Below are 57,671 nucleotides of genomic sequence, written 5' to 3'. Positions count from 1 at the left end.
CTGACTGGGCGTTCGGATAAGGACCAAAGTACTTTCCTTTGTCCTTTTTTACATTTCGCGTAATGAGTAAACGCGGCTGCTTTTCAGCTGTAATTTTAATAAAAGGATATGTTTTATCATCTTTTAATTGAATATTATATTTTGGATCATACTTTTTAATTAAATTTAACTCTAAAATAAGAGCCTCCAAATTTGAGGAGGTTACAATATATTCAAAATCTACAATTTCTCCTACAAGCCTAAGTGTTTTCCCATCATGCGAACCAGTAAAGTACGAGCGCACACGATTTTTGAGTACCTTTGCTTTTCCGACGTATATAACCGTTCCCTGTTTATCCTTCATTAAATAACAACCAGGTTGATCGGGCAAAATTGCTAACTTCTCTTTTAAATGCTCGTGCACTCGTCTCCCTCCATTTCTACATGCTTATCATTTTTATTTTCATACGAAAACATACTATGCTAAAACACCCAACATACGTTCTTTTATTGTAACGGAAAGCGACAGAAAAAGAAAATATTATAAAATAAAAAAAGCTGCCTCATGGCAGCTTTTTTTATTAGAAGTGTTTAGAAACTAATTCTACTAACGCTTCTTTCGGTTTGTAACCTAACGCTTGATCAACCACTTTACCATCTTTTAACACGAAAAGAGCTGGAATGCTCATTACTTCGAATTGACGAGCAGTTTCTTGGTTTTCATCAACGTCAACTTTTACTACCTTTACTTTCTCGCCTAACTCTGCATCGATTTCCTCTAATACAGGAGCGATCATTTTACAAGGTCCGCACCAAGGCGCCCAGAAATCTAATAATACAACACCTTCGCTAGTTTCAGCTGCGAAGCTTTGGTCATTTGCATTTACAATTGCCATTTTATTTCCTCCTTCAAGTATATTCTACCAAGAGTATATCATTAACTTATATACGTGGCGAATATTATGTATCGTTATGTATTGTAACAAAAAAATGTTCCTTTATACTATATAAAAATACGGATTAAATACTAAAAAGATGAGAGACAGGGGATCTCTCACCTTTTTCTATATATAGGGGTACTTCACTTGGAACTCAAGGGTACTCAAATCATGAATGTACTTTTAACTTTTTAAACTCTTCTGTTAAAAGAGGTACTACTTCAAATAGATCACCGACAATACCGTAGTCAGCTACTTTGAAGATACTAGCTTCTGGATCTTTATTAATCGCAACAATTATTTTTGAGTTAGACATACCAGCTAAATGCTGAATCGCACCAGAAATACCGCATGCAATGTATAGGTCTGGCGTAACAACTTTACCAGTTTGACCAATTTGTAATGAGTAATCACAATACTCAGCGTCACAAGCACCACGAGATGCTCCAACAGCGCCGCCTAGTACGTCAGCTAACTCTTTTAATGGTTTAAATCCTTCTTCGCTCTTCACACCACGTCCACCAGCGATAATAACTTTTGCTTCAGAAAGGTCTACACCTTCTGCTGTTTTACGGACAACATCTTGAATAATTGTACGTAAATCTTTCACATCTACTGTAATAGAAGACACGTTACCGCTGCGAGACTCATCTTTTTCAAGAGTTGCAATGTTATTTGGACGCACTGTCGCAAATAAGATACCCTCTGTTACAATCTTCTTCTCAAACGCTTTACCAGAGTAAATCGGACGAGTGAAGATAACATTTCCACCTTCAACCTCTAAAGCAGTTACGTCAGAAACTAGACCAGCTTCAAGCTTCGCCGCTAATTTTGGTGATAAATCTTTACCAAGTGCTGTATGTCCAAATACAATTCCTTCTGGTTTTTCTTCAGCATATACAGCTAAAAACGCTTGTGCATAGCCATCAGATGTATATGATTTTAATTTATCATTTTCAACTGTCACAACGCGATCTGCACCGTAATGAATCAATTCATTTGCAAAAGAGGTAACGCTGTCTCCAACTAGAAGACCTACCACTTCACCGCCTTCTGCAATTGTTTTTGCTGCTGCTACCGCTTCAAACGAAACGTTACGTAGCGATCCGTCACGAACTTCACCCATTACTAATACTTTACGAGCCATAGATTTTCCCTCCTGCATATATAATTTCGTATTTTATTAGATTACTTTCGCTTCTGTATGGAGCAACGATACAAGTTCTTTTACTTGATCTTGCAGCTCGCCTTGTAACACTTTTCCTGCATCTTTCTTAGGAGGCAAATAGATTTCAATTGTTTTTGTTTTTGCTTCCACATCATCTTCTTCTAAATCTAAATCATCTAATTCTAATTCTTCTAGTGGCTTCTTCTTCGCTTTCATAATACCTGGAAGCGATGGATAACGCGGTTCATTTAAACCTTGTTGCGCTGTTACTAAAACCGGTAATGATGTTTCAATTACTTCTGTATCCCCTTCAACATCACGCTCGATTTTCACATTTGTACCATCAATTTCAAGCTTTGTAATTGTCGTTACATATGGAATATTTAACGCTTCAGCTACACGTGGACCAACTTGTCCAGATGCACCGTCAATCGCAACGTTTCCACCTAAAATTAAATCTACTTCTTTATCTTTCAAATATTCAGCAAGCACTTTTGCCGTTGTGAACTGGTCACCATTCTCAACATCATCTTCAATGTTAATTAATACCGCTTTATCGCAACCCATCGCTAATGCTGTGCGAAGTTCTTTTTCACTCTCCTGGCCACCAACTGTTACAACAGTAACTTCTCCACCTTGTGCATCTCTTACTTGAATTGCTTCTTCAATCGCATATTCATCGTAAGGGTTGATGATGAATTCCGCTTCGCCATCGTAAATTGCACCGTTTTTAATTACGATTTTTTCTTCTGTATCAAATGTTCGTTTCATGAGTACGTAGATGTTCATTCCATTTACCCCCTTATTTTTCAGAAAGATTCTATCAATTTTAAAATTCTGTTAATTTATATTAAAAAAATATTTGGACTACCTACCACTAAATGAAGGCTTACGTTTTTCTAAAAATGCTGCTACGCCTTCTTTTCCATCTTCACCCGTAAATACTTCACCAAAAATCTGTGATTCACGTTGTACACCTTCATAATAATGAGACGATTTTGTTGTTTGTAATAACTCTAACACAGCACGAATTGTTGCCGGACTTTTTCCAGCAATCTGCTTTGCAATTTTAAGCGTATCTTCTAAAAGTGATTCTTCAGAAAGTACCCCGTTAACAAGTCCCCATTTCAATGCCTCTGCACCAGTAATTGGTGTACTTGTTAACATCATTTCACAAGCTTTCGCTTTACCAACATAACGCGGTAAGCGCTGTGTACCTGCAAAACCAGGAATTAATCCAAGTGTTAACTCAGGTAAACCAAGCTTTGCACTTTCAGTTACAAAGCGCATGTGGCAAGACATAGCAAATTCAAGGCCGCCGCCAAGTGCCGCTCCATGAATTGCCGCAATAACTGGTTTTGAACATTTTTCAACACGCTCAAACGTAACTTGCCCAAGCTGTGCTAATTCTGTCGCTTGCTTCGCTTCAGTAACAGATGTAAATTCTTTAATATCTGCTCCCGCTGAGAAGAAGCGCCCTTCGCCATGTAGAACAACAACACGAATGTTATCATCCTTTTCCACTTGATCGATTAATTCAGTAACGTCATGCATAACTTGTGAAGACATCGCATTAGCTGGCGCATGGTTTAACGTCGCCACGGCGATATGGTCTTCAACTCTTACAGATAGGAATTTCAACATGATCCCTCCCATTATTGACGATAACCACAAGCTGCAATAAGTAGCCCATGTACCGTTTTTGAAAGTGCGACCAGATCATACTTATGATCGCTCATTACCCAATTGGTCACAACTTCATCTACTGTTCCAAAGATCATTTGTCTTGCCACGCGAACATTTAAATCCGCCTGAAATTCACCTTGCTTTATACCTGTCTCTAAAATCTCATCCATGACTTGTAAGTAGCCTTTTAATACTTCATTTATCTTGAGGCGCAAGTCTTGATTGGACTGTCTTAGCTCTAATTGTGTAACGATAGCAAGAGGATCATTTTGCGACAACAGCAAGAAGTGCGTTTCTACCAACATAAATAACTTCGCTACAGCGCTTTCAATTCCTGCTATTTTTTGACGAATTGTTTCAACAAATTCTCCCATCTTCTCTTGGAATAAGGATATTAATATATCTTCTTTATTTTTAAAATATAAATAAATCGTGCCATCAGCTACCCCAGCTTGCTTTGCAATTTTAGAAACTTGCGCTTGATGGTATCCATTCTCCGCAATCACAATGACTGCTGCATCAATAATTTGATTGTATTTCGGTCTATTTTTCTTCACTTTACTGTCCCCTTCAAGAAGATGACTGAATGAATAGTCATTCATATTCTTATAATACTGACTATTTAGAAAAGTGTCAATCCTATTTTTTCAAAAAGAAAGGGCCTTAGCCCGTTTGTTCATCCTCATTCTTTCTCTTCTCTTCATCTATTAGGACACGTCGTAAAATTTTTCCAACTGTCGTCTTCGGCAACTCACTTCTAAACTCATATACTTTCGGGACTTTGTAAGCTGCTAAATATTTACGTGCAAACTGATCTAATTCTTCTTCAGAACATTCGACGCCTTTCTTCAAAACAACAAACGCTTTTACAGTTTCCCCTCGATACGGATCAGGAACACCGATTGTTACCACTTCTTGCACCTTTTCGTGTTCATATAAAACCTCTTCTACTTCACGAGGATATACATTAAAACCGCTAGCAACAATCATATCCTTCTTACGATCTTTCACATAGAAAAAGCCATCCTCATCCATGTATCCTACATCACCTGTATGGAGCCAGCCATCTTGCAATACAGCCGCTGTTTCCTCTGGCTTATTCCAATACCCTTTCATAATTTGTGGGCCTTTTACAACAATTTCACCAATTTCACCCGGAGGTAATGCCTCTCCTGTTTCAAGTGACATAATGATTGCCTCTGTGTCTGGCCACGGCACCCCAATACTTCCCGGCACGCGTTTTTCCCACAAAAAATTCCCATGTGTAACTGGTGATGACTCCGTTAATCCATAACCTTCTACTAATTTACCACCTGTAACTCTCTCAAACTCTTCCTGCACTTCTACCGGAAGCGGCGCAGAGCCACTAATACAAGCCTGAATAGAAGAAATATCGTATTCTTTTAGAAGGGGACTATTTAATAAAGCAATATAAATGGTTGGTGCTCCTGGAAATAGTGTGACTTTATGTTTTTTAATTGCTTCAAAAACCATTTTCATATCAAACTTCGGAATAAGCACCATTTTATATCCTTGCATAATACTTAAATTCATTACAGCTGTCATCCCGTACACATGAAAAAACGGAAGGACACCAAGAATTACTTCTTCTCCTTCTTTACAATTATATAACCAATGCGCTCCCATTAAAGTGTTCGAAACGAGGTTTTTATGCGTCAACATAACCCCTTTTGGAAATCCTGTCGTTCCCCCTGTATACTGCAAAAGAGCTAGATCATTTTCAGGATTACAGGGAACTTCAACATCCGTATTTACTTCTCTTTCTACTGAATCCCAAAGATGAATCGTTTCACTTTCTGATACTTTCACAACTAAATTCGACTGCTTTTTTTGTACAAATGGATACAATAAATTTTTAGGGAAAGGTAAAAAATCTGCAATACGGGTTACGATAATATGTTCAAGCTTTGTCGTATTTTGAACATTCGTCACTTTCGGAAATACTAAATCCAGGCAAAGAATTACTTTTGCTCCCGAGTCACGCAGCTGATACTCCAGCTCTCTTTCTGTATAAAGTGGATTTGTTTGTACAACAATTCCTCCCGCAAGTAATGTACCATAATAACCAATTACAGATTGCGGACAGTTCGGCAACATAATAGCAACTCGATCCCCTTTTTCCACACCTAGCGTTTGAAGATAATTTGCAAATCTCTTCACCTTATCATGGAAATCTGAAAATGTAATATCCTTCCCTAAAAAGTGAAGCGCTTTCTTTTCTGAATAACGAGAAGCCATCTGTTCTACATATCCATGAAGTGGCTGAATATCATAAGAAATTGTCTCTGGAATTTCATCTGGATAACTCTGTAACCAAGGTTTTTCCACTCTCATTCCCCCTTCCAATATTTGCGAAAATAAATGAATGTTCATTCATGATGGTTGTTTTCATTATATTATAGTCATAACAACGTTACAATCATAATATTCTGACTTTTATATAACTATGCCTTTAACTTCTTAATTAAGTATTCTTTATTAAACAGGGATTATATTATCTCTCACGAATTTAATCTATGAACGAAAATAGGGGGGATAACAATGTACCAAACAATTGAAGGCTTTCTACAATCATGGAAATACGAAGCTGAGTCTACTCAGAAAATGCTTGATGCATTAACGGATGAATCTTTATCACAAGAAATTGCGCCTGGACACTGGACTTTAGGACGAGTTGCTTGGCATATCGTTACTGCAATTCCAATTATGCTATCAGGGACAGGATTAAAGTTTGAAGGCGAAACGAAAGATTATCCTGTTCCGACTTCAGCAAAAACAATTGCTGATGGGTATCGCAAAGTGAATGCAGCTTTTGTTGAAGCACTTCAAAGTGAATGGGCAGATAAAGACTTATCTACTATTAATGACTTCTTTGGTCGCCCTATGCCGAATTCTATATTTTTAATGACACTCATTAATCATCAAAATCACCACCGTGGACAGATGACTGTTTTAATGCGACAAGCAGGATTAATAGTTCCTGGTGTATACGGTCCTGCAAAAGAAGAATGGGCTGCGGCTGGAATGGAAGCTCCTAAAATGTAACAACAAAAAAAGACAAGGTGTTTACACATCTTGTCTTTTTCTGTAACTTGTTTCATGTGAAACTATTTTTTGCTAAATGGTTGTTTTATGGAAAAAACACGTTAAAATGAATACATATTATGAGGAGGGGCAACCAAATTGAATACAAAAAATAAAAAAATAGCTATGGGAACTCTTTTACTAACTTCTATTATTGGAGTTATCGGTGTATCCCTTTACTTCACATATTATGGTACTCCTTGGGGAAAACAAACAGCAATTGCCGAATCAAAAAAGTATATTACAAAATACTTTAATCTAGATGCGGAAGTCAAAAATACTTCTTACGATGCTAAAATGAATAGCTATGCAATCTCCTTTGAAACAAGTGCAGACGGAGAGTTTACTATCGAATATAAAAGTCCTAATAACTTTAACATTTCTCCAGGAGTTCAAGAGTATTTAAGTAAACACTACAAATTTACAGAGTAGTAACGAAGCATACATATACAAAAAAGAGTTGGTGTAACGCCAACTCTTTTTTACTTATTCTTGTCATACCGTTGCATCTTCCTTCTCAATATTTTTAATTCCATAATAAGCAATCGCCATACCGATCGCTGCAAATGTGAATTGAAGAGGGAGAAAAGTCGCTATAGGAAACATTGGCTGGTTATTAATTGCGATTGACACAACGATAATAGATGAAACGATTGTAGTTGGCACCGAATGTTTACGCATTCCGAAATATAGAGGGATTAAACTTATTCCCGCTGTTGCAATTGCTAAAGGTACAAGATTTACCCCTTCTTGAATTAATTGATCTACTGTAAATGAATTAGGAAGAATTGAAAAATAACTATCTATCCCAAAGAAAACTCCTACTACTAAAATGTTAGATAAAATAACTGTTATAAATGTTACGATCGCTGTAATAGCCAACTTACTAACCATCATTTTCTTCCGGTTAATTGGATAAGAAAACATAAGTAGTATTGTTTTATTTTTATATTCATCAATTATTAACTTGGCTATTAGTACACCACCAAAAATAATAAATGTTCCTCTTACTGACGCACTAGCCATCAACAAAATTGCTTGAGGATCCCTTATTTCTGGATCTCCTTCTATTTGAGCAACGAAACCAACCAAGATTAATAGCGCCAGTATGGTGATATTTGCAATAATTGCTCCCTTCACATACCATCCAAGCTTAAACTTCTTCAGTTCTAGCTTCATAAGTCGTAGCATTATAGTCCTCCTTCCATGTAAGCCACTTAAAATTTAATTGATATAAATTGCAATTACTATTATTTTTTTCACTATTCATATCCCAGTTCGTTGTTGTTTTAAGCTTGCTTCACGCCACATCAATCTTGTCGATTTTACGATACGAAAGATGACTAATAAAAATACCTAATAAACAGAGCACAATTGGGATAGCTATAAAGTCAAACATACTTACTTGACCGCTTCCAGCCCCAACGTTACCACTAATCAGCATTCCTATTATTACTGCAGAAGTAATCGTTGTCGGTGTCGATTTCTTTCTCATCCCAAAAAATAAAGGAATTAAACTTATACCAGATATCATAAATGCACTTATAATAGTAGTTGGAACGCTAGCTATTATTTCGCCTATCGTAGCAGGCGTTTCAATCAGTCCCATCATTGGACTTACAAAAAACACGAGCAAACTAATAATGAAAGTAGCGATAATCGTGCTCACAAAACAAAAACAAAAAACAATTGTTAATTTCGCTCTCATTAGCATTTTCCTTTGCAGTGGGTACATAAATAGTAGTTGTATTGTTTTGTTCCTATACTCATCAATTACTAAACGTGATAAAATGACCGAACTAAAAATAATGCATGTTATCCTAATAAAAATATTTGCTACAGCCATTTGCTGTGTGAAGTCAGAGAGGAGCACTTCTGCCTCGCCTTTAGCTCCCAATGCCATAAGGCTTACTACAGCAAAAATTGCTATAATACAAATTGCTACACTTTTAAAGCAGCTAGATAATTGATGTTTTTTCCATTCAAGCTTCATTAATTTAAGCATATAAACCACGCCTCCATTCCTTATATAACTATCTCTACGCTAATAACATTCTAATTCCAGCTGTAATTACGCTTAATATCCCTATCACTAGTAAAATTAACACCCATTTCCGCTCTGGTTTTCTATAATATAAAATTCCACTTATGAACATTACGATCAATCCACTTACTAGATTCAGCACTAATAAATTCATCATCATAACTCCCTATTGAAATAGTTTTTCACATTCAAAATGGCAGCAACAATCCACTAAGCATGAATTCCTTCTCCATCCATGACATTTAAGAAATACTCTTCTAAAGAGCTATGTTTCTTATTAATACTTTCAATTTCCACATCGTTCATAATAAGTGCTTTTGAAATTGCTTGCTGCGTCACCGCCACTTCATAAACACGAATCATATTTCCACTCATTATTTTGTAATTTTTTATACCGAGTTTATCTTCTAAAATATAAGCTGCACGTTTCACATCAGGAATAGTAATTTCAATGTACTCTGTTTGTTTTCCATTAATACTCTTCATTGAAACTTCTTTTATTAGCTTCCCATTTTGAATAACACCAATTGTATCCGCCATTTGTTCCATTTCACCTAAAATATGACTAGAAACTAATAAAGTAATGCCATATTCTTTGCAGAGCATTTTAAACAAGTCTCGTAATTCTTTAATACCAATTGGATCTAAGCCGTTAATCGGTTCATCTAAAATAAGAAGCTCTGGTTTTGTCATGATTGCTCTTGCAATACCCAGTCTTTGTTTCATCCCTAATGAAAAATCTTTTACTTTTTTATTGTCTATGCCGTGCAGTTTCACTAAATTCAAAGCATGATCAATTGCGTTCTTATCGTAATAACCCATGTATTCACAATGTAAATCCAGATTTTCCTTCGCCGTTAATTTATCATAAAAAATCGGATATTCAATAATCGTTCCCATACGCTTTAACAATTCATAAGATGTATCTGTTAATTTCTCACCGAAAATTTCAATATCTCCGCTCGTCGGTTTAATTAAATTCGTAATCATTTTCATAATTGTTGTTTTACCAGCACCATTCGGTCCTAAAAAGCCATAAATTTCTCCTTTTTTCACATGCATGTTGACACCAGAAATAACTTCTTTTCCTTCGAATACTTTCGTTAACTGGTTCGTTTTTAATATATATGTCATATCGCTTTCCCCTTTCGCACCACTTTCTATTTACATAATAGACAATGGAAATCTCTTTTTTCTTACCCGTTCCTTACAAATTCCTTACGTTCAAAAAAGCTTGTAGAATAACCTTCTCTACAAGCTAAAACTCCATTTTTTTCAATATAATTGTAAAGGTTGTTTTTTCATATGGCTTACTAGAAAGATGAATTTTTCCATCCATTGCTTCTACAAGCCTTTTCGTAATCGTTAAACCTAGACCACTGCCCTGGTACAATCTATTTCTTGAATCTTCAAGTGTGTACATACGCTCAAATACTTTATCAATATGAGATTCATCAATTCCTTTCCCTTTATCCCATACGTCTATATACACACTCGTTTCATCCTCTCTTAATACCATACCGAGCGCCTTCCCATCATATCCATAGGCAATCGCATTTGATATTAAATTGTTTAACACCCTTCCAATCACTTCTGCATTTCCAAATGCATATATATTTCTCTCTGGTATATCAATATGAACCTCGAATCCTTTCGAGGTTAATAAATCATAAAACGATAAAATCTTTTCCCTGCATATTTCATTCATGTTTATCTTCGTTATTTCAATTGCTTTATCACCAGATTCCAGTTTTGCTAAATCGAAAAACTTATGAATCAGTTCCATTACTTCTAATGTTTTCACATGTACCTTTTGTAATAATAATTGCCGTTCTTCTCCATTTATCGTTTTATCTAAATTTAACATTTCTGTATATCCAAGAATGACGGTAAGCGGCGTTTTTAAATCATGTGAGATGTTCGAAAGCATTTTTCTCATCGAAATTTCTACTTTCGCATGATCTGCATTCGTTTTCTGTTTCGCATCTAACAAATGATTAATAGTAACTAATAGTTTTTGCAGTTCTTTATCGTCTGTCATAACTAATAGCTTCTCACCAGTTTTCTCTTTTACAATATCCTCTAATTTTTCATATGTATAACGTAAATTTCTACTATTATTTTTTCGAATTTTATATTGTACATAAATTATTATTAGCAATATACAAATAACGGCCGTTAAAAAAGTAACCATACTACATCCCTTCCAGCTTATAACCGATGCCCCACAATGTTTTTACATACGCTGGGTTAGATGGATCAGTTTCAATTTTCTCGCGCAATCTTCTCATATGGACATTAATAACGTTGTCATCACCATAATATTCTTCATTCCAAATTAGTGAATAGATTTGCGCTTTCGTAAATACACGATTTTGGTTCTTTACAAACAGTTTTAAAATCTCAAATTCTTTTAAAGTAAGTTTAAGCTGTCTTCCCTTTTTCTCTACAGTAAAATTAATTGGGTCAATTATTAAATCACCAATCTGAATGGTCTCATCTTTTGATTCCACAGCTGAATACTTTGTAGATCTTCGAATAGCAGCTTTTACACGCGCTGCTAGTTCAATCATAGAAAACGGTTTACAAATGTAATCATCCGCTCCAAGACCTAAACCAACTGCCTTATCAACATCTGTATCCTTCGCTGACATCATTAAAATCGGAACGGCACTTTTCTCTCGAATGATTCGCACAACCTCTAAGCCATCCAACTTCGGCATCATAATATCGAGAATGATCAAATCAAATGAACCTTTTAAAAATGCGGTAACTCCTTCTTCTCCATCAGATGCGATTGTAACTTGAAAACCTTCTTTTACTAAATATGTTTCAACCATCTCTTGAATTGAGACATCATCTTCAACTAATAAAATATGATGTGACATATTCTCATCCCCTTTTTACAAACATTAACATTTCAATTGTATCGCAACGAATGAATGCTGGAAAGAATTATATGAATTTTCAAACCAACTTCCCTTCCTTCCTTAACAATGATATGATGAAATTCACTACTATTGTTCATAATTAACTTTATATAAAGGAGACTTATCATGTCAGAAAACAAAAAAGTAAGCTTAGCTGATTTAATGCGCGAACAACTTGCAAAGAAAAAGCAAGGAAATGGAAATGGTTCAAATAATACAAATCAAAGCCAAGCAACGAAAAAATTACAAAACCAACAAACGAAGAAAACAAACAACCAACGTAGACGTACAGGTGTGTAAATGAACGGGCAAAAACGATCTAACATCGCGCCAGGTCTTGAAGTTGATATTGTGTTAAAACAAGATCAACGAACTGGTAAGTTAACAAGAGGAATTGTAAAAGATATTTTAACGAATTCCCCTTCCCATCCGCACGGCATTAAAGTAAGATTGCAGGACGGACAGGTTGGTAGAGTACAAAATATTGTTCAATAAAGAAAAGGAGCTCATTTAAAATTGAGCTCCTTTTCTTATTTTCATTACCCTTTAATTTTTTCGACGAAAACTACTTTTAAATAGTCTCCCTCTTTAAATTGATCAATTGTACGGAAATCTTCGGGTAAAGAATGTTCTTCTAATATTTTATATTTGCCGTTCATTTCTTTAAATGCTGTATCGATAAAGCCTTTAAATTTTTTCATATCGAATGCGCTACAATTTGTAGAAGCTACGATAATACCGTTATTTTCTGTAATGGCAATTGTTTCTTTTAATAAATTTTTATAATCTTTCGCTGCACTGAATGTATATTTTTTCGAACGTGCAAAGCTTGGAGGATCAAGTACAACCATATCAAATTTCATCTTTTTCTTAGCTGCATATTTGAAATATAGAAATACATCTTCTACAATAATATCTTGCGCTTCGTAATCAATTTCATTTACACTGAACTGCTCAATCGTTTTACTTAAACTACGATTTGCAAGGTCAACACTCGTTGTTTTACTTGCGCCGCCAAGTGCTGCAAATACAGAAAAAGCTCCAGTATAGGAGAACATATTTAAAACTGTTCTTCCTTTTGCATATTTATCACGAATTTGTTTTCGAACGTTACGCTGATCTAAAAATACACCAACCATCGCCCCGTCATTTAAATATACAGCAAAGTTTACACCGTTTTCTTTTACGATAAGTGGAAACTCACCGCGCTCTCCTGCTACAAAATCATCATCTTCAATGTATTTCCCTTTCGTATCAAAACGTTTTTTCTCATAAATACCCTTAAAGTTTGCTACTTTTTGAAGTGCTTCTACGATTTCATCACGGAAAGTATAAATCCCTTCACTATACCAACTTATTACGTAATAACCGTCATAATAATCGATGATTAAACCACCAAGACCATCGCCCTCACCATTCACAACACGAAATGCTGTTGTATCATTTGATTTATAAAAATCTTTTCGTTTATGTAAAGCAGATTTGATTTTACTTTCAAAGAAAGGTTGATTAATTTGCTCCTTCTCTTTTCTCGTTAAAATCCATCCATATCCTTTATTTTGTTTTCCATAATAGCCTTTTCCGATGAATTGGTTCTTCTCATCTACTACTTTGATGATTGTCCCTTCTTCACGTACATCATTTAAATTTTGGATAGCATCTTTTAAAATAAGCGGATATCCACTTTTAATTTCTTTTATAAACTTCGGTTTTATTTTTATAGTTACTTCAGATCGCATGTAATGTCTTCCTTTCCATTTGAATGCTTTCTAACTATAGTAAGCATTTAAAAAACGAGACTGAAAAAACAGCCTCGTTTCACTATACCATATTATTGCTTTGCTAGTACAACTAGCCTATTCGCTCGCATAACCGCTATATATTTACTAACTTTTGAAGTGAACATCTTACTATCTACAATAACCGAAAAAACTTATATAAAAGAGACTTTCTTTATTTTTCTACAGCAATTTCTTGCTTTTGAAACTTAGAAACTATATAACCAATTCCTATACCAATCATACCTGGAACTAACCAGCCAATCCCTACACTATATAATGGAATCTTATCTAAAATAGGTGCTAATGCGGCAATTTGAAGATTTGCATTGTGCAATCCATCAAAGAAGCTAATCGCGAACGCCCCTATAATACCGCCTACATACATTGCTAATGGAAGACGAACGTAATTTTCAACAAGTGATAATACGATAAGTACAATACCAATTGGGTAAATTGCAATTAAGATTGGTAATGCTAATGCATTTAATTGTGTTAAACCAAGGTTTGCTACCATAAATGCTAATACACAGAAAATGAAAACAACTTTTTGATAAGAAAGCTTTGGTAATAAAGAAGAGAAGTATTCCCCACAAGCTGCAACAATACCTACAGAAGTTGTTAAACATGCTGCTGTAATTGCGATACCAAGTAATAACGTTCCGTAATTGCCAAATAAATGAGTCACTACGTTTGTTAAAATAATTCCGCCGTTTGCTCCCATGCCAAGTGAAACACTAGAAGCTCCAAGGTAAGCAAGCGCTAAATAAACAAGTAGTAAGCCAAGTGCTGCAATAAATCCTGCAAAGATTGTTACTTTCGCAATGCTATTCTTATTTGTAATACCTTTTGCTTTTAAAGCATTAATTACAACATTTCCGAAAACAAGTGCTGCAAGTCCATCTAAAGTTAAATATCCGTCAATAAAGCCTTTAAAGAGTGGAGCACTATACGCTTCTGTCGGTGCACCAAACTCTCCAATTGGTGTCATAATTGCTTTCGCTACAATAATTGCAATGACAGCTAATAAAATTGGCGTTAACACTTTACCGATGCGGCCCACTAATTTCGATGGGTTTAAAGCTAAATAGAAAGTTACTGCAAAGAAAATAAATGTAAAGATAACAAGTGGATATGATTGACCAGCTACCTCACTTGGTAAAAACGGTGCAACACTCATTTCATAAGCAACAGTTCCTGTACGTGGTACACTAACAAATACACCTAAACATAAATAAATTGCAGTGATAAAAACAAGTGCGAATACAGGGTGTACACGTCCTGCCAGTTCATTAATATCTCCTTTTAAAGCTATAACAATAACCCCTAATAAAGGAAGTCCCACACCTGTTACGATAAAACCAAACAACGCAATCCATACATCCGTTCCAGCACCTTGTCCTAACGCTGGTGGGAAGATCATATTACCTGCACCGAAAAACAATGCAAATAACATTAAACTTATTGCAAACATCTCAGAAAACTTTAAAGACGATTTCATTTCTACTAACCTCCTAAATAATTATTATATTAACAAAATATTCTGAATTAAATTCCGTCACATCTCCTCTTTCAAGCATACTTCCCCATAAAAGAACGCAAAAAACACCCGTCCCTAATAAAGGGACGAGTGTTGAAATCGTGGTTCCACCCTTATTCTAATAAAATGAATTTATAACGAAATAAGCTCATTTTATAGCTCGTGTAAATTGATAACGGTTTTATCCGCCAAGAATTACAATGCATCATGCAGTTCACTCTTGAAGTTTAGAGGTGGTAAGTATGTCTTTTCGTATTAGGAAGCTCGCAGCCTAAGGCTTCCCTCTCTGAGAATCGTAAAAAACAACTCGTGTCCTCATCATTACTTTTATAAAATATCTTGTCGAAACTTGTTGTTTTTTATTATATGGGCTATTTTTTAAAAAATCAATAGTTTTATTTTTTCTGACAAAAAAATATAGGGAGAAAACATTTCCCCCTATATTTGCCCCATCAATCTTTCTAATTCTTCAGCTGTAATGTTCCGCCATTTTCCGGTTTCAAGTTCATTTAGCTCTATATTCATAATGCGAACTCGCTTCAACTTTGTTACTGTATACCCGAAAGCACGACTCATTCTACGAATTTGTCTATTCATTCCTTGTGTTAAAACGATGCGAAATGTAGATTGGTCAACTCTCGTCACTCTACATGGTTTCGTCATTCCATCTTTAATCTTTACACCGCTGGACATCATATCAATAAACCAATCTGTAAACGGCTTATCGACCGTAACAACATATTCTTTTTCATGCTCATGATCACCGTGCAAAATTTGATTCGCGATCGTACCATCATTCGTTAATAAAATGAGTCCTTCCGATGCTTTATCTAGCCGCCCAACAGGAAAGATTCGTTCTGGATAATCGATATAATCAATAATATTATCTTCAATATGATCGGCTGCTGTACAAGTAATTCCAACTGGTTTATGAAAGGCGATATATACTTTTTCTTTCTTTTCTTTTTCAATAACCTGCCCATCAATCGTTACAACATCACCTTCGCTCACGATTGTACCGTGCGTACAAATTTCACCGTTAATCGCGACACGTCCTGCTTTAATAAGGCGATCTGTTTCACGTCTTGAGCAGGATTTTGCTTCGCTTATGTATTGGTTGATTTTCATGTTTTATTCCTTTTCTTATAGATTAAAAGCGTCAATCCATGGCAATATCATTATGCCAAGATTGACGCTCCTTTACTTCGCAAAAACAACTAAATAAATAACCCCAATCACCAAAAATATTCCGCAACAAGCTAACAATACTTTTGCAAGTTTGTCCATAAACATATAATGGTTCCCCTTTTGTTTGGTTGTTTGCTATTTTAATTCGACAACTGTTACGCCTAGGCCTCCCTCGCCCATATCGCCGTAACGGAAGCTTTTCACACCGCGATGTTTCTTCAAGTAATCTTGTACACCTTGGCGAAGTGCTCCTGTTCCTTTACCGTGAATAATTGATACACGAGGATAACTTGCAAGCTGTGCATCGTCTAAATATTTCTCAACGCGCACCATTGCATTTTCAAAACGTTCACCACGAAGGTCAAGTTCTAATGAAACGTGATAGTCTCTACCTTTTACCGTTGCGACTGCTTTTTTCTCCGTTTGCTTCGGTGTATTAATGTATTCCATGTTAGACTCTTTCACTTTCATCTTCAGAATACCGATTTGTACGTTCCACTCTGTATCACTTACTTTTTCAAGTAGTTGACCTTTTTGACCGAACGTTAATACTTTTACTTCATCGCCTGCACGTAATTGTTGTTTTGGCGCTGTGTTTTTCACGTTTACTTTTTGTTTCTTAACAAGCTCTGGCGCTGCCCCTTCTAGACGGCTCTTCGCTTCAATAAGCTCGTGATCTTTCACGTTTGCAAGTTGTGCTTTGCGCAATTGACGAAGTTCTTGAATAATGCCTTCTGCCTCTTTCTTCGCAGCTTCGACTTTTTCTTCCCCTTCTTTTTGCGCTTTTAATAATCGTTCATCACGCTCTTCGTTAAATTCAACAATTTGACGCTGTAATTCGCGATGAAGTTTTTCAGATTGCTTGCGAAGCGCTTCTGCTTCGTTCCAGTCACGCTCTGCGTTCTTTTGACTTTCTTCTAACTTCGCAATCATATTTTCAATTTTATTTGTATCCGTACTAATATGGTTACGTGCTCGATCAATAACGCGATCAGATAATCCAAGACGCTTCGAAATTTCAAACGCGTTACTACGTCCTGGTACACCGATTAATAATTTGTATGTTGGGCTTAATGTATTCACATCAAACTCAACGCTCGCATTAATAACTTGCTCACGATTATATCCGTATGCCTTTAATTCTGGGTAATGCGTTGTTGCAACAACGCGAGCACCGCGGTTACATACTTCATCCAAAATTGAAATTGCCAGTGCAGCTCCTTCTTGTGGGTCTGTTCCAGCACCTAATTCATCGAATAAAACTAAGCTTTCAAAATCAGCCTTTTCTAAAATGTCTACAATGTTCACCATATGTGAGGAGAACGTACTTAAACTTTGTTCAATTGATTGCTCATCACCGATATCAGCAAAGATATTTTTAAATACACAAATCTCTGATTCATCCATTACTGGAATGTGAAGACCAGATTGCGCCATTAATACACAAATACCAACTGTTTTCAGTGTAACAGTTTTACCACCTGTATTCGGTCCTGTAATAACAATTGTCGTGAAGTCTTTACCGAGCATAATGTTATTTGGCACAATAATTTCCGGATCAATAAGCGGATGGCGTGCTTGTCTTAAATCCATATAGCGCTCGTTATTTACGATTGGCTTCGTTGCTTTAATTCGCTTCGCATAAAAAGCTTTCGCAAAAATGAAATCAAGATTCGCAACTACTTCTACGTTTGATAGAACGATATCAGCTTCTACTGCTACTTCTTCTGTTAACATCATTAAGATGCGTTCTACTTCTTGTTTTTCTTTCACGCGTGCTTCTTGAAGTGCATTATTTAACTCTACAATTACTTGTGGTTCTATAAATAACGTTTGTCCAGAAGCCGATTGATCGTGAACAATACCTCCATATACACCGCGGTATTCTTGTTTTACCGGGATTACGTAGCGTTCGTTACGAATCGTTACAATCGCGTCTGATAACATTTTTTGTGCGTTTGAAGAACGCGTCATGTTTTCTAATTTCTCACGGATACGGCTTTCCGCAGTGCGAATTTGGTTACGAATACCACGCAATTTGTCACTTGCGCTATCGACTACTTCACCGCCGTCACCGATACAATTTGTAATTTTCTTTTCTAAATCATATAAAGATACAATTTGTGCAACATGTGTTTCTAAAATTGGAAGTTCAACACCGTTTTCAATCATATCGTCAATGAATCGTTTCATTTGACGACTACCGTACATCGTATTTGCAATATCAAGTAGTTCATTTGGACTTAACATACTTCCGATTTTCGCACGTTTTACATTTGGACGAATATCTGAAATGCCGCCTAATGGCACACTTCCTTTTAATCGGATAACTTTCGCAGCTTCGTCCGTCGTTTCTTGCATGACTACAATTTCTTCAAAATCTGTGCTTGGCACTAAATTCTTCACCTTGTCACGACCAAGTGAAGATGCTGTATGTTCAAGTAAGTGTTCTTTTACTTTATTGTATTCTAATACACGCAACGTTCGTTCTAACATGTTGCAGGTCCCCCTTGTGTTACTTATTACGTTTAATATAGTCTAATAAACGTTCAATATCCCACGTGTTAATCACGTTATCTTTTTGAATCCAACCTTTACGAGCTGCCGCTACACCAGTTTCCATATCTTCTAACATTTCAAGTGTGTGAGCATCCGTATTAATCGCTATTTTTACGCCTGCATCTTGTGCTTGCTTTAATAATTTTGCACTTAAATCTAGACGGTTCGGATTCGCATTTAATTCTAAAACTGTATTTGTTTCTTTTGCGAGTTCTATTAATAAATCTGTATCTACATCGTACCCCTCACGGCGCCCAAGAAGACGACCTGTCGGATGGGCAATCATTGTGACATGCTTATTCTCAAGTGCAGTGCGAAGACGTTTCATAATCGTTTCACGGTCTTGTGAGAAGCTAGAGTGAATGGCTCCAATGACATAATCTAGTTCTGCTAATACTTCATCATCAAAATCCAGTGTTGTATCTGGTAAAATGTCCATTTCAATTCCGCGTAAAATTGTAATGTCCGGATACTTTTCATTCATACGTTCAATTTCTTTCGCTTGCTCACGAAGACGCTCTTTCGTTAAGCCATTCGCTACTTTCAAGTATTGTGAATGATCGGTAATTGCCATAAATTTATATCCACGAGCGCGACATGCTTGTACCATTTCTTCAATTGAAAAAGCACCATCACTCCACGTTGTATGCATATGTAAATCACCTTGTATGTCAGAGAACTGAATTAAGTTCGGATACTCTTTAATTAATTCAATTTCTTTTCCATCTTCACGCACTTCTGGCGGGATGAATGGAAGACCGAAATGAGCAAAGAATTCCTCTTCCGTTTCAAATGTTTTCACTTCACCTGTTTCCAAGTTTTCTACACCGTACTCACTAATTTTCTCGCCTTTATCTTTTGCAATTTGGCGCATTTTTACGTTATGATCTTTTGATCCTGTGAAATGGTGAAGAGTTGTAATAAACTCTTCTGGTTTTACAAGACGGAAATCAATTGAAATATCGTATTCATATTGAAGACGAACAGATACCTTCGTATCCCCGCTCGCAATTACTTCAATCATATTATCAAATTGTAGTAATTGCGAGCGTACTACTGCTGGTTCTGTCGTCGCAATGATAAAGTCTAAATCCTTTACTGTCTCACGAACACGACGTAAACTACCAGCGCGAGAGAAACGAATTACCTCAGCAATATTCGACAATTTCCCCTCTATTTCCCCGGCAATAGGCAATACCATCGCAATTGGTAAACGCTCGGGACGAGATCCGACTTGATCAATTGCTTCCAATATTTTCTCTTCTGTTTTCTTACCGAAACCTGCTAAAGCTTGTACTTTATTTTCCTCACAAACAGCTTTTAACGTTTCCATATCGACAACACCAAGCTCTTTGTATAACTTAGCTACCTTCTTACCACCAAGGCCTGGTAGTTTTAATAGCGGTAATAAACTGCTCGGTACTTCTTTTTCAAGTTCTTGTAGTACTTCAGATGTTCCCGATTCTATATATTCTTGAATTACCGCTGCGGTTCCTTTTCCGATGCCCGGAATCTTTGTGAAATCTTCAATTTCAGAAAGACTACGGTCATCACTTTCTAGCGCTGCCGCCGCTTTACGGAATGCAGATATTTTAAATGGATTTGCGCCCTTTAATTCCATAAATAGGCCGATTGTCTCCAATAATTTAATAACTTGTTTTTTATTTACTTTCATCATTGCCCCCGCCTTTCTTTCATAGAAAAAAACTTCTCTTTCCGAAAAAAGAGAAGTTATACTCTGCTACCTGTCTGCCATAGTTCCTTCACCTTTTCAGAAAGAATCGGTGTATCGTCTATAATTATTTTGCTAATTGATGATTTTTGTAATGGTGTTTGCAATTGTTCAATTGGAAGAATTGTTCCAACAATAATTAAGACAAACAAAATAATATACACTTCTAAAAATCCGAGGATTGCCCCCGCAAGTGCATTCACTTGCTTTAAAACCGGTATTTCTGCAAACATATTTAACAAATTACCAAGTAATGAAAGTGCGATTTTTGTAATAATAAATAATACGATAAACGCAATTGCTTGATAAAATACTGTTTCAATATTATTTGCATCAATCCATTCTGGAACAGATACGTTTTTATCAAATGGATACGGAATAAATTTCGCAAGTGTTGGCGCTAAATCTTTACAGTACCAGTATGCAACAAGGTATGCGATAATAAAGCTTGTTAACTTTATAAGTTGTAAGATGAACCCTCTGCGTAAGCCAAGGAAAAATCCCATAACAAGCAGTAAAATGATAATAATATCAATCATGTTATTCCATTCCTTTTTTTGTCATACTTTCTTTCAGCTTCTCATGTTCTTCTTTTAATTTTATGTAATCGTGTATGACGTTTACCGCCGTCAATACCGCTAGTCTACTCGTATCAAGCGAAGGATTCTTGGCATTGAGTTCGCGCATTTTATCATCCACAATCGCTGCTACCATGCGGATATGACTTGTACTTTCATCGCCAACAACTGAATATTGCTGACCATAGATTTCTACATTAATTCGACTTTTCTTTCCCTTTTGTTGTGACAACTCACCGGCCTCCAATCACGTACAGAATCCTAAAGTTTATCATACCATGAACCATCATAATATGGAAACAGAAAGAACAATCCGATATGATAAAAATAACAATATAAAAAAGGAGCGACCATCTTGTCAAATTCTATCGTATTACAAACAAGTTCTACAGTAATTGAAGACATGAAACAACAATATAAACAGGCGCTTAGCCCGAAAATTCCGCAAGGCGGTATCTTTATGGCAAAAGTTCCATCTTGCACGATTACAGCATATAAATCAGGCAAAGTGATGTTCCAAGGTGGCCGTGCTGAAGCAGAAGCTACTCGTTGGCAAACTGTCTCTGCAGCACCAAAATCAGCTGTAAAAAAATCGGCTAACTCACATCGTTATGCCCCGCCCTCTTCCATCGGTACAATGTCTATTGTAGGATCCGATGAAGTAGGTACTGGCGATTATTTCGGACCGATGACAGTAGTTGCTGTATATGTGGATGCAAAGCAAATTCCGCTCTTAAAAGAACTCGGTGTAAAAGATTCCAAAAACTTAAACGATGCCCAAATTGCAGAGATTGCAAAACAACTCCTTCACGTTGTTCCTTATAGCTCTCTCGTTCTTCACAATGAAAAGTATAATGAGCTATTTGATAAAGGAAACAACCAAGGTAAACTGAAAGCTTTGCTACACAATAAAGCCATCACAAACTTATTAGCAAAAATTGCACCTACAACACCAGAAGGCATCTTAATCGACCAATTTACGCAACCTGATACATACTATAAATATTTAGCGAAACAAAAACAGGTACAGCGTGAAAATGTTTATTTCGCTACGAAAGGTGAGAGCGTTCACTTAGCGGTAGCCGCTGCTTCCATTTTGGCTCGTTACTCATTTGTAAAACAATTTGACGAACTAAGCAAAAAAGCTGGTATGCCACTTCCGAAAGGTGCTGGCAAACAAGTAGATATTGCCGCTGCTAAACTCATTCAGAAGCTTGGAAAAGAAAGACTACCTGAGTTTGTGAAACTGCATTTTGCTAATACGGAGAAAGCATTTCGCTTATTGAAAAAATAACTACTTTTTAGTATCGACATGATTTTCATGAACTAAACAAGGCGAAAAGAATTGGATTCTTTTCGCCTTTTATAAATGATATAACAACCTAGAAATTACCCTTCATCTCATCATGGCACAAGGAAATGTAAAAAATCCCATTTTTGTTGTAATTAACGGTAAAGAATCTCTTGTTTTTTGTTATAATCTAAATATACAGAATATAAACAAATCAAGGAGAGGTTCCCATTGCTACTTCTACAAATGATTCTAAATATTTTACTAGGCGATCCACACGAAAGACAGTTCAAAATTAGAGAAAACATTCAGTTACTCAGTGAACAACGAGAGTTCAACGATTTAATAGAAAAATACGGTCGATCTTTTTTATTAAATTTTCGAATTCGAAAATTTATCGGGAAACACGATGCCCACTTGTTAATTCGTAACCCAGCCAAGCTGCAACACTTCTGTGAGGAACTTGAATTTATGATTAGAAGAAGAGGATTGTTTAAATAAGGAGAGTCACCACGACTCTCCCTTTTATATTAGCTTCGTTTTTGCTTCTTATTTGATGAAGATACTTTATGAGAACCAGTTTCATGTGTCGTTGTTCCTTGTCCTTCCACTTCTGGAGAACCTAGGCTTGATCTAGAATGATCTTTTTTCACTTTTTTACCCATTTACATTCACCCCTTCACGTTACTATTTGCTGCGAGGTAATAAACTATTCAAAATAAAAAAGCGAGAGGATTCCCTCTCGCTTTTTTATATTTTAGAATTCAGAAGAACCTGGAGTTCTTGGGAATGGAATTACGTCACGGATGTTAGCCATGCCAGTGATGTACATTAGGAAGCGCTCGAAACCTAGACCGAATCCAGCGTGTTTTGTACCGCCGTATTTTCTAAGTTCTAAGTACCACCAGTAGTCCTCTTCGTTCATGCCTAGTTCTTTAATTCTGTCTACTAAAACGTCCATTCTTTCTTCACGTTGACTTCCGCCGATTAATTCGCCGATGCCAGGAACTAGAAGGTCAGTAGCAGCTACTGTTTTACCATCTTCATTTAAGCGCATGTAGAACGCTTTAATGTCTTTTGGATAGTCAGTTACGAATACAGGGCGTTTGAAGATTTCTTCTGATAAGTATCTTTCATGCTCTGTTTGTAAATCAATACCCCATTCTACTGGGTATTTGAAGTCAGCGCCTGACTCTTGAAGTACTTTAATTGCTTCTGTATATGTGATGCGACCGAAGTCAGAGTTGATTACGTTGTTCATGCGCTCTAGAACTGTTTTATCAACGAAGCTGTTGAAGAATTCCATTTCTTCTGGTGCATGCTCTAATACGTATTTCATTGCATATTTCAGCATATCTTCTGTAAGGTTCATTACATCACCTAATTCAGCGAATGCAATCTCAGGCTCAACCATCCAGAACTCAGCTGCGTGGCGAGTTGTGTTTGAGTTTTCTGCACGGAATGTAGGTCCAAATGTGTACACATCACGGAATGCTAATGCATAAGCTTCAGCATTCAGCTGTCCACTTACCGTTAAGTTTGTTTCTTTACCGAAGAAGTCTTTTGACTCGTCAACTTGTCCGTCTTCACTTTTTGGTACGTTGTTTAAATCTTGCGTCGTTACGCGGAACATTTCGCCTGCACCTTCTGTATCACTACCAGTGATAATTGGTGTATGAACATGTACGAATCCACGCTCTTGGAAGAATTGGTGAATCGCAAACGCTGCGATAGAACGCACGCGGAATGTTGCTGAGAATGCATTTGTTCTTGGACGTAAGTGAGCGATTGTACGTAAGTATTCAAACGTGTGACGCTTCTTTTGAAGTGGGTAATCAGAATCTGATAAGCCCTCAATATCAATTTTTTCTGCTTTAATTTCAAATGGTTGCTTTGCTCCAGGTGTTGCAATTACTTTACCTTCTACTTTAACTGAAGAGCTAAGTGGAAGTTTTGCAATTTCTTTGAAGTTCTCTAATTCTGTATCGAAAACGATTTGAACGCTTTTGAAGAAGCTACCATCGTTTAATTCGATGAAACCAAATGCTTTTGAATCACGTAAGTTACGAATCCAACCTGATACTTGTACTGTTTGATCTGCGTATTTCTCTGTATCTCTATACAGACTTTTTACTAATGTGTTTTCCATAGTGAAATTCTCCTTTGCTGATATATTTAAATACAAAAAAACCTTTCATCCATAAAGGGACGAAAGGTTAAACTTCGCGGTACCACCCAATTTGTCATAAAGACCAACTTTAACTCGTATGTAATACATACTTCCCGGTTTGTAACAGGCCGGATTCCCGTCTAAGTCTACTCTTGAATACAAGCTTCAATTTCGGTTAGCAACTCCAAGGTGTTCTTCACATATACCGCCTCATCAGGCTCTCACCGCCCCTGACTCGCTTTGGATTATAGTATATACTACTTTTCCTTATCATCGTCTTTCATTTTGTTAAACTAAAATTAATGTACTACATTCGAGGGAAAGATGCAAGATGTCGGAAAATATATCAGCGATTTTTATCATATATCGACCGTAACTCGAAATATATCAGCGATTCAACATAGAATATCGACTTACCGACAGTAATCGACAACCGCTCTACTAAAAAAATTGCCGGAATTAATCCGGCAATTTTTTATTACTTACGTAACTCCGCACCAAATTTCTCTTCTACCGCTGTTAATACACGGCTATGTGCTTCTGTTACTTCTTCGTCTGTTAATGTACGTTCTGCATCGAAGTAGTTCATAGAGAATGCAAGTGATTTCTTGCCTTCTTCCATTTTCTCACCTTCGTATAAGTCGAATAGTGTTACTTCTTTCAGAAGTTCTCCGCCAGCTTCAGCAATTACTTGCTTCATTTCACCAGCTTTTGTTTCTGTTGTTACCACAACAGCCATATCACGTGTCATAGATGGGAAACGTGGAATTGCTGAGTAGTAAGTTTCTTCAACGTCTGCACCGAATACTTTTACAAGAGATAGTTCGAATACAAATGTATTTTTCACATCTAGTTGTTTTTCTGTTTCTGGGTGCAATTGACCGATGAATCCAATTACTTCGCCATCTAATAAGATGTCAGCTGTACGGCCTGGATGCATACCTTCACGTTTTGCTGGTGCATAAGTGATTTGGTTTGCAACGCCAAGTACGTCGAATAATCCTTCTAACACACCTTTAACAACGAAGAAGTCTACAACTTTCTTCTCACCTTGCCATGCATGGTGAAGAGCAAGGCCTGTCATAACACCTGCAAGATGTTGTTCTTCTTTCGGAAGTTCTCCTGCTACTGTTGGTAAGAAGATAGAACCTACCTCGTATAAAGCAACGCTGTCGTTTTTACGTGCAACATTGTATGAAACTGCTTCTAACAATTGTGGCACTAAGCTTAAACGAAGTTGGCTACGCTCTTCACTCATTGGAAGCGCAAGATTTACAGGTGCTTTTTCGTTCGGCTCAACCATATATTGTTTCGCTTTTTCAGCACTTGTTAATGAATATGTGATTGCTTCATATAAACCAGCGCCTTCTAGGAAGCGGCGTACTTTACGACGTTTCGTTTGAGCTGCTGTTAATTTACCACGTGTCATTGTTCCAGCTGGTAATGTAACTGGAATGTGATCATAACCGTACAAACGACCTACTTCTTCTACTAAGTCTTCTGAAATTGTAATGTCAGGACGGCGCGCTGGTACATTCACATGGAATGTTCCTTCTACTTCTGTGAATGGGAATTTCAAGTTTGTGAACATTGTACCCATTTCACTTGTAGAAATGTCTGTACCTAATACACGATTTACTTTCTCAGCTGTAACAGATACTGTACGCTCTTCTACTTGTAAGTTATCAACTTCTACTACACCTTCAAGCGCTTCTCCGCCAGCATATTTTGCCATTAAAGCAGCAGCGTGTTGAATTGCTTCAAATGTACGTGTTGGGTCGATTCCTTTTTCAAAACGTGCACTTGATTCGCTACGAATACCTAAGTCTTTTGATGTACGGCGCACTGTTTGACCTGCAAAGTATGCAGACTCAATTAAAACGTTCACTGTATCACTATCAACTTCAGAATCCGCTCCGCCCATTACACCAGCAACAGCTAAAGCTTTTTCACCGTTTGTAATAACAAGGTGGTGGCTTTGTAATGTACGCTCTTGATCATCTAACGTTTGAATCTTTTCGCTTTCTTTAGCTAGACGAACAACGATTTCTTTTGAACCTAATTTATCGTAATCGAATGCATGTAACGGTTGACCATATTCCATTAAAATGTAGTTTGTAATATCAACTACATTACTAATTGGGCGAATGCCAGCTGCCATAAGGCGAGTTTGCATCCACATTGGTGATGGACCAATCTTTACGTTCTTAACCATTTTCGCAATGTATAATGGATTCTCTTCTTTCGCTTCTACACTTACAGAAATATAATCAGATGTTTTTTCAGCTGATTCTTGTAAGTTGATAGCTGGAAGTTTTACTTCACGGCCGTAAATAGCAGCTACTTCATATGCAACACCTAGCATGTTTAAGCAATCTGCACGGTTTGGTGTTAAACCAAGCTCAAGTACTTCATCATGTAAGTTTAAAATCTCAAGTACATCTGCACCAACCTCAGCGTCACTTGGGAAGATGAAGATACCATCTGCGTATTCTTTCGCAACTAGTTTCCCATCAATACCAAGCTCTTGAAGAGCACAAACCATACCGTGAGAAGCTTCCCCGCGTAGTTTCGCTTTTTTAATTTTGAAGTTACCTGGAAGTACAGCGCCAACTTTTGCAACTGGTACTTTTAAACCTTTTGCAATGTTAGCAGCACCACAAATAATTTGTACTGGTTCTTCTTCACCGATATCGATTAAGCATTTGCTTAATTTATCAGCTTCTGGGTGTTTTTCACATTCTAATACGTGACCAACTACAACACCTTTTACACCTTTATTTAATACTTCAACGCCTTCTACTTCAATACCACTTTTCGTGATTTTGTCTGCTAGTTCTTGTGCTGTTACATCTTTAATATCTACATACTCTTGTAACCAACGATATGATACGAACATATTTATCCTCTCCTTCCCTTACGCTCGTTTGAATTGTTGTAAGAAACGTACATCATTTGTATAGAAATGACGAATGTCATCTACGCCGTATTTCAGCATTGCGATACGCTCTGCTCCCATACCGAATGCGAAGCCTTGATATTCTTTTGAATCATAACCAGCCATTTCAAGTACGTTCGGGTGAACCATACCTGCGCCTAAAATTTCGATCCAGCCAGTTCCTTTACAAGTGCCGCAACCTTTGCCGTGACACATCATACAAGAAATATCCATCTCTACAGATGGCTCTGTGAATGGGAAGAAACTTGGACGAAGACGGATTTCGCGATCTTCACCGAACATCTTTTTCACGAATACTTGTAGTGTACCTTTTAAGTCACTCATACGAATGTTTTTATCAATTACAAGACCTTCAATTTGCATGAACTGGTGTGAATGCGTCGCATCATCATCATCGCGGCGATACACTTTACCAGGACAAATAATTTTGATTGGGCCTTTTTCTTTATTATTTTCCATCGTACGTGCTTGCACAGAAGATGTATGTGTACGTAGTAACGTTTCTTCTGTAATGTAGAATGTATCTTGCATATCACGCGCTGGGTGATCTTTCGGTAAGTTTAATGCTTCAAAGTTGTAGTAGTCTTTTTCTACTTCTGTCCCTTCAGCTACTTCATAACCCATACCGATGAATACATCTTCAATTTGCTCAACAACAGCTGTTAACGGATGGTGACAACCTGTTTCAACAGGACGACCTGGCAGTGTAACATCAATTGTTTCAGTAGCTAATTTTGCTTCGATTACTGCTTTTTCTAAGTTGCTAATTTTGTCTTCTAGACGCGTTTGAATCGCTTCACGTACTTCATTTACTAATGCTCCCATACGTGGACGCTCTTCTGCTGATAATTTTCCCATGCCGCGTAATACTTCTGTAATTGGACCTTTTTTCCCTAAATACGCTACGCGTACGTCGTTTAAGCCCTTTAGCTCCTTCGCTTCTTCAATAAGCTCTAACGCTTTTTGCTTTAGCTCTTTTAAACGTGCTTCCATTTGGAACCCTCCTAATTTTAAAAATAAAAAAACCTCGCTCCCAAAAAGGGACGAGGTAAATTCGCGGTACCACCCTAAATTGACAGAACAAGTCTGCCCACTTCATTAGTTATAACGGCCAGCTTTGGCCGGAACGCCTTTACATATACATGGTCCTGGCGTCAACTCCAGAGGTGAATTCACTTTCGTCTACCATAAGAATGCTTTCAGTCTACGGCACTCTCTCCCTATATGGCGATTTTGTAAGCTACTCTTCTCTATCAACGTTTTTCATTATTTAACTTTTATTATATGTTCATTACGAACATGTACTTCAACTTATTATAAGAAGTTTTTTATTTGTTCGCAACTGGGCTTTGTAAATAATACGTTAAAATCCCTGCTGCAACCGCAACATTTAGTGATTCTGCCCCGCCGTAAATCGGAATATACAAGTTTTGATCAGTTTTCGCAAGAATTTCTTGGCGTACGCCACTTCCTTCATTTCCTACAATTAATGCAAAACTTCCGGCCGGTGTTACTTCACCATATGGAACTCCATTTTCAAGAGCTGTTCCATATACAGGGACGTTATTTTCTTTTAACTTGTCTACCCATTCTTCTAAGTTCCCTTTCACAATCGGTAAGTGGAAAATAGAACCTTGTGTAGAGCGGAGTACTTTACTATTATAAACATCAACGCAACCTTCTCCAAGCACAACGGCATGAATACCAGCTGCATCAGCTGTACGAATAATAGTCCCTAGATTACCTGGGTCTTGAAGACCGTCTAATAAAAGGAATTTCCCATCAGTAAGAGCTACTTCTTTCTCCTGTTTTTCACAAACAGCAAATACACCTTGCGTTGTTTCTGTTTCACGAAGTACTTTTACAATTGCTTCAGGCACGATATACATTTCAACATCATTAACTGTCCAATCTTTCGGAAGGTCTGTCTGATCTGAAACGATAAGTTCTGTTACAACTCCTGCCTTTAAAGCTTCCTCTACTAAATGGAATCCTTCTACAAAAAATAAACCTTTTTTATCGCGCTCTTTTTTCGTCTGCAGCTTTTTCCACTGCTTCACACGCGGGTTTTGTACTGAATCAATGTTTTTCATAATATGTATTTCCCTCTCTTCTTGTCTTATCATTATAGCCTATTTTTCATACATATTTACATAAAAAAGAACAAAAACTAACGTCAGTTTCAATTCTGAAGAAGAGGTGAAAATAATGAGTTTTAATTTACGCGGCGCTGTATTAGCGAATATATCTGGAAATTCACAAGACCAATTACAAGAAACGATTGTCGATGCAATTCAAAGCGGTGAAGAAAAAATGCTTCCAGGTCTTGGCGTTTTATTCGAAGTCATTTGGAAAAATGCTGATGAAAATGAAAAACACGAAATGTTAGAAACGCTGGAGCAAGGATTAAAAAAATAAACAATAAAAGGTCACCTTAGAAAAAACTAAGGTGACCTTTTATTGTTTATAAAATTTTTCTTCTCCTAAACATTTCTACTTTACTAACGCTGATCGATGGAGTACAATGTTCAAAATACATTTAAACCGATCGATTTTTCTTCATATACACCATTAGATAAAAGGAGTGAATGTTTTATGCACCGTATTACGCTTGAACAAATTTTTAAACATCATATTACACAAAAATACGTAAATCGTTCTGGGATGGTCCACGCGATTGCTGTCGCTTACCATGCGTTTCACTTAGCTAAAAAGCATCACGCCTCAGTCGATGCTGCGACAAAAGCCGGTTTCCTTCATGATATCGGACATCATACATGGTATACAGGCGGAGAATGGGACTATGAATTGTATAAAAAGAATGATATACATGCAATTAAAGGGGCGGAAAGAGCTCATAAATTATTAATCCGATTAGGAGAACATCCGAAGCAAGCAAAAGAAATTTCTGTTGCAATTCTATTGCACACTGATTCTTTCTTAGTAGAACAAACACTTGAAAGAACACCTCTACAAAACATTATTAAGTGGGCGGATGAAGCAGACGAAGAACCAGGCGGAGCTCACCATTACCGAACTATTTCTTATGAAAAAGCCCTAAAGGCAATTCAGCAATTAGACCGATTGGTAGAGCGTGAATTACAAATAGAGCAAAAGAAATTGAATAAAACAACAGAACACATTTACCAATGAAAAAGAGGCATCACTACAGAGTGATACCTCTTTTATTATTTTACCTTAAAAAATAAACAGGATTTTTCGATAATTCGTTTTCACAGAACATCAATATAAGATTATTACTGTCTGTAAATAGTGGAGTCAAAAATATACCTTTTACTATAGTAATGACTTTTTCTTACGTATATTTTATAATCTTTATATACAATTTCAATATATAAGGATAGGTGATTCACTATTATACAACAAGCCACACAACTAACTTACTCACAAAAACATCCTATGTCACTCTCACAATTTCTATTTTCAATCGTTTTTGCGATTTGGGGAACAGGATTCCTGGCCGACCTTTTCATAGGCCTTCCTACTGTTATTTATACAGAAGGCCTAACCGATCCAAAACAAATTGCTTTAACCAAATCCCTTACTACTTCTGGAAGAAATTTATTTGTATTGTGCATTTTATTAATTTTAATTTATTCATACAAACCGTTAAGAAATTTAATTGTCCCAACGCTAAACTTTACACCATTTAAAAAAGTAAGCACATATATATATATAATCCTTTTCTATGGACTATATATTGTTAGTGATACATTTATCATTACTAATCTTTTTCCTGATGCGGCAAAAGAACAGTCATCCGCTTTAAACCTAGAAATGTTAAAACAATACAAACTGTTATTGCTACTAGGCAGCGCTATCTTTGTACCTATTTTTGAAGAACTTATAGTCCGCGGCATTATTCTTCACTTCCTACAACAGCGCTTTCCTTTTTGGATTGCAGCACTTGGGTCTAGCTTCCTCTTCGGAATAGGTCATATATATTCAACTGGTGTTATGTTTAGTATGTTCATCATGGGTCTATTTATGGCTATTTTATGCAAAAAGACAAATTCAATTATTCCAGCTATTTTATTGCACATGCTGAATAATACCCTAGCATTATTATAAAACTTCCATCAGTGGTGAATTCTTTATCCTCCACTGATTATTTCTCACTTAAAAATCAAATTTATTGAAGACACCCCCATCCCACCTTTTTACTATCAAGAAATAAAATCAATATATAAATAAAAAAGAAAGGGTTTTTCATATGCAATCAAATGCACAGATTTCAGATACTCAAAAACAATCCATGTCATGGGGACAGTTTATTCCCTCTGCTCTATTTGCATTTTGGGGCACTGGTTTTATAACTGGATTCCTTATACTCCCACTAATAATTTATAAAAGTTTTTTTGCAGATAAATCACAAATCGCCTTATGCGAATCTATTATAGATACGACTGGCATTGCACTACAACTGACTATTCTATTGTTCTTCATATTTAAATACGAGCCTGCCAAAAGGTTATTATTATCATCATTTAACTTTAGAGTATTAAAAGGATGGCGTACATACGCATATTTACTCATTTTCTTCTCATTAAATATCCTTTTCAATTTATTCGTATTAGAACACGTATTTCCAGATGCATTAGAAGAACAAACGACTGCATTAAACTTACATATTTTAGAGCAATATCAAATATTGTTACTTATTGGGTCCGCAATACTTACACCCATTTTTGAAGAACTTATTTTCAGAGGTTTTATGCTTCGCTTCTTCTCAGAGCGGTTCCCATTCTGGATTGCTGCAATTTTGACAAGTTTATTTTTCGGAGTCGCCCATACATACTCACTCGGGATAATGGTGAGTGCTTTCTTCGCAGGACTAATGATGGCCATTTTATACAAGAAAACAAATTCCATCATTCCAACCATACTATTTCATATTATAAATAATATGGTAGCATTTTTAGGATAAAGAGAGGTATCATCACGATACCTCTCTAACGCTCTCTACATCTATTAATTCGTATCGCTACTACTCATTTCTATCAATTTATACATATTCATTAATAATATCCAAAATAAACCTCATGTAGTAAAATATAACTTAATTAATATAAAGGAGTTTACATATGTTCAGTATTATTTGGATATTTTTTATGCCGCTTCTCTTATTATGTGGAATTGCTGGTGGTATTTTTTTAGTAGTAACAGGAATTATTCATCGAAAATTACTTGTTATCTTAATGGGGATTATTTGTTTCTCATTCGTTATAATGCCTTTTATTTTTTTGAGCAAAGGTATCAATGGAGAGGACATTCTTCACATTCCAACTGTTCTATATTGGATGCTGTTCTCTTTAGCTGGTCTATTAGCAGGAATGAATGGGGCACGTTCAAAAATTAATAGTATACGCAACATGGGATTCATTATTTTCTCAATAGGACTGTTCGCAGCTATTTGTTATCAGCTCATGTCTATGCCTGATTCATTTTTCATTCGTTGAGGAGTTATTATACATGGAATCTACCGGATTATTTATTTGGTTTATCTTAGCCCCTATTTTATTGTTATGTGAATTCATCGTTGGCATTTTTTTAATTGCTGCCGGAATTAAATATCGAAAATTACTTACCTTCATAGCTGGAATGATTAGCATATTGCTTATCATTGTTCCTATCATTTGTATAAATTATGGAATAGATTTAGAGCAGATGCTCCCGATTTCAGGAACTTTATATTGGTGCTTTTTCCCTTTAGCTGGACTATTAGCTATTATAAGCGGAAAACAATTAACGCATATTCGTTCTATGGGGATAATTATGTTTATAACAGGATTATGTTCTTTGACTGCTTATCACCTTTTATATCTAACTACATAAAAACATAAAAAAGCAGGGAATTTAATTCCCTGCTTTTCTATTTCGTTTATTGCCTGATGGTAAGAAGAACGATAACACCCAAGCAACGCCCGCTAATATCGTTGCAATTAAGAAGGCATCGTTAATACCGTTAATTGCAGATAGCTTTGAAATTTGTCCGAATAATAGTTGTGCACTCATCGCGTCTCCAGCTTGAGCTGATCCAGCTAAGGCCGCTAAGCTTTGACCCATACCGTGTACTTTATCAACTAAAATCGGGTTTGATGTTGTTAACATATTGCCATAATCTGCTACGTGAGCAGTTGTTTGTTGCGTCATAAGCGTGATTAAAATCGCTGTTCCAATTGAACCAGCTACTTGTCTTGACGTATTTTGCGTTGCTGTACCGTGAGAAATTAATTTCATCGGCAATGCGTTCATACCAGCTGTCATAATTGGCATCATAATGAATGACATACCAATTGAACGTATAATATAATCCGTCATAATAACACTATACGGTGTATCCATCGATAACGTTGTAAATTTATATGTCGCAAATGTTGTAATGGCTAATCCGACAATTGCTAACGGACGAATACCATACTTATCAAATAGTTTACCTGCAACTGGTCCCATAATTCCCATAATTAATGATCCTGGAAGTAATAATAAACCTGATTCCATCGGTGTAAAACCGCGAATGTTTTGCAAGTATACTGGAAGTAATAACATACCTCCGAATAAGGCCATCGTAACGATTGCATTGATTACTAAAGTAAAAGTAAATACTGGATATTTAAACACTTGTAAATCAAGCATTTTATTGTCCGTTGTTAGCTCTCTCCAAATAAATACAGCTAAACCAATGACACCGATGATAAGTGTTATAACAACTTCTGCACTAGTCCAGCCATTATTTCCAGCTTCACTAAATCCGTACAGTAAGCTACCTAGTCCAATACTTGAACTAATAACACCGAATACATCTAACTTTGTTTTAGACACTGGCTGGGCTAGTGTAAAGAATTTTAAAGATAAGAACGTAATAATTAAACCGACAACAAACATCCCATAGAACATTAAGTTCCAGCTATAGTTTTCAATTACCCAACCTGTTACAGTTGGTCCGATAGCTGGTGCTAAAATCATCGCTACCCCTAATAGTCCCATAGCTGCTCCGCGCTTATTAGGCGGGAATAATGTCATGAAGATATTCATACCAACTGGCATTAAAATACCCGCACCAACCGCTTGAATAACGCGGCCCGTCATCATCATTGTAAAGTTACCTGATGTAGCACAAATGATAGATCCTACAGTGAAAAATAACATTGCTGCTACGAATAATTTACGATACGTAAATCGTGAAACTAAAAACGCACTAATCGGTACTAAAATTCCGTTTACAAGCATGAAGCCTGTAATTAACCATTGGGCCGTTGAAGTTGATACGTTAAATTCGTTCATTAACGGAGGCAATGCAACATTAATGATCGTTTGATTTAAAATAGAAATGAACATACCAAGAATTAATACAGTTACAACTGCTTTTACGTTTACATTCTCTAGAGGCATAGACATTTGTTTTTTCGGCACTTCTATTTCTTGTTTTACTTCTTCTTGCTTCCCTGTTTCTAATTCAACTACATTAGAAACTTCTGTTTCTTGTTTTGATTCAATTTCTTTCTCTACTGTTTCTATCTTACTTACTTCTATCTTACTTACGGCTGGGACTTGTTCTTCTCCCACATTCGTTTTTTTCTTTCGTAAAAGACGATTTACAAGGAAGAAGACGATTATACAAAATAGCGCATATCCTACAATTGCAATTGAGGACATCTCATCTCCCCCTTACTTATGAATACGAACTGACACATTCATTCCAGGAACAATATTTACTGATTTACTATGATCTAAAGAAATTTTAACTGGTACAACTTGCTTTACTTTCGTATAGTTCGCTGTTGCGTTACTTGATGGTAACATCGAGAATGTATTTGCTGTTGTTAATCCAACTTGTTCTACTTTTCCTGTTAACGTTGTATCTGGGTATGCATCTACATATACATCTACTGTTTGACCTTTTTGAACATCATCAATAGTTGTTTCTTCAATGTTTGCTGTTACCCATAAATTGTTCATATCAAATGCATACGCAATCGGGCTTCCTGCTCCAACAAACGCGTTTGTTGTTGCGTTTGATTGTACAACTGTTGCATTTTGTGGAATCGTTACGTCTACTGTTTGCTCACCATTTGCTCCCGCTACAGTAACAGCGCCTAATTTATCATTTTCATTGTAATTTTTACCTACTTCAGCTTTCCAGTCTGTTAATTTACCTGCTACTGGTGATGCAATTGGGATTACTTTCCCGTCAATCTTTGCATTGTCTGTCTTTAAATAATTTTCTGTTTGATTGTAATAGTAATAACCGCCAATACCGCCGCCAACTAATACAATTAATGTGATAATGTTGATAATTACCATTCTTCGAAACTGATTCATTGCATTCCTCTCCTTATATCGCATATAATTTTTTTCTAAACTATTTACATCCTTTTTGTTTAGATTGCTTAATTGTTAATTATATTAACTTTTAACCAAAAAAATCACACCATCTGCAGTATAAACCTAATTTGTCTGCCTGCGAGCGGTGCTGATTTCTAAAGGACTATCGTTTATAATTATAAATAATTATGCCGAATCTACAACCAACAATTTAAATCCATATGTTGTTTAAACAACATTACACTATATATGTGTTGTTTAAGTAAAAAAAATTAAACGAGGTGAAGTAAAAATGTCTATTAAAAATACAAATGATCCACGTGTAAAACGAACGAGACAGATCATACAGGATGCTTTTGTCGCTTTAGTAGGCGAAAAGGGTTTTGAAAATGTAACTGTGCAACATATCGCAGAACGTGCCCCTGTAAATCGCGCTACGTTTTATAGCCATTATCACGATAAATATGACTTATTAGAAAAAAGCATAGAAGAGATGCTAGAAAAGCTAGTCGAGGTGATTAAGCCAGAAAAGCGCAGTAAAGAAGACTTTCAGCTTACATTTGATTCCCCACATCCGACCTTTTTAGCTTTATTTGAGCATATCGCAGAAAATTCTAAATTTTATAACGTTATGCTTGGTGATAAAGCAGCTGGAAACTATACTCATAAAATGATGAAAGCAATTCAAACACATTTAACGTTAAGTTTATCCATTTCACAGCCTAACGACGAAAAACTTATGGTCCCTCGTGATATCCTCATTAGTTATGTTACTGGTGCTCATCTCGGAATGATTATGTCATGGCTAAAAAAGGGCATGATCTATACCCCGCATTTTATGGCAATGCAGTTGACTCGCTTAATTATTTTAGGAACTCATACGGCAGCAGGATTAGAAAGACCGTTTTAACATAAAAAAAGCGAAGGAAACTCCCCTTCGCTTTTTTTCTATTAATTAAATGTAATGTTATGTACAGCCTCTTTATCAAGACGTTTAATAACTTCTACAATTAACTTCACTGCGTTTTCATAATCATCACGATGTAACATCGCTGCATGAGAATGAATGTAGCGTGTCGCAATCGTAATCGCCATAGACGGAATACCGTTTACAGAAATATGAATTGCTCCTGCATCCGTTCCGCCACCCGCTACAGAGTCATATTGATACGGAATTTGTAATTCGTCAGCAACATCAACAACGAAATCACGTAAACCTGTATGACCAATAACAGAAGCATCATATAAAATGATTTGTGGGCCATCACCCATTTTACTTTGTGCTTCTTTCGCCGTTACACCTGGTGTATCACCAGCAATACCAACATCTACAGCGAATGCGATATCTGGCTTAATATAGTTTGCAGATGTTTTCGCGCCACGAAGACCAACTTCTTCTTGTACAGTCCCAACGCCGTATACAACGTTTGGATGCTTTTCATCTTTTAATTGTTTTAATACGTCAATTGCAATTGCACAACCAATTCGGTTATCCCATGCTTTTGCAAGTAACATTTTTTCATTCTTCATTACTTGGAATTCAAAATAAGGTACAACTTGATCTCCTGGTCGTACGCCCCACTCCATCGCTTCTTCTTGGCTAGAAGCACCAATATCGATGAACATATCTTTAATGTCAACTGGTTTCTTACGAGCTTCTGGAGGTAAAATGTGCGGTGGTTTGGAACCAATTACACCTGTTACATCTCCTTTACGCGTTACAATCGTTACACGCTGTGCAAGCATAACTTGTGACCACCAGCCTCCAACCGTTTGGAAACGAAGGAATCCTTTGTCATCAATTTGCGTAATCATAAAGCCAACTTCATCTAAATGACCTGCAACCATAATTTTCGGGCCGTTTTCTTCCCCAACTTTTTTCGCAACTAAACTTCCTAAATTGTCAGTAGAAAGTTCATCTGCAAACGGCTCAATATATTTCTTCATTACTTCACGTGGTTCGCGCTCGTTACCCGCAATACCGCGTGCATCTGTTAATTCTTTTAGCATTGTCAATGTCGCGTCTAATTTTGTCATTGCCAACACCCTCCTTTTTCTTCAGTCACTTCATTATACAATAAGTAAATTGAAATATTCAAAAATTAACTTAGTATCCTTGTGTTTGACGCTGATGATTTACTTCATTTTTATCTAAGTATGCTTTTTCAATTTCTTCTTGTTCAAATTCAAGCGCTTGTCCAAGGCGAAGATAGCTTGTAAATAATTCAATATAGTTCGTAATAGATGGTTGATCTGTAAAACGAATTACTTTCGCATATGTGTCTAAGAAAATTTCTACTTGTGTTTTATTCGTTTGCGCACATTTATAGAATAAGAAGTTTTTATCAATTCCTAAATCGATTCCGATTGATAAAATAAAATGTAGGCCATCTACGTATTCTTCTAATATTACTTCACGTTCTGATGCTGGTTTATTGCTCCAATATTTAAAACAACGTGTTTCATTTGCAAGTTCTCCAATTTCTACAAGAAGAGCTAACATTTTTTCTTTTAACAATTTCTTCGGTTGTAAGTCATGCTCTTTCACAATACGATCGTCTAATTCTTTCTGTAATTTAAATAGTTGTAGTAAGTCCATTCTATTGTCCTCCTCCAACATCGCATTTTCCGCAACAATGTTGTTTCATCTCAAAGTTCATTATTATTTTTCGTTTCTTATTAACAAGTCAGCTACCTACATCTTTATAAAGATAGCTTGTCCTTAATTTGCAAATACGTTTCAATCATCATTCATAGATTATTCATCTGATGAAAGTTCCATATCATCTTTCCATTATAGCAGTGTCGTTTCTGCTAGGAAAGGTACACTTCCTCACGAATGAGTACAAATAAAAAAGTCAGGAGGATTCCCCTGACTTCATATGTATATTCTTCTATATTGCTATAACTTTTATATTGATTTTGTCCTATCGATAACGACATGCCCGTAGATCTTTCCTGCTTTCATGTAAACGCCTCCTCGTTATCTTTCCAAAAGTTCTTACAAGCACATATTAATATACTGAGGTGAGAAATAACGCACTCAATTGTGACGATATCACGTAGGGAATTTCATTAATTATTGAATAATTATAATGAATACAAATAAAAAACCTTAGAAGAAAAATCTTCTAAGGTTTTAAACAATTAGTTAATGTTGTTTTTTGCAACTGTTGCTAATTCAGCGAAAGCTTTTTCGTCATGAACAGCTAAGTCAGCAAGCATCTTGCGGTTAACTTCGATGCCAGCATTTTTTAAACCGTGCATTAAGCGGCTGTAAGAAAGACCATTCATACGAGCTGCTGCGTTGATACGTGTAATCCATAATTTACGGAAGTCACGTTTCTTTTGACGACGGTCACGGAATGCATACATTAGAGATTTCATAACCTGTTGGTTAGCAACCTTAAATAATGTGCTCTTAGAACCGTAGTAACCTTTTGCTAATTTTATAACTTTTTTACGACGTTGACGAGTAACTGTACCACCTTTTACTCTTGGCATAATATTACCTCCTATTTGTTCTATATATCAGCCGAACTTATTTTAAATTGTCAAGCATTTGACGAATGCGTTTGAAGTCACCAGCGCTTACTACACCAGCTTTACGTAATTTACGTTTAGCTTTTGTAGATTTGTTAGCGAATAAATGGCTTGTGTAAGCGTGAGAACGCTTCAGTTTACCAGATCCAGTCTTTTTGAAACGCTTTGCAGCGCCGCGATGAGTTTTTTGTTTAGGCATAGGTATTTCCTCCTCTATCTATTACTTATCGTTTTTCGGTGCTAAAACTAAGAACATACTACGTCCTTCCATTTTAGGCTTAGATTCAATTGTACTAACTTCAGCACAAGCTTCTGAGAAGCGATCTAAAACACGTTGACCGATTTCTTTATGAGTAATGGCACGTCCTTTAAAGCGAATTGACGCTTTAACCTTGTCGCCTTTCTCTAAAAACTTGATAGCATTACGAAGTTTTGTGTTAAAGTCGTGTTCATCAATTGTTGGACTTAAACGAACTTCTTTCATGCTAATTACTTTTTGATTTTTGCGCTGTTCTTTTTCTTTCTTTTGTTGCTCAAAACGGAATTTACCGTAGTCCATAATGCGGCATACTGGCGGTTTCGCATTTGGAGCAACCAATACTAAATCAAGATTAAGATTTGCAGCTAAGTCTAAAGCGTCATTACGAGACTTGATTCCAAGTTGATCGCCGTTCGCGCCAACTAAGCGTACTTCACGTGCACGAATTTGCTCGTTAATCATCATATCCTTGCTAATAGTAAGCCACCTCCAAGGTTTTCTCAGAATACGTTTTGTAATTGTAGAACCCGAACAAAAAAAGTGCGGGCATACGGCACCCACACTTGTAATATCTTTAGTAAGAAATACATTTACCTGCTAACTGCGAATGCGTCCATCAGGTGAGAAGCGGGTGCTTCTACTTGTTCCAAAACCATATTCTATTATCCTTGATGAGTTTATCATAGGACATGACGTCTGTCAAGAAGACGCGATGTGTTTTACTAACAACAAGAAATATTGTAACAAACAACTAGCATACTTGCAATACTTTTTTATGATAAGTATTGTTTGGTTATTTTTTCTAGTTTTTCTTATTTATAATACATAAGAAAGCCGCGGTATACCGCGGCTCTTTCTTATCGTTTTCCTTCTACTTTAATCATGTCAACAAACGCATCTAATGCGATTGTTTCTGATTTTTGTTCGCCATATTTACGTACGTTTACGCCATTTTCAGTCACTTCATTGTCACCTACTACAAGCATGTACGGGATCTTTTGCATTTGTGCTTCACGGATTTTGTAACCAATTTTCTCTTCACGAGTATCTACTTCAACACGGATACCAGCACGTTGCAGGTCTTCTTGTACTTTCTTCGCGTAGTCTAAATGTACTTGCGGAGAAACTGGAATTACTTGCGCTTGAACTGGAGCTAACCAAGTTGGGAATGCACCTTTGTATTCTTCAATTAAGAAGGCAACGAAGCGTTCCATAGTTGATACAACACCACGGTGAATTACAACTGGGCGATGTTGTTTACCATCTTCACCTACGTAAGTTAATTCAAAGCGTTCTGGAAGTAAGAAGTCTAATTGTACAGTTGAAAGTGTTTCGTCTTTTCCAAGTGCAGTACGAACTTGAACGTCAAGTTTCGGACCGTAGAACGCTGCTTCACCTTCAGCCTCATAGTACTCAAGACCCATTTCATCCATAGCTTCTTTTAACATACCTTGTGCTTTTTCCCACATCTCATCATCAGCATAATACTTTTTAGTATCTGCTGGGTCACGATAAGATAGACGGAATGAATAATTTTCTAAGCCGAAATCTTTGTATACTTCTAAAGTTAAGTTTACAACGCGTTTTAATTCTTCTTTAATTTGGTCTGGGCGAACGAAAATGTGTGCATCATTTAAAGTCATCCCGCGTACACGTTGTAATCCAGATAATGCTCCAGACATTTCATAACGGTGCATTGTTCCAAGTTCCGCAATACGGATTGGTAGTTCACGGTAGCTATGAATATCATTTTTATAAACCATCATATGGTGAGGACAGTTCATTGGACGAAGAACTAATTCTTCATTATCCATTTCCATTGATGGGAACATGCCATCACGATAGTGGTTCCAGTGACCAGAAGTTTCATAAAGCTCTCTGCTTCCTAGTACTGGAGTGTATACGTGGTCATATCCTAAGCTTGCTTCTTTATCAACGATGTAACGCTCAATAATGCGGCGGATTGTTGCACCTTTTGGTAACCAAAGTGGTAAACCTTGTCCTACTTTTTGGCTATTAGTAAATAGTTTTAATTCTTTACCTAATTTACGGTGATCGCGCTCTTTTGCTTCTTCAAGCATACGTAAGTGCTCATCTAATTCTGCTTTCTTAACGAATGCAGTACCGTAAATACGTTGTAACATTTTATTATTGCTATCGCCGCGCCAGTAAGCACCTGCAACGCTTAATAATTTAAATACTTTAATCTTTCCTGTAGATGGAAGGTGAACACCACGGCAAAGGTCGAAGAATTCGCCTTGCTCGTAAATTGAAATAACTGCATCTTCTGGAAGATCGTTAATTAAATCTAATTTTAACTCATCGCCAACTTCTTCGTAACGACGAAGTGCTTCTGCACGTGGTACTTCATGACGAACGATTTCTAAGTTCTCGTTCACAATTTTTTGCATTTCTTTTTCGATTTTCTTGAAATCTTCAACTGTAATTGCTTCTTCCATATCGATATCGTAGTAGAAGCCATTTTCGATTACTGGACCGATACCAAGCTTAACATCTTTATATAAACGTTTTAACGCTTGCGCTAAAAGGTGGGCTGTTGAGTGGCGTAAAATATATAAGCCATCTTCAGAATCTAATGTAATAATAGAAACTGCACCATCTTCTTCAATTGGTGTAGAAAGATCGATCATCTCATCATTTAACTTTCCAGCCACAGCTTTTTTCTTTAAGCCTGGGCTAATAGAAGCTGCGATTTCTTCAGTTGTTACTCCTTTTGGAAACTCCTTCACAGCTCCATCAGGGAAAGTAATTTTAACTACATCTGCCATCACTGGTCACTCCTCTTTTTTTCAAAATAAAAAACACTCATCCCATAAAAAGGGACGAGTGTTGAATTCGTGGTTCCACCCTTGTTCCAATTAACTTTATTGTTAATTGCTCAAGTTCAACATAACGGTGTTGTCCGTTAGCAATTACTAGAAAAAGGTTCACTGCTAAAGTTTAGAGGTGGTAAGTAATAATCCCGTACTAGGAAGCTCACACCCTAAGGCTTCCCTCTCTGAAAATCGTAGAAAACTACTCATGTCCTCATCATAACATTTCGATATATTTCATTTATGTAGGTAATTATATGCTCAAAAACTTAGAAAATCAAGGGCGTTACCCTTATTTTTTAAATTTTTCACGTTGCGCTCAAATTCATGTAATCCATGTAGTTGTACTCGTTCTTGAAATACATTTCGCAAAGTAATAATCATATTATGATCTTGTTCTTTCGTATATAAATAAATCTTTTTCGGCGAAATGGAAAGAAGTGGTGCAATTACTTTCGTATCGATATATACATCCTTTTGCTTTAATAATTCTTCATCTATATATTGAACCAATTTCTCCTGTTTTAAACGTCTACCTTTATCATCATAGAAAATAAAACTTTCATCAAAAATAAGATGCACACAGGACAAACGCGATTTCCGGCTCCTTACTTGTTGGCGAAGTGTCTCAATGAACATTTGATATTCCTGCTCCATCTTATACTCATCAATTGCAACTTCAGCAAGCCGATCTACCATTTCCCTATATGTACGAAGACGAAAGCGAACGTATGATGAAAACGAAAATGAGAGCGGATCACAAAGCCAATCATTTAAAGACGACGCAATATAAGATTCCAATTTATGACGCGTTAAATCACTAGCTACCCCTTTTCTTCTTTCCTTTAAAATCTCATGTGCCATATGCAATATTTGATGACACTCTTCTTGTTCTTCATAAAAAAACTTTTCCTTTAAAATGCTATGAATCCATTCATTTTGTTTCACATTCATAATGAAATATAGTAATACTGGCAATAAAATCTTTTCAATATAATTCGATTCACATAATGGTATATGAATAACAACCTTTTGTTCATTTAAATATACACTTGTTTCCTTGTATAAGGATTCCATTTTTTTCGTTAGTTGTCTGTATACGTGCACAGCATCATTTTTTTCTTCGAAGCAAATTTCAATCACTTTTGTCCCCCCTTTTATCCCCGCTCTAAAGGATTTAAAAACCCTATAAGAGTCCGATCCGTGGCAAAGTCTCTCAGCAGAAACAATCCTCTACCATTAGACAACCCACTCGATACAACTTGCTAATTTCATATATATTAAAGGAGAGAGAAAAAAATGATACAAGCCAATTTAATTTTTTTATTGTATAATTTATTCATCACTAAAGAGGGGTATACAAATATTTGAATGTAAGTTTGTGAAAATCGAATTACATTGGGGTTTTACCCGCGTAAAACCCGCTGAAGATTACCAAGAAATTATTCAAGAACATGCTAGAGACGGATGGAGGTTCGTGCAGATTTTCACCCCTCCAATTGGCGGTTCCGGCCACCCTGAATATTTGGAGCTCATATTCGAAAAGAAAATATCACTATAATACAAAAGAGCAAGCTTCTCAGCTTGCTCTTTACTTATGACGACGGTTCTTTCCGCCAATTGGAATTGGTTTCGCTAAATATTTAATTCGTTCCATAATACGGGCTGCTTTCATTTCTTCGGCTTCACCGCGTTGTGTATACGTTAAATGATGTTCCAACTCCTTGAAATCAAAGTTAGACGTAAAGAACGTCGGTAAGTTTTCTAACATACGGAATTGTAAGATTGCACCAAGCACATCATCACGTACAAAACTCGACATTGCCTCCGCTCCAATATCATCTAACATTAACACTTGTACACGTTTAACCGCATCAATCTTTTCCCCAATCGAATTATCTTGAATCGAACTTTTAATTTCACGTAAAAATTCAGGGAAGTATACGAGCATCGAACTTATTTTTTTTCGAGCAAGCTCATTCGCAATTGCTCCTAAAAGATACGTTTTCCCCACACCAAATTTACCGTACAGATATAAACCTTGTACTTTTTTACCCGGTTCATATGTGCTTAAAAATTCATTCGCTGCACCGATTGCATCGATACGTGCATCTAAATCTGAAGGGTCTAGGTTTTCCATAGTTGCCTGTAAAATATCAGTTGGCATATATACACTTTGAACAAGCTTTTCATATTTCTTCCGCTCATCATATGCTACTTTTCTAACGCAGCGATCGTATTGAATATCAATCATCTTACCTTGGATAACAAGCTTTGGCTCATATCCTTGCAGCATGTTTTTACATGACCCTAAATCTGGACAATCAGCGCACCCTACACTTTGCCCAATATATTCATATAACTTCACAAGACTTCGTTCAATCATCGAAGTCGTTACTTCACCTTTATGTTCGTCTATAAATTCTTTCACACGCGGATGTGCCATCACTTCTGCCTTTAAGACTTCATATCTATTCTTAAAGTTTTCATTCTCCATTAATTTCGCAAACGAATTTTGAATATGCTCCATTTCCTCACCTCAAAGAGCGTTCATTCTCTTCTATTAATCACGCTTATATTTTTTCAACACTTCTTCTAATCGTTTTCGTTCATCTTCTAACGTACTTGCATTTTTTCCCACACTCACGTCATTTTTCACAGTTTCTTTCGCTTGTTCTTTCGGCTCTTCTTTCAGCCAATCAGGTACCATTTCTTTACGCACCGTTTTCTTGGTCGTACGGCCTTTCTTCTTCGTCTCAGCCCACTCTTGATATTGACGATTCTCTTCTTTTGCTAGCGCCATTGCTTCGCCTACTGTACCAACCTTTTTTCGCGCCCAATGCCCAGCAATCTTCTCAACATACGTTTTAGCAAGCTTCATATCTGAGCGTAGCATAACGTAATAAATAAGTACATTCACAACCCCTGGCGTTAATTTTTGGTTTATCATTACATCCTCGACAATTTGCAAGTCCGCCTTCGTCGCCTCTGCACCGCCCGAAATCTCCTTCAATAGTTGTTTTGGCGAGATTTCCTCTAACTGCTTCATTAGCATCTCTTCTTGCGTAGATGGCTCTTTCTCTTTCATTGTACGAGCAGCATGAGGTTGCACCCTTTCACTTAATACAGGTAATGCTTGACCATTTTCGAATTGATACCAATCGCGTGCTCCCTTTCGAAGCCTTTCAATATCAATTGTTTGCATCTCTGTCACTGCGCCAAGAACGATATTTTGCATCGACAACACATCCACACCGTACACATAAGAGAGTGTAATGACACATTCTCGCACTTGATCTGTAATCGCCTTTTTAGGAACAAGCGCTGATAATCCTTCTACAAATAAAGAGAAATCAAAGAAATCATTCCAAACTTTCGGAGCATCCCCATTCTCATTACTTGGCATAGTTGTCGTTTTCGGGATACGAAGTTCTTCTTGCGCATACTCAAACTGACCTGGGTTAAATGAATCAAATACATCATTGAAGGAGCGCGTAACATTTTCATAAGAAGCAAAATCGAATTCTTCTTCTAAGAAATATTGCTTTACTTGGTTGTATTTTGTCCGACTCAATCGATTGTATAAAAAGATACTTAAAACAATATCATCAAAAAACTGCTTCGGAGATAAAGGTGGTTGCAATTCATATATAAACATTCGAATATCTTTTTCTTTCTTAATATATACATTTAAAAGCCCAATCGCCTCTAACTTTACTCGTTCCCCATATATTTCAGGAAGTTGCATTTGCATGGTCACCATAAGGGAGTGATGTGTATTCTCTTTTCCAAACACACGATCTTGCTCTAACTCTCCCCATAGCGTCATGTATAAGCTAAAAGCTCTACTACCTACTAACGGCTGATACAACATCGTTAACACTTTCCTGTCGTAATTATGTAGCAACCCTTTCGCACTTACTTTATAACGATCAATCGGCAATAGCTCCATCCATGACTGTTTTTCCATTCTTGCTTCCCTTTCTCTCATCCAATCTAACCTATATTTCATTCGTTCTATCTTCATTATATAATTTCTTAGCGAAAAAGAGCTATTAGCTTCCGCTTCTAGCTCTCTTATCTCGTTTACTTACAGTATATAAAGAGAATGGATTACACCTTCTACTCTCTCTCTTTTTGCAGTATATCTTTTAATTCTTCAATAAATACATTTAAATCTTTAAATTGACGATATACAGAAGCAAAACGTACGTAAGCAACATCATCGATATCGCGAAGTTCTTCCATAACAATTTCACCAATCATATCACTTTTCACTTCTGATATACCTAAGTTACGAAGTTCACGCTCTACACTTTGCGTTACTTCCTCTAACTGCCTTAAAGATACAGGTCTTTTTTCACACGCTTTAATTAAACCGCGTAAAATCTTCTCTTTATTAAACTCTTCTCGTGTTCCTTCTTTTTTAACAACGATAAGAGGTGATTCTTCTACCCTTTCAAATGTCGTAAAGCGACTTAAACAACTCTCACACTCTCTCCTTCTTCGAATAGAGCGCCCCTCGTCTACCGGACGCGAATCTAACACTCTTGTGCCATTATGAAAACAGGATGGACAACGCAATTCATTCACTCCTTTACAATATACTCTTTATTTTTTACGATTCATCTACACGTGAAAATATATATACAATATTATATAACTCATTCTTCTACACTGACCACTCTAAGTTAATACATATCATGATCTTATTTTATATAAACTAAAAAAGAGGTGCATTATACACCTCTTTACATTTTAAATCAATTATGTTCTTTTTTAAAGAGCTTTTGTTTCTCTCTGCTTAATTTCGAAGCTACCAGTGCCTCGAGGAAGCTCGATGCTCTCACGCGTTTTCGCGTTTAAACCTTCTGCAATATATTCTGCAGCAACATTTGGATCAATACGATCCCCACAAGTATAAACATCAATACTTGCGTAACCGTGCTCCGGAAAGCTATGAATTGTTAAATGTGATTCCGAAATAATTACTACTCCACTTACACCTTGTGGTGCAAATTTATGAAAAGCAACCTCACGTACTTCAGCACCAGCTCTTAGTGCTGCATCCACAAATAATTGTTCAATATACGGCATGTCATTAAGCTTGTCGAAATCGCAATCCCAAAGTTCAGCGATCACGTGACGACCCATCGTATCCATAGTATCCATTCTACAGTTCCCCCTTGTAAATTTAATCTAACTGTTCGAATTGAAAACTAATTTGCAATTTGGCTTGCTCCACTACCACGGGGGAAAGTTAGTCCAGAGAGGTCCTAACCCTTTAAGTAGTGACTACGTACCTCAGCTCTTAAGTTTACGAGTGTTAGTATACTTTGTTTATTTTCATTTTGCAACAACAGTTTTTTCGATTTTCTGTCATATTTTCCTCTTTACTTTTCCCTAAAAAAAATAAACCATTCACAAATGCAGTAATCACAATGGTTTTTGGTATGTCCACTTTTTGAAAATATACTCATATAATTTTTTCCCTTTTCAGAAAAAAATAAAAAAGAAGGCAAATATTTACTTGCCCTCCCTTTATTTCACTTAAATGTGTTGAACATTTTCTTGTTTCGCTAATTCATTAACAACTAACGTTACAAGATCTACAACACGACGAGAGTAGCCCCACTCGTTATCATACCAAGCAAGCACTTTCACTTTACGATCACCCATTACCATTGTAGATAAACCATCAATAATAGCTGAGTGTGTATTTGTATTAAAGTCGATAGACACTAAAGGCTCTTCGCTGAATTCTACAATTCCTTTTAATGCACCGTTTGCAACAGTTTTGAACGCTTCATTAATATCTTCAACTGTCACATCACGTTTTACGTCTACTACTAGGTCAACTAGAGACACGTTTGGTGTTGGTACACGAAGTGCCATACCATGAAGTTTTCCGTTTAAGTGTGGAAGAACTTTTGCTAGCGCTTTCGCAGCACCCGTCGTTGTCGGAATGATAGACTGTCCGCAAGCACGTGCTCTTCTTAAATCTTTATGTGGATTATCAATATTTTTTTGGTCATTTGTATAAGCATGAACAGTTGTCATTAAACCGTTTTCAATTCCGAACTGCTCATCTAACACCTTTACAACAGGCGCTAAACAGTTTGTTGTACAAGATGCATTTGAAATAACAGTATGTTTTGTAATATCTAATTGGTCATCGTTCACACCAACTACAATTGTTACATCTTCATTTTTACCAGGCGCTGTTAAAATAACTTTTTTCGCTCCAGCCTCAACATGAAGAATTGCTTTTTCTTTCGAATTAAATTTACCAGTTGCTTCAATTACAACTTCAACACCTAGATCTTTCCAAGGCAATTCCTTTGGATCGCGGTTGTTTAAAAGGCGAATCATTTTCCCATCAACTAGTAGGTGATCTTCAAATGCTTCTACTGTTCCGTCAAACTTGCCATGAACTGTATCATATTTAATTAAATGTGCTAACGTTTCGGATGGATAGCTTGCATTGATTGCTACAATTTCGAATGCGCTTTCTTTTATTGCTTGACGAAATACCATTCTCCCAATACGTCCAAATCCATTAATTGCCACACGAGTCATAATATGTTATCCCCCTTGAATGCGTTATACTATTTATCTCCAATCCCAATAATAGTATAGCACAAAAAGGAGATATGTCACTAAGCATTTTCATTAATTTCACAATTTTTTAATCAATAATGTTCCATTCTTTCAAAATAGCAGCTAATTGTGTTTTCGTTTCAACAATTGTGCCATCATTATAAATTACTTCATCCGCCATCTTTACCTTTTCTTCTAGTGGCATTTGAGATTGAATACGTGCCGTTGCTTCTTTTTCTGAAAAATCATTCCGTTTCATTAAACGTTCTAATTGCGTATTCGGCGTAACCGCTACAACTAATACTCGATCAACGAGATTTGTTAATTTACTTTCAAACAAAAGAGGGATATCTAACACAACCGCTTGCATACCTTCTTTTATGTACATCTCCTTTTGTTCATTCATTTCTTCACGCACCGCAGGATGAACAATTTTGTTTAACTGCAATCGTTTTTCTTCATTATAAAAAACAACACTTCCAAGCTTCGGTCGATCAAGTTCTCCATCTTTTTGTAACACTTCTGTTCCAAAAACTTCTACAATTTTGTTATATGCTGGTTTTCCACGTTCTACAACTTCTCGCGCAATAATATCGGCATCAATAACTGGTATATGTATTTCTCGAAACATTTGTGATACTGTACTTTTCCCACTCGCAATGCCTCCTGTTAATCCAACTACAACTGTCATAATAATCCTCCTCATAATAATAGGCGCGAAACTAATGTTCCACGCCCATACTTACATTTTCCAAATTCCAATAATAATGAGTAAAACCCCAGGCAGGAATGTAAATTTTTGTAACCATTTCATATTCGATAAAATCGTACCGAGCTTCATTCCAATAAATAAAAATAAAGAACTCATAACCGCAACTATCGTCGCCATCATCGCAGGTGCATACCCTAATAAAGATGCACCAATTCCAGCACCAAACGAATCCACAGAAAGAGCAATACCGAGAAGTAGCGCTTCTCCTGCAGAGATGATTCCTGATTTATCAAAATCCGCAACAGTCGGTTTTCGCAAAATTTGAACGACTAACCCTAGCGAAGCAATTTCTAACTTCCAAACTTTCTCTTCTTGCTTCGGTTCTTCTTTTTTATCGCCCCGAAAAAACTGATATAACACCCAAATACCTATTCCAATAAGAACAAGCCCACCGATACGCGTTGCGATAACAGGTGAAAATATTTTCGCGATCATATGTCCAATTCCCATGGAAACGAGCATTACAGCTGCTGAACAGATCCCGATAATTATAATGGATCTTAGCGGAATTCTTACGCTTCTTAACCCATATGTCAGCCCTACACTACAGCTATCTAAGCTTAATGTAAAAGCTAATAAAATAAGAGATAAATAAAGGTACATCGGTAAGCTCCTCCCTTATACATAGCTCTGCTGTATGTATATGACAAATGCCTATCCGATGTTATCTCTTTTCTATATTCTAGGCTGGCAAATTGGGCAGTAATGCGTTCCTCTTCCACCAACCACTGTTTTTTCTAATATCGTGCCACAAGTTACACACGGTTCTCCTTTTTTTCCATAAACATTCAGAAGCTCTTGGAACGAACCGATTTGACCTTGCGAATTAATATACGTTCTAATTGTACTTCCCCCGCGTTTAACAGCTTCTCCTAATGTCGTAACAGTCGCTTCATAAATTCTTTCTATTTCATCTTCTGTTAAAGATGCCGCTTCTCGCTCTGGATGAATTTTAGAACGGAACAACACTTCATCTACATATATGTTTCCAAGCCCCACCAAAAGACGCTGATCTAATAATACAACTTTTATTTTACGATTTGTCTTTTGTAGTCTTTCCCTTAAGTACTGCGGTGTCAATTCAGCATCAAATGGTTCTGGCCCTAAATCTGCAAGAGGCATTTGAGCAAATTCTTCACCTTTCTTAAAGAGATGCATCGTACCAAACTTCCTCACATCTTTATAATGCAATTCAGTTCCATCTGTAAATAAGAAACGCACGTGTGTATGTTTATCGATTGGCTCATCCTCTTGATGAAGTAAAAACTTACCTTCCATACGCAAATGTGAAACAATTACATAATTCGTTACATATAGAAGTAAAAACTTACCTCTTCGCTTTATATTTTCAATCGTCTCGCCTCTCAGCATTTCTTTAAAGATTTCTGCATCGTCCGGTCGTTTCACTATTTTTGGATAAGTGACAATTACATCTTCAATTACTTTTCCCGTTACAAGATTTTCAAGTGTCCGTCTAACGTTTTCAACCTCTGGTAATTCAGGCATTTTATCCCTTCCTTATTTCGCGTCGTACCAAGTTGGGCCGTAAGAATAATCAACTTTTAATGGAACTGCCAATTCAATTGCATGCTCCATTACTTCCGGTACAAGCTTCTCTAATTTTTCCACTTCTTCTTTTGGTGTTTCAAAGATCAATTCATCGTGCACTTGCAGAAGAAGACGCGCTTCTAATCCTTCTTCTTCTAAGCGATCCGCCATAATAATCATAGCCTTTTTAATAATATCCGCCGCACTACCTTGAATTGGTGTATTCATTGCAGTACGCTCTGCAAAGCTACGCAAATTAAAATTACGGCTCGTAATTTCTGGAATGTAACGACGACGATTTAATAGCGTTGAAACATATCCTTTTTGCTTCGCATCTTTTACAATGTCATCCATATATTCTTTTACGCCAGGGAAGCTTTCTAAATACTTTTCAATAAATTCTCCTGCCGCTTTTCGAGTAATCCCCAAGTTTTGCGAAAGTCCGTAATCACTAATACCGTACACAATACCAAAGTTTACAGCTTTTGCTTGTCGTCTCATATTAGATGTCACTTCATCTTTTCCAACGCCGAATACGTCCATAGCTGTTTTCGTATGAATATCCATATCATGTTTGAAGGCTTCAACTAATCCTGGATCATTTGCAATGTGAGCAAGCACACGAAGCTCAATTTGTGAATAATCGGCCGCATACATAACCCATCCTTCTTCTGATGGAACGAATGCCTGACGAATCTTTCTACCTTCTTCTAATCGAATCGGGATATTTTGTAAGTTCGGATCTGTTGAACTTAATCGCCCTGTTTGCGTTAACACTTGATTAAAACGAGTATGAATTTTAGATGAATCTTCATGTACAACTTTTAATAAACCTTCAATGTATGTTGAATTTAGTTTCCCTAATTGACGATAGTGTAAAATATTCGGAATGATTGCATGATGATCCATAAGCTTGTCTAGTACATCAGCAGACGTAGAATAACCTGTTTTCGTCTTTTTAATAACAGGTAAGTTTAAGTTCTCAAACAGGATAACTCCAAGCTGCTTCGGTGAATTAATATTAAACTCTGTTCCTGCAAGCTCATAAATCTCTTGTTCCATTTCCTTCAGTCTGCCAGCTAGCTCTTCTCCCATATTACGAAGACGCTCCGTATCAACTTTCACACCTTTTACTTCCATATCAGCTAATACTCGAGCAAGCGGTAATTCTAATTCGGTAAACAGTTCATATTGCTCGTTCTTTTCTAATTCTTCCTCGAATGTTTGCTTCACATCATATAATACATGTACTTTACGGGCAACATGCTCAGCTACTACCTCTTGTTCTGGAACAGCACGCTTCGCACCTTTACCGTATACTTCTTCATCAGACTTTACCGCATGTGTTTCTTTCATTTTTGCTACAGTACGAAAATCTTTATCTGTATCAGCTGGATCAAGTAAATAAGCAGCAATTAATAAATCAAAGTCAATCCCTTGAATATCTACACCTTTCCAGTTGAGAGCAACGATAGCACGCTTCGCATCAAATGTATGTTTCCTCATTTCTCCATTCGCTAGCCACTCTTTGAAAGCATCTGATTTAAGAGCGACGTCTGTCGGAATAAAGTAACAACCATTTTCATTTTGAATACCAAAACCCTGAATATCAGCTTTATGGTAATTATCTTCTTGCACTTCCACAATAATCGCGCTATCTTGCCCGAGCATTTCTTCTGTAACTTCTTCGGCAATATCAAATGAAATATCATCTAGTTCAGCAGGAGCTGTTTCTTCTGGCGTAACACCTAACTTATTTAAAAGAGATGTAAATCCTAAATTCTCGAACATCGGAATAACATCACTCGCTTCGTATCCTTTATACTCCATATCATCTACATGCACAGTAATTGGTGCATCCGTAATAATAGTCGCCAAATCTTTACTCATAAGAGCTTGTTCTTTATTTGCTTCTAACTTTTCTTTTAATTTCTTGCCACTTACTTGATCTAAGTTTTCATATACAGCTTCTACTGTTTCAAATTGTGTTAACAATTTAATTGCAGTTTTTTCACCAACACCTGGTACGCCAGGAATGTTATCTGATTGGTCTCCCATTAAACCTTTCATGTCAATAATTTGTTTTGGTGACAAGCTATATTTCTCAAATAAAGCTTCTTTCGTATATTCATCTACTTCCGTAATCCCTTTGCGAGGAATACATACGAGTGTATTATCTGAAACAAGTTGAAGTAAATCTTTATCTCCTGAAATAACTTTAACATGAAACCCTTGTTCACTTGCTTCTTTCGCTAACGTCCCCATAATGTCATCCGCTTCATAATTTTCTAACTCATAACGCGGAACATTAAATGCATCAAGTAGTTCACGAATAAACGGGAATTGCTCTGATAATTCAGGCGGAGTCTTTTGACGCCCTCCCTTATAATCACTATATGTTTTATGACGGAATGTTGTTTTTCCCGCATCAAACGCTACAAGCATATGCGTCGGTTTTTCTTCCTCTAATATTCTCATTAACATCATCGTAAAACCATAAATTGCGTTCGTATGTATACCCTTGTCGTTATTTAAAAGCGGTAGTGCAAAGAAAGCACGATACGCGATATTATTACCATCTACTAATACGACTTTTTTTTCCAAACTGCAAACCTCCCCATACAAATTTGAAACGATTTTTCCACAGAAAAAAACCGTTCCTTTCCTCCCTCTATATTAACATGACTAATAGAGAGAAGAAAAATAACGGTTTTTTCTATTATATATAAACAGACTTATATTGGCATAAAGGGAAGTGACGAGAATAGCGTAACTATTCTCGTCCAAAATTACTCCTTGGATGAAGGGGTTTTCATGTATTATATTAACAGAACTTTATTAATATTTAATTAAGCAATTGTTAATATATTGTAAACATCCTTCGCCCTATTTTACAGTTGCCGATTTTGGTAAAACAACTGTAAATGTTGTTCCTTCTCCAACCTCACTATCCACTGTAATCGTACCGTGATGCGCCTCAACTAAATGCTTTACAATCGACAAGCCAAGACCTGTACCACCAGTATTTCTACTTCTCGCTTTATCTACTCGATAAAAGCGTTCAAAAATACGAGGGATTTCTTCTTTACTAATACCGATTCCCGTATCCGATACTTTTATATAAGCATTATATTTATCTTCTGCTAATTCAACAGAAACAATGCCTCCTGCTGGCGTATATACGATTGCATTATTAATTAAATTAATAAAGATTTGTTTTAAGCGGCTAGGATCTCCAATAACAGAAACTCGTTTCAATACATTCACTTGTAAAGAGATTTCTTTTTCTCCCGCTTTATTATCAAGTACCATGTGAATGTCTTCAAGAAGCCCCTTCATATCAACCGTACCCATATTCAACTTAAATCCTTGTTGCTCGATCTTTGACAAATCTAATAAATCCTCAATTAATCCTTGCATGCGTTCACTTTCTTTTAAAATAATATGTAAGAAATGTTCACAAAATCTTTTGTTATCCATCGCTCCATCCAAGAGCGTTTCTGAAAAACCTTTAATAGAAGTAATCGGTGTCTTCAATTCATGAGAAACATTCGCTAAAAAGTCTTTTCTCATTTGTTCTAATTTCTTTAGCTCAGTAATGTCATGGAATACGAGAACAATTCCTTTCCATTCATGGTTCGTTCCAATAATTGGAGCTCCATATACTTCGAAATGCTTTCGCTCAATGCCAAGCGGCAATAACATTTGTTTACGCACTTTCACTTCCGTCATAAAAATTTCTTCCACAAGTTCAATAATTTCCGTATGGTGAAACGATTCATAATATAAACGATTTAAATATTCTTCATCAGTTACGTGGAAAGTTTCCTTATAAGAACGGTTTACAAGGTTTATATATCCACGGCTATCAATTAAAATCATTCCGCTTCCCATATTTTCAATTAATGTGTGCAAACGATCTTGTTGCATTTCTTGTTCGAGTGTCATCTCTTGTAAATTACGAGCTAAAATATTAACCGCTTTACTCAGCATTCCAGTTTCATCTGAACGACTTTCATATGCACGCGCTTTATAATTCCCCTTCGCTAATTCAATCGCAACTTTCGTAACCGATTCAATCGGCCTAATATATTGCCCTGTAATTTTCATACCAAGGAATACAACTACGAGACAAGCGATGACAAATCCGATAATTAATAATCCCCACGTTTTTTGGTGAATGTCCCTCAAAGGTTCAATCGTACTTTTCACCAAAATATATCCTTGTTTCCCTGCTACATCCTGAACGAACACCGCATGATAAAATGCATTCTTTTGATCTGTTTCTTTCGTAATGACTTTATTTCTTTGGTTTGCTGTTTCGGAAGAAAGTTCTTTAATCATCTCTTGACTAAATGCAGATTGTTGTCCACTGCTATATTGAACCTTCTTTTTTTCATCAACAAATAGAATAGAAGCTGGTATTTGTTCTTCTAACTTTTCAAATACATACGGCTTTTTTAAAACAGCATCAAACCCTTGCTCCTCTGCTAATAACGCAACATACTGCGTCTCTTTTACCATTCTCTCTTTAGCATGATCTATATAGTAATTTTCAAATACAGTTTCTAATAACACACCTAGTCCAACTAAAATAAAAACAATGAGAGAAACAAATGTAAAAAGAAGCCTGGAGCGAAATTTATTCATCCCCTTTTGGCTCCTCTAATTTATAACCTAAACCACGTATCGTTTTAATGTACGTCGGTTTTTTCGTATTCTGTTCAATTTTATCGCGCAAATGGCTAATATGGACATCAACAATCCTTGTATCACCGGCAAAATCATAATTCCATACAGCACTTAATAATTGATCACGAGTTAATACACGACTTTTATTTTTCGCAAGATAAACAAGCAGCTCAAATTCTTTCGGCGTTAACTCCAGCTTTCTCCCTTGGAAGTACGCTTCATAAAACTCAGGTAAAATTTTCAGTTCTGCAATCATGATGCTATCTTCATCTGGCGCTTCTGAAACTTGTTCTTCCTGTTGTAATTTCGTACGACGCAAAATCGCCTTCACACGCGCAACAACTTCCCTTGGACTAAATGGCTTCGTCATATAATCATCAGCCCCAAGTTCAAGACCTAGCACCTTATCAAATTCATCATCTTTTGCTGTTAACATTAGAATCGGCGTCATAACACGCTGCAATCGTAATTCTTTACACACTTCCATACCATCCATTTTCGGAAGCATTAAATCTAATATAATTAAATCTGGGCGTTCTGTAGTCGCTTTTTGAAGCGCCATTTCTCCATCCATCGCTGTTATAACTTCAAACCCAGCTTGTTGTAAATTAAATTCAATTAAAGTTAAGATAAACTCCTCATCATCAACTACTAAAATACGATTGTTCATTCTCTTCCTCCAAGTTATAGACTTGAAACCTTCTTCATCCTAGTATTTTCCCCGTTATTCTCATCATACTAGAAAACAGGTTCCCCCTCAATAAAATTGTCTATTCATGGAGCTCGGTTATAATAAAATCGTTCTGAAAAATCGAAATACTTACAATTTCACTTTAGTGATCCAGTTGTTGTCCAAACCTTATAAATCATCCTATCTTTTTTATAACTCACTTCTGTACAAACTATAAAATCTTGATTTTGCGCTAGGAAAAACGAAATAGCATATGCTATTTTATAATCTGGTGTTTCATATCCATCAAATACTCTCCCATACATTTCATTCGCGATCGAATCTGCCCATACTTCAGCTTCTCTCATCGTTTCAAAGATCGTGTCTTCACTTTTCCATCTCATTCCTCTAAAAACCACCCCTTCATTTGACTTCCATTATTTAATAATGCAATAATTAAATATAAAATTACTATATACAAATTTAAAAGAAATGTGGTTTTATTATGCGACTCGTACTACCTATTTTATCTTTAGTGGTAACATGTATTCTTACTTTTAACATCTCAAACTGGGATACAATTAAAACTAACTGCTCAGATTTCGCCCAAGGATTCGTAGATGGATTCTTCAACTAAAAATAGCGCTAGCATCTCTTTAATACAGGGATGCTAGCGCTATTCATATTTTCATGTTTTAAAAATTATCTAATGCTTTTTCCATAATAGAGACAGATTTAAAAGACCAACTATGAAATGTCAAG

60 protein-coding genes and 5 other annotated features (1 of these 65 running past the window's edge) are annotated in these 57,671 nt (G+C 36.4%); of the genes, 14 read left to right on the top strand and 46 right to left on the bottom strand.

The window, feature by feature from the left end:
* From uvrC to VK90_RS11735, 7 genes are all read right to left on the bottom strand, one after another.
* Nucleotides 1-403, bottom strand: the start of a protein-coding gene (gene uvrC, locus VK90_RS11765) for an excinuclease ABC subunit C (protein ID WP_048372947.1). Its footprint begins 1,382 nt before the window's first position; 403 of the gene's 1,785 nt are visible here — the first part of the coding sequence; it begins with the start codon at nucleotides 401-403; its stop codon lies beyond the left edge, outside the window.
* Between the two features lie 157 nt (nucleotides 404-560).
* Nucleotides 561-875, bottom strand: a complete 315-nt coding sequence (trxA, locus tag VK90_RS11760) for a thioredoxin (protein ID WP_001018943.1) — start codon at nucleotides 873-875, stop codon at nucleotides 561-563.
* A 211-nt stretch (nucleotides 876-1,086) separates the two neighbouring features.
* Nucleotides 1,087-2,064 carry an electron transfer flavoprotein subunit alpha gene (gene etfA, locus VK90_RS11755; RefSeq protein WP_048372945.1) on the bottom strand — a complete coding sequence of 326 codons (978 nt, stop codon included), beginning with the start codon at nucleotides 2,062-2,064 and terminating at the stop codon, nucleotides 1,087-1,089.
* A gap of 36 nt (nucleotides 2,065-2,100) precedes the next feature.
* Nucleotides 2,101-2,874 carry an electron transfer flavoprotein subunit beta gene (etfB, locus tag VK90_RS11750; RefSeq protein ID WP_048372942.1) on the bottom strand — a complete coding sequence of 258 codons (774 nt, stop codon included), beginning with the start codon at nucleotides 2,872-2,874 and terminating at the stop codon, nucleotides 2,101-2,103.
* Between the two features lie 78 nt (nucleotides 2,875-2,952).
* Nucleotides 2,953-3,729, bottom strand: a complete 777-nt coding sequence (locus VK90_RS11745; protein WP_002173667.1) for an enoyl-CoA hydratase — start codon at nucleotides 3,727-3,729, stop codon at nucleotides 2,953-2,955.
* A gap of 11 nt (nucleotides 3,730-3,740) precedes the next feature.
* The gene (locus tag VK90_RS11740; protein ID WP_012261773.1) at nucleotides 3,741-4,328 is read right to left on the bottom strand and encodes a TetR/AcrR family transcriptional regulator; all 588 of its coding nucleotides are present in this window, start codon (nucleotides 4,326-4,328) and stop codon (nucleotides 3,741-3,743) included.
* Nucleotides 4,329-4,434: 106 nt separating this feature from the next.
* Nucleotides 4,435-6,120 carry a long-chain-fatty-acid--CoA ligase gene (locus VK90_RS11735; protein ID WP_048372937.1) on the bottom strand — a complete coding sequence of 562 codons (1,686 nt, stop codon included), beginning with the start codon at nucleotides 6,118-6,120 and terminating at the stop codon, nucleotides 4,435-4,437.
* Between the two features lie 213 nt (nucleotides 6,121-6,333).
* On the opposite strand from VK90_RS11735, the gene VK90_RS11730 reads away from it, so the two are divergent.
* Nucleotides 6,334-6,837: a DinB family protein gene (locus VK90_RS11730; RefSeq protein WP_048372936.1), complete on the top strand. Its 504-nt coding sequence runs from the start codon at nucleotides 6,334-6,336 to the stop codon at nucleotides 6,835-6,837.
* A gap of 138 nt (nucleotides 6,838-6,975) precedes the next feature.
* A complete protein-coding gene (locus VK90_RS11725) occupies nucleotides 6,976-7,308 on the top strand; it encodes a YfjL-like protein (RefSeq protein WP_048372935.1) in 333 nt (110 codons plus the stop codon).
* Nucleotides 7,309-7,371: 63 nt separating this feature from the next.
* Here VK90_RS11725 and VK90_RS11720 read toward each other — a convergent pair whose 3' ends face one another.
* The 6 genes from VK90_RS11720 to VK90_RS11700 all read right to left on the bottom strand — a co-directional run bounded on the left by VK90_RS11720 (nucleotide 7,372) and on the right by VK90_RS11700 (nucleotide 11,808).
* Entirely contained in the window at nucleotides 7,372-8,067 is a 696-nt protein-coding gene (locus VK90_RS11720) for an ABC transporter permease (RefSeq protein WP_048372934.1), read from the bottom strand.
* A 109-nt stretch (nucleotides 8,068-8,176) separates the two neighbouring features.
* Nucleotides 8,177-8,881, bottom strand: coding sequence for an ABC transporter permease (locus tag VK90_RS11715; RefSeq protein WP_048372933.1), 705 nt, complete (start codon nucleotides 8,879-8,881; stop codon nucleotides 8,177-8,179).
* Nucleotides 8,882-8,915: 34 nt separating this feature from the next.
* Nucleotides 8,916-9,080 (bottom strand): hypothetical protein, encoded by a 165-nt coding sequence (locus tag VK90_RS28500; RefSeq protein ID WP_156185401.1) that lies wholly within the window; start codon nucleotides 9,078-9,080, stop codon nucleotides 8,916-8,918.
* 50 nt (nucleotides 9,081-9,130) lie between these two features.
* Nucleotides 9,131-10,054 carry an ABC transporter ATP-binding protein gene (locus VK90_RS11710; protein WP_048372931.1) on the bottom strand — a complete coding sequence of 308 codons (924 nt, stop codon included), beginning with the start codon at nucleotides 10,052-10,054 and terminating at the stop codon, nucleotides 9,131-9,133.
* A gap of 124 nt (nucleotides 10,055-10,178) precedes the next feature.
* Nucleotides 10,179-11,114, bottom strand: coding sequence for a HAMP domain-containing histidine kinase (locus tag VK90_RS11705; protein WP_048372929.1), 936 nt, complete (start codon nucleotides 11,112-11,114; stop codon nucleotides 10,179-10,181).
* Between the two features lies 1 nt (nucleotide 11,115).
* Nucleotides 11,116-11,808 carry a response regulator transcription factor gene (locus VK90_RS11700; RefSeq protein WP_025147537.1) on the bottom strand — a complete coding sequence of 231 codons (693 nt, stop codon included), beginning with the start codon at nucleotides 11,806-11,808 and terminating at the stop codon, nucleotides 11,116-11,118.
* 168 nt (nucleotides 11,809-11,976) lie between these two features.
* Between VK90_RS11700 and VK90_RS30240 the strand changes: the two genes are divergently transcribed.
* Both VK90_RS30240 and VK90_RS11695 read left to right on the top strand, forming a co-directional pair.
* On the top strand, nucleotides 11,977-12,150 hold the full coding sequence (locus VK90_RS30240; protein ID WP_001293584.1) for a hypothetical protein: 174 nt from the start codon (nucleotides 11,977-11,979) through the stop codon (nucleotides 12,148-12,150).
* Nucleotides 12,151-12,345, top strand: a complete 195-nt coding sequence (locus VK90_RS11695) for a YwbE family protein (RefSeq protein WP_001014310.1) — start codon at nucleotides 12,151-12,153, stop codon at nucleotides 12,343-12,345. It begins immediately after the preceding gene.
* Between the two features lie 44 nt (nucleotides 12,346-12,389).
* Here VK90_RS11695 and VK90_RS11690 read toward each other — a convergent pair whose 3' ends face one another.
* The 7 genes from VK90_RS11690 to zapA all read right to left on the bottom strand — a co-directional run bounded on the left by VK90_RS11690 (nucleotide 12,390) and on the right by zapA (nucleotide 21,457).
* On the bottom strand, nucleotides 12,390-13,589 hold the full coding sequence (locus tag VK90_RS11690) for a class I SAM-dependent rRNA methyltransferase (RefSeq protein WP_048372926.1): 1,200 nt from the start codon (nucleotides 13,587-13,589) through the stop codon (nucleotides 12,390-12,392).
* A 214-nt stretch (nucleotides 13,590-13,803) separates the two neighbouring features.
* Nucleotides 13,804-15,129 carry a branched-chain amino acid transport system II carrier protein BrnQ6 gene (gene brnQ6 / locus VK90_RS11685; protein WP_048372925.1) on the bottom strand — a complete coding sequence of 442 codons (1,326 nt, stop codon included), beginning with the start codon at nucleotides 15,127-15,129 and terminating at the stop codon, nucleotides 13,804-13,806.
* A 118-nt stretch (nucleotides 15,130-15,247) separates the two neighbouring features.
* Nucleotides 15,248-15,499: a binding site (T-box leader), on the bottom strand.
* Nucleotides 15,500-15,606: 107 nt separating this feature from the next.
* Nucleotides 15,607-16,296, bottom strand: a complete 690-nt coding sequence (locus VK90_RS11680; protein ID WP_048372924.1) for a 23S rRNA pseudouridine(2604) synthase RluF — start codon at nucleotides 16,294-16,296, stop codon at nucleotides 15,607-15,609.
* Between the two features lie 195 nt (nucleotides 16,297-16,491).
* The gene (locus VK90_RS11675; protein ID WP_048372923.1) at nucleotides 16,492-18,852 is read right to left on the bottom strand and encodes an endonuclease MutS2; all 2,361 of its coding nucleotides are present in this window, start codon (nucleotides 18,850-18,852) and stop codon (nucleotides 16,492-16,494) included.
* Nucleotides 18,853-18,871: 19 nt separating this feature from the next.
* Nucleotides 18,872-20,590 carry a DNA polymerase/3'-5' exonuclease PolX gene (gene polX, locus VK90_RS11670; protein WP_048372922.1) on the bottom strand — a complete coding sequence of 573 codons (1,719 nt, stop codon included), beginning with the start codon at nucleotides 20,588-20,590 and terminating at the stop codon, nucleotides 18,872-18,874.
* Between the two features lie 56 nt (nucleotides 20,591-20,646).
* Entirely contained in the window at nucleotides 20,647-21,186 is a 540-nt protein-coding gene (locus tag VK90_RS11665; RefSeq protein WP_002173684.1) for a CvpA family protein, read from the bottom strand.
* A gap of 1 nt (nucleotide 21,187) precedes the next feature.
* Entirely contained in the window at nucleotides 21,188-21,457 is a 270-nt protein-coding gene (zapA, locus tag VK90_RS11660; RefSeq protein WP_000082701.1) for a cell division protein ZapA, read from the bottom strand.
* Nucleotides 21,458-21,580: 123 nt separating this feature from the next.
* Between zapA and rnhC the strand changes: the two genes are divergently transcribed.
* Together rnhC and VK90_RS11650 are read left to right on the top strand one after the other, a co-directional pair.
* Nucleotides 21,581-22,519 (top strand): ribonuclease HIII, encoded by a 939-nt coding sequence (rnhC, locus tag VK90_RS11655; RefSeq protein WP_048372921.1) that lies wholly within the window; start codon nucleotides 21,581-21,583, stop codon nucleotides 22,517-22,519.
* A 228-nt stretch (nucleotides 22,520-22,747) separates the two neighbouring features.
* The gene (locus VK90_RS11650; protein WP_048372920.1) at nucleotides 22,748-23,017 is read left to right on the top strand and encodes a hypothetical protein; all 270 of its coding nucleotides are present in this window, start codon (nucleotides 22,748-22,750) and stop codon (nucleotides 23,015-23,017) included.
* Nucleotides 23,018-23,046: 29 nt separating this feature from the next.
* Here the strand turns inward: VK90_RS11650 and VK90_RS27625 are convergent, their stop codons facing one another.
* From VK90_RS27625 to VK90_RS11630, 5 genes are all read right to left on the bottom strand, one after another.
* The gene (locus VK90_RS27625; RefSeq protein ID WP_002173687.1) at nucleotides 23,047-23,181 is read right to left on the bottom strand and encodes a YuzL family protein; all 135 of its coding nucleotides are present in this window, start codon (nucleotides 23,179-23,181) and stop codon (nucleotides 23,047-23,049) included.
* A 92-nt stretch (nucleotides 23,182-23,273) separates the two neighbouring features.
* On the bottom strand, nucleotides 23,274-24,665 hold the full coding sequence (gene asnS / locus VK90_RS11645) for an asparagine--tRNA ligase (protein ID WP_048372919.1): 1,392 nt from the start codon (nucleotides 24,663-24,665) through the stop codon (nucleotides 23,274-23,276).
* Nucleotides 24,666-24,717: 52 nt separating this feature from the next.
* Nucleotides 24,718-24,969 (bottom strand) — a binding site (T-box leader).
* 195 nt (nucleotides 24,970-25,164) lie between these two features.
* Nucleotides 25,165-27,585, bottom strand: coding sequence for a phenylalanine--tRNA ligase subunit beta (gene pheT, locus VK90_RS11640; protein ID WP_048372916.1), 2,421 nt, complete (start codon nucleotides 27,583-27,585; stop codon nucleotides 25,165-25,167).
* Between the two features lie 18 nt (nucleotides 27,586-27,603).
* Nucleotides 27,604-28,638 carry a phenylalanine--tRNA ligase subunit alpha gene (pheS, locus tag VK90_RS11635; protein ID WP_000388222.1) on the bottom strand — a complete coding sequence of 345 codons (1,035 nt, stop codon included), beginning with the start codon at nucleotides 28,636-28,638 and terminating at the stop codon, nucleotides 27,604-27,606.
* A 43-nt stretch (nucleotides 28,639-28,681) separates the two neighbouring features.
* Nucleotides 28,682-28,911 (bottom strand) — a binding site (T-box leader).
* Between the two features lie 62 nt (nucleotides 28,912-28,973).
* On the bottom strand, nucleotides 28,974-29,771 hold the full coding sequence (locus VK90_RS11630; protein ID WP_048372914.1) for a TrmH family RNA methyltransferase: 798 nt from the start codon (nucleotides 29,769-29,771) through the stop codon (nucleotides 28,974-28,976).
* Nucleotides 29,772-29,853: 82 nt separating this feature from the next.
* Here VK90_RS11630 and sspI point away from each other — a divergent pair, with 82 nt between their 5' ends.
* From sspI to VK90_RS11600, 6 genes are all read left to right on the top strand, one after another.
* Nucleotides 29,854-30,063, top strand: coding sequence for a small acid-soluble spore protein SspI (sspI, locus tag VK90_RS11625; RefSeq protein WP_025147547.1), 210 nt, complete (start codon nucleotides 29,854-29,856; stop codon nucleotides 30,061-30,063).
* Between the two features lie 177 nt (nucleotides 30,064-30,240).
* On the top strand, nucleotides 30,241-30,798 hold the full coding sequence (locus VK90_RS11620; RefSeq protein WP_002173692.1) for an HD domain-containing protein: 558 nt from the start codon (nucleotides 30,241-30,243) through the stop codon (nucleotides 30,796-30,798).
* 267 nt (nucleotides 30,799-31,065) lie between these two features.
* Nucleotides 31,066-31,737 carry a CPBP family intramembrane glutamic endopeptidase gene (locus VK90_RS11615; protein WP_082147890.1) on the top strand — a complete coding sequence of 224 codons (672 nt, stop codon included), beginning with the start codon at nucleotides 31,066-31,068 and terminating at the stop codon, nucleotides 31,735-31,737.
* A 142-nt stretch (nucleotides 31,738-31,879) separates the two neighbouring features.
* Nucleotides 31,880-32,593: a CPBP family intramembrane glutamic endopeptidase gene (locus VK90_RS11610; protein WP_048372909.1), complete on the top strand. Its 714-nt coding sequence runs from the start codon at nucleotides 31,880-31,882 to the stop codon at nucleotides 32,591-32,593.
* Between the two features lie 157 nt (nucleotides 32,594-32,750).
* Complete coding sequence (locus VK90_RS11605; RefSeq protein ID WP_048372907.1) at nucleotides 32,751-33,125, top strand: hypothetical protein; 375 nt, start codon at nucleotides 32,751-32,753, stop codon at nucleotides 33,123-33,125.
* Nucleotides 33,126-33,138: 13 nt separating this feature from the next.
* The gene (locus tag VK90_RS11600) at nucleotides 33,139-33,501 is read left to right on the top strand and encodes a hypothetical protein (RefSeq protein WP_048372905.1); all 363 of its coding nucleotides are present in this window, start codon (nucleotides 33,139-33,141) and stop codon (nucleotides 33,499-33,501) included.
* A gap of 21 nt (nucleotides 33,502-33,522) precedes the next feature.
* Here VK90_RS11600 and VK90_RS11595 read toward each other — a convergent pair whose 3' ends face one another.
* Both VK90_RS11595 and VK90_RS11590 read right to left on the bottom strand, forming a co-directional pair.
* A complete protein-coding gene (locus VK90_RS11595) occupies nucleotides 33,523-35,322 on the bottom strand; it encodes a DHA2 family efflux MFS transporter permease subunit (RefSeq protein WP_048372903.1) in 1,800 nt (599 codons plus the stop codon).
* Nucleotides 35,323-35,334: 12 nt separating this feature from the next.
* On the bottom strand, nucleotides 35,335-35,988 hold the full coding sequence (locus VK90_RS11590) for an HlyD family secretion protein (RefSeq protein ID WP_048372902.1): 654 nt from the start codon (nucleotides 35,986-35,988) through the stop codon (nucleotides 35,335-35,337).
* Between the two features lie 295 nt (nucleotides 35,989-36,283).
* Between VK90_RS11590 and VK90_RS11585 the strand changes: the two genes are divergently transcribed.
* Nucleotides 36,284-36,901, top strand: a complete 618-nt coding sequence (locus VK90_RS11585; protein WP_048372901.1) for a TetR/AcrR family transcriptional regulator — start codon at nucleotides 36,284-36,286, stop codon at nucleotides 36,899-36,901.
* A gap of 41 nt (nucleotides 36,902-36,942) precedes the next feature.
* Here the strand turns inward: VK90_RS11585 and VK90_RS11580 are convergent, their stop codons facing one another.
* The 7 genes from VK90_RS11580 to ytxC all read right to left on the bottom strand — a co-directional run bounded on the left by VK90_RS11580 (nucleotide 36,943) and on the right by ytxC (nucleotide 43,770).
* Nucleotides 36,943-38,028: a M42 family metallopeptidase gene (locus VK90_RS11580; protein ID WP_002173699.1), complete on the bottom strand. Its 1,086-nt coding sequence runs from the start codon at nucleotides 38,026-38,028 to the stop codon at nucleotides 36,943-36,945.
* A gap of 70 nt (nucleotides 38,029-38,098) precedes the next feature.
* A complete protein-coding gene (locus VK90_RS11575) occupies nucleotides 38,099-38,590 on the bottom strand; it encodes a dUTP diphosphatase (RefSeq protein WP_000365057.1) in 492 nt (163 codons plus the stop codon).
* Nucleotides 38,591-39,138: 548 nt separating this feature from the next.
* Nucleotides 39,139-39,495 carry a 50S ribosomal protein L20 gene (rplT, locus tag VK90_RS11570; protein ID WP_001138364.1) on the bottom strand — a complete coding sequence of 119 codons (357 nt, stop codon included), beginning with the start codon at nucleotides 39,493-39,495 and terminating at the stop codon, nucleotides 39,139-39,141.
* A 37-nt stretch (nucleotides 39,496-39,532) separates the two neighbouring features.
* On the bottom strand, nucleotides 39,533-39,733 hold the full coding sequence (gene rpmI, locus VK90_RS11565) for a 50S ribosomal protein L35 (RefSeq protein ID WP_001125945.1): 201 nt from the start codon (nucleotides 39,731-39,733) through the stop codon (nucleotides 39,533-39,535).
* Nucleotides 39,734-39,754: 21 nt separating this feature from the next.
* Entirely contained in the window at nucleotides 39,755-40,258 is a 504-nt protein-coding gene (gene infC, locus VK90_RS11560; RefSeq protein ID WP_000973214.1) for a translation initiation factor IF-3, read from the bottom strand.
* A gap of 63 nt (nucleotides 40,259-40,321) precedes the next feature.
* Nucleotides 40,322-40,442: a sequence feature (ribosomal protein L20 leader region), on the bottom strand.
* A 208-nt stretch (nucleotides 40,443-40,650) separates the two neighbouring features.
* Entirely contained in the window at nucleotides 40,651-42,582 is a 1,932-nt protein-coding gene (thrS, locus tag VK90_RS11550) for a threonine--tRNA ligase (RefSeq protein ID WP_048372894.1), read from the bottom strand.
* Between the two features lie 47 nt (nucleotides 42,583-42,629).
* Nucleotides 42,630-42,857 (bottom strand) — a binding site (T-box leader).
* A 31-nt stretch (nucleotides 42,858-42,888) separates the two neighbouring features.
* Nucleotides 42,889-43,770, bottom strand: coding sequence for a putative sporulation protein YtxC (ytxC, locus tag VK90_RS11545; protein WP_048372893.1), 882 nt, complete (start codon nucleotides 43,768-43,770; stop codon nucleotides 42,889-42,891).
* Between the two features lie 220 nt (nucleotides 43,771-43,990).
* Between ytxC and VK90_RS11540 the strand changes: the two genes are divergently transcribed.
* Nucleotides 43,991-44,188, top strand: coding sequence for a DUF4177 domain-containing protein (locus VK90_RS11540; RefSeq protein WP_048372892.1), 198 nt, complete (start codon nucleotides 43,991-43,993; stop codon nucleotides 44,186-44,188).
* A gap of 30 nt (nucleotides 44,189-44,218) precedes the next feature.
* Here VK90_RS11540 and dnaI read toward each other — a convergent pair whose 3' ends face one another.
* The 12 genes from dnaI to VK90_RS11480 all read right to left on the bottom strand — a co-directional run bounded on the left by dnaI (nucleotide 44,219) and on the right by VK90_RS11480 (nucleotide 57,313).
* Nucleotides 44,219-45,157 (bottom strand): primosomal protein DnaI, encoded by a 939-nt coding sequence (dnaI, locus tag VK90_RS11535; RefSeq protein WP_048372891.1) that lies wholly within the window; start codon nucleotides 45,155-45,157, stop codon nucleotides 44,219-44,221.
* A 33-nt stretch (nucleotides 45,158-45,190) separates the two neighbouring features.
* On the bottom strand, nucleotides 45,191-46,597 hold the full coding sequence (locus VK90_RS11530; RefSeq protein WP_048372890.1) for a replication initiation and membrane attachment family protein: 1,407 nt from the start codon (nucleotides 46,595-46,597) through the stop codon (nucleotides 45,191-45,193).
* A 152-nt stretch (nucleotides 46,598-46,749) separates the two neighbouring features.
* Nucleotides 46,750-47,211 carry a transcriptional regulator NrdR gene (nrdR, locus tag VK90_RS11525; RefSeq protein ID WP_001203686.1) on the bottom strand — a complete coding sequence of 154 codons (462 nt, stop codon included), beginning with the start codon at nucleotides 47,209-47,211 and terminating at the stop codon, nucleotides 46,750-46,752.
* Nucleotides 47,212-47,406: 195 nt separating this feature from the next.
* On the bottom strand, nucleotides 47,407-47,790 hold the full coding sequence (gene speD / locus VK90_RS11520) for an adenosylmethionine decarboxylase (protein ID WP_002003660.1): 384 nt from the start codon (nucleotides 47,788-47,790) through the stop codon (nucleotides 47,407-47,409).
* A 387-nt stretch (nucleotides 47,791-48,177) separates the two neighbouring features.
* Nucleotides 48,178-49,206 (bottom strand): glyceraldehyde-3-phosphate dehydrogenase, encoded by a 1,029-nt coding sequence (locus tag VK90_RS11515; RefSeq protein ID WP_002173705.1) that lies wholly within the window; start codon nucleotides 49,204-49,206, stop codon nucleotides 48,178-48,180.
* A gap of 109 nt (nucleotides 49,207-49,315) precedes the next feature.
* Nucleotides 49,316-49,918 carry a dephospho-CoA kinase gene (gene coaE, locus VK90_RS11510; RefSeq protein WP_048372889.1) on the bottom strand — a complete coding sequence of 201 codons (603 nt, stop codon included), beginning with the start codon at nucleotides 49,916-49,918 and terminating at the stop codon, nucleotides 49,316-49,318.
* Between the two features lie 51 nt (nucleotides 49,919-49,969).
* Nucleotides 49,970-50,602 (bottom strand): sporulation membrane protein YtaF, encoded by a 633-nt coding sequence (gene ytaF / locus VK90_RS11505; RefSeq protein ID WP_048372888.1) that lies wholly within the window; start codon nucleotides 50,600-50,602, stop codon nucleotides 49,970-49,972.
* Between the two features lie 72 nt (nucleotides 50,603-50,674).
* Complete coding sequence (gene mutM / locus VK90_RS11500; RefSeq protein ID WP_048372887.1) at nucleotides 50,675-51,505, bottom strand: DNA-formamidopyrimidine glycosylase; 831 nt, start codon at nucleotides 51,503-51,505, stop codon at nucleotides 50,675-50,677.
* 12 nt (nucleotides 51,506-51,517) lie between these two features.
* Nucleotides 51,518-54,151, bottom strand: a complete 2,634-nt coding sequence (gene polA / locus VK90_RS11495) for a DNA polymerase I (protein ID WP_048372883.1) — start codon at nucleotides 54,149-54,151, stop codon at nucleotides 51,518-51,520.
* Nucleotides 54,152-54,433: 282 nt separating this feature from the next.
* Entirely contained in the window at nucleotides 54,434-56,197 is a 1,764-nt protein-coding gene (phoR, locus tag VK90_RS11490) for a sensory box histidine kinase PhoR (protein ID WP_048372881.1), read from the bottom strand.
* Nucleotides 56,190-56,909, bottom strand: coding sequence for a two-component system response regulator PhoP (gene phoP, locus VK90_RS11485; RefSeq protein WP_048372879.1), 720 nt, complete (start codon nucleotides 56,907-56,909; stop codon nucleotides 56,190-56,192). Before phoP ends, phoR begins: the two co-directional genes overlap by 8 nt.
* 158 nt (nucleotides 56,910-57,067) lie before the next feature.
* Entirely contained in the window at nucleotides 57,068-57,313 is a 246-nt protein-coding gene (locus tag VK90_RS11480; RefSeq protein WP_048372878.1) for a hypothetical protein, read from the bottom strand.
* Nucleotides 57,314-57,671 lie beyond the last annotated feature (358 nt).

It is taken from the genome of Bacillus sp. LK2 (genome assembly GCF_001043575.1).
In the GTDB taxonomy this organism is placed as follows: Bacteria; Bacillota; Bacilli; order Bacillales; family Bacillaceae_G; genus Bacillus_A; species Bacillus_A paramycoides.
Note: the sequence above shows the minus strand (reverse complement) of the source record. Positions and strands in the feature narration are given on the sequence as shown.

What these genes read in the sequence shown, in the direction of transcription:
- trxA (WP_001018943.1), bottom strand. Translation starts at nt 875, where the DNA reads ATGGCAATTGTAAATGCAAATGACCAAAGCTTCGCAGCTGAAACTAGC.
- etfA (WP_048372945.1), bottom strand. Translation starts at nt 2,064, where the DNA reads ATGGCTCGTAAAGTATTAGTAATGGGTGAAGTTCGTGACGGATCGCTA.
- etfB (WP_048372942.1), bottom strand. Translation starts at nt 2,874, where the DNA reads ATGAACATCTACGTACTCATGAAACGAACATTTGATACAGAAGAAAAA.
- VK90_RS11745 (WP_002173667.1), bottom strand. Translation starts at nt 3,729, where the DNA reads ATGTTGAAATTCCTATCTGTAAGAGTTGAAGACCATATCGCCGTGGCG.
- VK90_RS11730 (WP_048372936.1), top strand. Translation starts at nt 6,334, where the DNA reads ATGTACCAAACAATTGAAGGCTTTCTACAATCATGGAAATACGAAGCT.
- VK90_RS11720 (WP_048372934.1), bottom strand. Translation starts at nt 8,067, where the DNA reads ATGCTACGACTTATGAAGCTAGAACTGAAGAAGTTTAAGCTTGGATGG.
- VK90_RS11715 (WP_048372933.1), bottom strand. Translation starts at nt 8,881, where the DNA reads ATGCTTAAATTAATGAAGCTTGAATGGAAAAAACATCAATTATCTAGC.
- VK90_RS28500 (WP_156185401.1), bottom strand. Translation starts at nt 9,080, where the DNA reads ATGATGATGAATTTATTAGTGCTGAATCTAGTAAGTGGATTGATCGTA.
- VK90_RS11710 (WP_048372931.1), bottom strand. Translation starts at nt 10,054, where the DNA reads ATGACATATATATTAAAAACGAACCAGTTAACGAAAGTATTCGAAGGA.
- VK90_RS11705 (WP_048372929.1), bottom strand. Translation starts at nt 11,114, where the DNA reads ATGGTTACTTTTTTAACGGCCGTTATTTGTATATTGCTAATAATAATT.
- VK90_RS11700 (WP_025147537.1), bottom strand. Translation starts at nt 11,808, where the DNA reads ATGTCACATCATATTTTATTAGTTGAAGATGATGTCTCAATTCAAGAG.
- VK90_RS30240 (WP_001293584.1), top strand. Translation starts at nt 11,977, where the DNA reads ATGTCAGAAAACAAAAAAGTAAGCTTAGCTGATTTAATGCGCGAACAA.
- VK90_RS11695 (WP_001014310.1), top strand. Translation starts at nt 12,151, where the DNA reads ATGAACGGGCAAAAACGATCTAACATCGCGCCAGGTCTTGAAGTTGAT.
- VK90_RS11690 (WP_048372926.1), bottom strand. Translation starts at nt 13,589, where the DNA reads ATGCGATCTGAAGTAACTATAAAAATAAAACCGAAGTTTATAAAAGAA.
- brnQ6 (WP_048372925.1), bottom strand. Translation starts at nt 15,129, where the DNA reads ATGAAATCGTCTTTAAAGTTTTCTGAGATGTTTGCAATAAGTTTAATG.
- VK90_RS11680 (WP_048372924.1), bottom strand. Translation starts at nt 16,296, where the DNA reads ATGAAAATCAACCAATACATAAGCGAAGCAAAATCCTGCTCAAGACGT.
- VK90_RS11675 (WP_048372923.1), bottom strand. Translation starts at nt 18,852, where the DNA reads ATGTTAGAACGAACGTTGCGTGTATTAGAATACAATAAAGTAAAAGAA.
- polX (WP_048372922.1), bottom strand. Translation starts at nt 20,590, where the DNA reads ATGAAAGTAAATAAAAAACAAGTTATTAAATTATTGGAGACAATCGGC.
- VK90_RS11665 (WP_002173684.1), bottom strand. Translation starts at nt 21,186, where the DNA reads ATGATTGATATTATTATCATTTTACTGCTTGTTATGGGATTTTTCCTT.
- VK90_RS27625 (WP_002173687.1), bottom strand. Translation starts at nt 23,181, where the DNA reads ATGGGTAAAAAAGTGAAAAAAGATCATTCTAGATCAAGCCTAGGTTCT.
- asnS (WP_048372919.1), bottom strand. Translation starts at nt 24,665, where the DNA reads ATGGAAAACACATTAGTAAAAAGTCTGTATAGAGATACAGAGAAATAC.
- pheT (WP_048372916.1), bottom strand. Translation starts at nt 27,585, where the DNA reads ATGTTCGTATCATATCGTTGGTTACAAGAGTATGTAGATATTAAAGAT.
- pheS (WP_000388222.1), bottom strand. Translation starts at nt 28,638, where the DNA reads ATGGAAGCACGTTTAAAAGAGCTAAAGCAAAAAGCGTTAGAGCTTATT.
- VK90_RS11630 (WP_048372914.1), bottom strand. Translation starts at nt 29,771, where the DNA reads ATGATAAGACAAGAAGAGAGGGAAATACATATTATGAAAAACATTGAT.
- sspI (WP_025147547.1), top strand. Translation starts at nt 29,854, where the DNA reads ATGAGTTTTAATTTACGCGGCGCTGTATTAGCGAATATATCTGGAAAT.
- VK90_RS11620 (WP_002173692.1), top strand. Translation starts at nt 30,241, where the DNA reads ATGCACCGTATTACGCTTGAACAAATTTTTAAACATCATATTACACAA.
- VK90_RS11615 (WP_082147890.1), top strand. Translation starts at nt 31,066, where the DNA reads ATGTCACTCTCACAATTTCTATTTTCAATCGTTTTTGCGATTTGGGGA.
- VK90_RS11610 (WP_048372909.1), top strand. Translation starts at nt 31,880, where the DNA reads ATGCAATCAAATGCACAGATTTCAGATACTCAAAAACAATCCATGTCA.
- VK90_RS11605 (WP_048372907.1), top strand. Translation starts at nt 32,751, where the DNA reads ATGTTCAGTATTATTTGGATATTTTTTATGCCGCTTCTCTTATTATGT.
- VK90_RS11600 (WP_048372905.1), top strand. Translation starts at nt 33,139, where the DNA reads ATGGAATCTACCGGATTATTTATTTGGTTTATCTTAGCCCCTATTTTA.
- VK90_RS11595 (WP_048372903.1), bottom strand. Translation starts at nt 35,322, where the DNA reads ATGTCCTCAATTGCAATTGTAGGATATGCGCTATTTTGTATAATCGTC.
- VK90_RS11590 (WP_048372902.1), bottom strand. Translation starts at nt 35,988, where the DNA reads ATGAATCAGTTTCGAAGAATGGTAATTATCAACATTATCACATTAATT.
- VK90_RS11585 (WP_048372901.1), top strand. Translation starts at nt 36,284, where the DNA reads ATGTCTATTAAAAATACAAATGATCCACGTGTAAAACGAACGAGACAG.
- VK90_RS11580 (WP_002173699.1), bottom strand. Translation starts at nt 38,028, where the DNA reads ATGACAAAATTAGACGCGACATTGACAATGCTAAAAGAATTAACAGAT.
- VK90_RS11575 (WP_000365057.1), bottom strand. Translation starts at nt 38,590, where the DNA reads ATGGACTTACTACAACTATTTAAATTACAGAAAGAATTAGACGATCGT.
- rplT (WP_001138364.1), bottom strand. Translation starts at nt 39,495, where the DNA reads ATGCCAAGAGTAAAAGGTGGTACAGTTACTCGTCAACGTCGTAAAAAA.
- rpmI (WP_001125945.1), bottom strand. Translation starts at nt 39,733, where the DNA reads ATGCCTAAACAAAAAACTCATCGCGGCGCTGCAAAGCGTTTCAAAAAG.
- infC (WP_000973214.1), bottom strand. Translation starts at nt 40,258, where the DNA reads ATGATGATTAACGAGCAAATTCGTGCACGTGAAGTACGCTTAGTTGGC.
- thrS (WP_048372894.1), bottom strand. Translation starts at nt 42,582, where the DNA reads ATGGCAGATGTAGTTAAAATTACTTTCCCTGATGGAGCTGTGAAGGAG.
- dnaI (WP_048372891.1), bottom strand. Translation starts at nt 45,157, where the DNA reads ATGGAGCATATTCAAAATTCGTTTGCGAAATTAATGGAGAATGAAAAC.
- VK90_RS11530 (WP_048372890.1), bottom strand. Translation starts at nt 46,597, where the DNA reads ATGGAAAAACAGTCATGGATGGAGCTATTGCCGATTGATCGTTATAAA.
- speD (WP_002003660.1), bottom strand. Translation starts at nt 47,790, where the DNA reads ATGGATACGATGGGTCGTCACGTGATCGCTGAACTTTGGGATTGCGAT.
- VK90_RS11515 (WP_002173705.1), bottom strand. Translation starts at nt 49,206, where the DNA reads ATGACTCGTGTGGCAATTAATGGATTTGGACGTATTGGGAGAATGGTA.
- coaE (WP_048372889.1), bottom strand. Translation starts at nt 49,918, where the DNA reads ATGACAGTTGTAGTTGGATTAACAGGAGGCATTGCGAGTGGGAAAAGT.
- ytaF (WP_048372888.1), bottom strand. Translation starts at nt 50,602, where the DNA reads ATGTACCTTTATTTATCTCTTATTTTATTAGCTTTTACATTAAGCTTA.
- mutM (WP_048372887.1), bottom strand. Translation starts at nt 51,505, where the DNA reads ATGCCTGAATTACCAGAGGTTGAAAACGTTAGACGGACACTTGAAAAT.
- phoR (WP_048372881.1), bottom strand. Translation starts at nt 56,197, where the DNA reads ATGAATAAATTTCGCTCCAGGCTTCTTTTTACATTTGTTTCTCTCATT.
- phoP (WP_048372879.1), bottom strand. Translation starts at nt 56,909, where the DNA reads ATGAACAATCGTATTTTAGTAGTTGATGATGAGGAGTTTATCTTAACT.
- VK90_RS11480 (WP_048372878.1), bottom strand. Translation starts at nt 57,313, where the DNA reads ATGAGATGGAAAAGTGAAGACACGATCTTTGAAACGATGAGAGAAGCT.